Origin of the sequence: Paenibacillus sp. Dod16, from assembly GCF_049893405.1 — a bacterium.
GTDB lineage: Bacteria > Bacillota > Bacilli > Paenibacillales > Paenibacillaceae > Paenibacillus_AQ.
Window position 1 is genome coordinate 388,653 of sequence record NZ_JBNDYG010000005.1, and the last position, 57,671, is coordinate 446,323.

Below are 57,671 nucleotides of genomic sequence, written 5' to 3' on the forward strand. Positions count from 1 at the left end.
CCAAGTGGGGCGCCACGCCGAAGCATACGCCGAACTGGCGCCGTTACGCTGAGGGAGGAAATTTTCTGCCTAACCCCCCTTTTCTCCGCCGGATTCGGGAAGCGTTGGCGCATGATCCTTCTTTGATTGATTTTGCCAGCGGGGAGCTCGCCGGGGATTTGGCACCGATCCAAGAAATGAATACATTGATGAGCCAGAAACCCAGTCTGTCCTATTTCGGTTATGACAATCCGCAAGGATATGGTCCACTCAGACAAGCATTGGTTACCTATCTCAAAAAGTATCGCGGGATTCATACTACCGAATCGTCCATACTGATTACGTCAGGATCCCAGCAATCGCTGTATCTCATTACACAGTGCTTGCTGTCACCTGGTGACGCTGTGGCCATCGAGGATCCATCCTATTGTTATTCGCTGCCGATGTTTCAATCCGCAGGGCTCCGATTGTTCAGGCTCCCTGTCGATGAACGAGGGGTACAACCGGACGACATCCGCTCCCTGTACAAGAAACACCGGATCAAGATGATATTCATTAATCCGAATTTCCAGAATCCCACGGGCACCATTATGGACCATGAGAGAAGATCCCAGCTGCTTGATATGGCTAGTAAGCTGGGGCTACCGATCGTTGAGGATGATCCCTTCAGTTTAACGGCCTATCAGTGTTCTCCGCCTGTCCCCTTGAAATCGGTGGATTCCGTCGGCTCGGTATTGTACATCGGGTCTTTCTCAAAAATAGCCGCATCCGGCCTCCGCGTAGGCTGGATGGTCGCCCCGAATTCCGTGGTAGAGCGGCTTGCGGACGCCAGGCAGCAGATGGATTTCGGATTGAGCGTGGTGCCTCAAAGCTTGGCCGGACAGTTCCTCAATTCTTCCTATTTTGCTCCGCACCTGGACAGGCTAAGAGCAAGCCTGTTGTACAAGCGGGATTTACTGATCGAGGCCCTTCAGAAAGAACTTCAAGGCCTGGTCCATTTCCATGTGCCCGAGGGCGGCCTGCATCTCTGGTGCAAAATCGTTCCGGACGTGAATGACAGCAAGCTGCTGGAAACTTCCATTCAAAAAGGCGTAATTTTTGCGCCAGGCAGCGTGTACGGTTCCGCTTCCGGTTATGTGAGATTTACTTATGCCCGTGCCAGAGCCGAGGATATCCCATCCGGAATAACGAGGTTCGCGGAAGCTCTGCGCGCCACGATTCAATAGGCAGAACCGGCTGCTCTCTCCAGCCTGTGCTTTGTGGTAGCCACGGCGGCTATCAGTACCTGAACCTTGGATGAATCATAAAGGAGTTGTTGACAAAAAAGAACGCCCGCGAGTAGGGGCGTTCTTGGTATACCAGGATATCAGTATCTTCTCAAGGAAGCGTCCGGGCCCTGGCACAGTTTTCGTACTATTCCCCGGTTTCCGCAAATTGTTGAATACGCTCGCCGATTTGATCGCGTACGCGCTGGAAAACAGCCCATTTTTCTTCGTCGGTCCCCTGTGCCTTGGCTGGATCATCAAAGCCCCAATGCTCTCGGCGAACATGCGGAGGCATCATCGGACAACGATCGGCTGCATCGCCGCACAAGGTGACCACCAGGTTGGCTTGATTTAACAGCTCCGGGTCAATGATATCGGAGGTTTGACTCGAAATATCAATCCCCACCTCATTCATCGCTTTAACCGCATTCGGGTTTAGGCCGTGAGCTTCGATCCCCGCGCTGTAGACGTTCCAATCATTACCCAGATGTTTTATGGCCCATCCCTCAGCCATTTGGCTGCGGCAGGAATTGCCTGTGCACAAGAAGTATATCGTCTTTTTTGTCATATTGGTCCTCTCCCTTTCTCCCTTATCGCTTCAATCAAAGTATGGTTAACCAAATATATAAACCTAAGAGGGTTATAAACAATGTCGGAATAGTCAATATAATTCCGGTCTTAAAGTAGGTCCCCCAGCTGATCTTCACGCCTTTGGTTGAAAGGACATGCAGCCATAGCAGGGTTGCCAGCGAACCGATCGGCGTGATTTTGGGACCCAGATCGGAACCGATGACATTCGCATAAATTAACGCCTCACGGATGGCGGCCGAAGTGTTTGTCGCATCGATTGCTAACGCATCAATCATCACCGTCGGCAGATTGTTCATGATGGAAGAAATGATTGCAGCAATGAAGCCCATGCCCATGGTTGCGGCAAATATCCCTTGGTCGGCGATCTGCTGTATCACACTTGCCAGAAAATCAGTAAGACCGGCATTTCGCAAGCCATAGACCACGACATACATGCCGATCGAGAAAAAGACAATCGCCCATGGTGCGCCTCTGAGCACTTCCTTGGTCGGCACAGCCGGACTTTTTCTCGCCATCAGCAGAAAGAGTATCGCAATAACTCCAGCCACGATTGATACCGGAATCCCCGCAAATTCACACACAAAGTAACCGACCATCAGCATACTCAAAACAATCCAGGACAAGCGGAACATGGCAGGGTCTTGAATTGCCGTTGCCGGCTGCTTGAGCTCGCTCCCGTCAAACTTTTGCGGTATGCTTTTGCGAAAAAACAAGTAAAGCACAAGGACACTCGCCGCTAACGAGAAAAGATTGGGAACCAGCATTCGGCTGGCGTATTCGGTAAACGTAATGCCAAAGTAATCAGCCGATACGATATTCACCAGATTGCTGACCACCAGCGGGAGTGAAGTTGTGTCCGCAATAAAGCCGCTTGCGATGATAAAGGGAAACACCTTCTTCTCGTCGAAATGGAGCGCCCGCACCATGGCAAGCACAATCGGCGTTAAGATCAGAGCCGCACCGTCATTTGCAAAAAATGCGGAGACAACAGCGCCAAGAACCGATACATACACAAACATCCGGATACCGTTGCCTCGAGCGGCATTCGCCATATGCAAAGCAGCCCATTCGAATAAACCGATTTTATCCAGAATCAATGAGATGATAATAATCGCAACAAAGGCGAGCGTAGCATTCCATACGATTCCGGTGACATCCCATACATCCTGAAAGTCAACGACGCCAGCGAGCAGTGCCAGCACCGCACCTCCGCAAGCCGACCATCCGATGGATAGATGTTTAGGCTGCCAAATGACAAAAACCAAAGTAATTAAAAAAATGATGCTGGCCAAAACAACAGAAACCAATGTACAAACCCTCCAATAACCTAATGACCTTGAATACAGTTATGCTTGCTTCTCTTGATCAATATATAACTATATCCATATATAATAAATAATGAACATCGACTACCTCTGCCCCTCGAACCTCATTCATATTTCAGACGGACTATCGGTTAATCGCAGGAACAGTTTACGCTCTTATTTAGCGATGACAGAATTTCTTGAGCGCTTGGCATCTCATGCAACACCGCTTGAATATATGGCTTATCCTCAACATGCAAGGAATAATAAACCCATTGACCTCGTCTGGCTTCACTTACGATGCCTTGAGACTTAAGCTTTCTTAAATGCTGGCTGATTGCGGGCTGTGACATGTCGAATATTTCCACAAACTCGCAAACGCACCATTCTCTTTCCTTGAGGAGCGTCAACATGGTAAGCCTTGTTTTATCCCCAAGCAATTTGAGTTTCTCGGCCATTTCGTTCATATGCTCCATTAAGTTTCACCCCTTTAATGAGAAAAATAATATTCAACATACCGCATCCATATAACTTAATGCTTATATACTAATGGAAAGTGTTCCTGATTACAAGTGTGCAGATATATGTGCCGAACTCAGCTCCGAATCATAATAAAGATGACCCCTGATGAATTCAGAGGTCATCCCATCGGCTGCTTGTTCCCGGAGAGACCTGCCATGCCGATGGCTTGTACATTATGCCGATATCACTCCCGCAATCGTCCGGTTACGTCCTTCGTCCTTCGCCCGGTATAACGCCATATCCGCTGCCTGGAATACATCCTCTCGGCTGCCATGTTCAGGATACAAGGAGACGCCGATCGATACGGTAAGTGTTAGCGAATAAGGCGTTTTGGAATTCTGAATCGCATTGCGAATTCGCTCAGCCAAACGATAGGCTTCATCCATACTATGCTTCCGAAGAAGAATGACAAACTCCTCCCCGCCGAAACGAGAGCAGACCGCACCCTCTGGAACGCAATCGTTCATGACCGCCGCCACCAGCTTCAGGACCTGGTCGCCGGTTTGATGGCCATATGTATCGTTTACGCTTTTAAAATGGTCAATGTCCAGCATTAAAACAGCATATGGATCCCTAAGCGCTTCCCATGAATCAAGGCAGCGTTCCAGCTCTCGGCGATTGGACAGCCCCGTCAATGGATCCGTGATGGCTTCCTGCTGTAACGAAAGGGTCTGCTTGGCCAGCGATTCGGCAGCCACCCCCATGATCCGGTTCAATTGATCGGCTTCCCGATTCCAATGCGGCCGGAATTCCTGAGAAGACACCGTTTGTCCCGCTGCTACCATTTTCGTTAATTTATACAGCCGGGTAAACGGAGCGGCAATTCTTGCAGCCGTATAGGCGGCTATGACCAGCATAAGCACGATCGGAAAAAGCATGCTTCTCAGTTGGTCTTCCAAGTTGCGGTCGACATCGGCCAGAATGGAACTTACCGACGTCTGCATGACAATCCCCCAGCCATTCATTGCAACGCTGGCATAACCGGCCAAATAATCGTCACCATCCGTATTCATGACACGTTGCATGCCGCTCTCGCCGCTCATGAGCCGCTTTACCACGCCGTTAGAGCTTACGTCCTCCCCTACCCGGCTTTTATCCAGATGATAGAGCAGCCTCCCGCGGGCATCCACGATATAGGAGTAGGATTCTTCCTCATTCCCCGCACCGGAACCGAAGATCCGATGCAATATATTGTTCTCTTCCAAGTATATTGTGCCGGCAATCATACCGTGATACTCGCCGGAGCTGTCAAAAATCGGCTCGCTCGCAAGAACAATCCAGCGTCCGGCAGGCGTTCTATACGGTGCAGATATATAGGACTTTCTCTCCTGTAGCGCCTCCGTAGTCCCCTCCGTTTTTAATCGGGCCTGATTCAAATTATTCCCCACAGGAGAAACCACGCGAATGGTACCCGCTTGATCGGCCCAAAATACGGAGTTGAAATAAGGGCTGCTCTGCAGCATCAGATCAAAAATGACCTGCAGCTCCTTTTGATCGGATGCCGCGCTGGCCTCAATAGCCGGATTGTTGGCAGAGGCGCGAAGACTTTGGCGCATCCCTGAGAAAATCGCTTCAAGGGTAACCGCCATTTTTTGTGCGGAGGATAAATTAAGCGACATGGTGTTGTTGTATAAGGATCGTTTCTCGTTTTTATACTGGATATAGAACATAATCGACATCGTCATGAGAATGGATAATGAAACCAGCGCAGGCATAACCATGGCTAGACTGATTTTGATGCGTTGTTTAGGTATGTTCATGGAAGCTGTACCCCTACTCTTGATGAAATGATGCCGTATGAGATATACGATCTTTTCATATTACTTCACATACGTTTTCAAGTCCATATACGGAATAAGCGTTTTATGGGTAGGGTTCTGGTGCAATGCGGGATTTTCAACCGATCGTGTTTCTGTGGAGTGCTGGTTAAGAACCGAGGAGTAGTATCCATCAGCTCACCCGGGGAAAGTGTTTGCCCTGCTTGCTCTGGCTTCGATGTTGCTCCAAATAACATAATGTTTCTTCGGCATATCGGAAAGTCACACGATGAAGGGACTGCTCCGGAAATTAATTCGGTACAGCCCCTCCAAATCATGGCAAATCAAATAGACCGAAGCCACGGAGTCAGTGACTTCGATCGATGGGAATTCGAAATGTAACCTCAGCTCCACCCTGCCATTGAAGATTGCGAAGCGTTAAAGTTCCATGATGGAGCTTTGCAACATTGCTGGCAAAGGTCAATCCGATTCCGTAGTGTTCTGTAGCTGTGCGGCTCTTGTCTCCCATGTAAAACAACTGGGTAGCCTGCTCGAGGTCCTCAAGGGTAAAGCCCGGTCCGCTGTCAGTCACACGAAATGACAGGAGTTGGTCTCGCTTGATTAACGTGAGTCCTATCTTCCCTCCATTAGGCGAATAATCCACGGCATTTGTCAAGATATTCATCAATGCTCGATGAAGCAGCGCTTTGTCTATGTAGATCGTCGACTGTTCAATCTTCAATCCTTCCATAACATCGAATTCAAGCTCAATCCTCCGATGTCCGATATAACCCGTAAAGTCCTGAACGAGTTCATCTATAAAATCCTTAAGACAGGTCGGTTTCTTAATGATCGCCATGTCCTGCTCGGCCTTGGACAGTTGAATAAGCATGTTAACATAATGTTCGATCCTATTGCTCGCATTCAAGATATATTCGGTATATCCCGCATGCTCCTCGCTCTGTTCATCAAGATTTAACAGTTCGGCATTTCCTTTAATAATCGTTACCGGAATCTTGATATCATGGGCCAAGGCAGCGATTTGTTCCCGCTTTCGAGTTTCTGTTTTCCACTGCGCTTTCAGTGAGGCCTCTAACGCCTTTGCCATCTCCTGAAGGGAGGTCATGACATCATCGAATTCTTTAATCGGGGACCCCTGCGCTTCCAGACTCAGATCCTGGTTTTGAATGCTTCGGGTCAGCTCCTGTATACGGTCGAATTGGCGTTGAAGTCTCCTCGCGAACACCGAAGTGACAGCCAACACCACACCTATGATCAATACAATGCCCAGCGCGATGGTTGTCACTTCATAATCCGGAAAATGCTCCCTTAAAAACGGTGAGGTAAAGCGCGTACGAACCTTATAATGTAAAACAACGTATGCATCCTCTCTCTCAACGACCCGGTATACCGATTGTCCCTGGTAAGCCGTCCTGTTCTGGATCGCCCGAATGGCCGAGGACATTCCCGCAGCATCCAGTGATCCATCTACCACTTCAAGCGCAGGCTTTTTCAGCACAACGAACGGGATCTCATCGGGAACCAGCTCCCTCTTGAATTGGGGAGTTTCCTGTATCATCGACTCAGCTTCAAGCACGCGTCGTTCATCATAATTAGCGTTTACCACAAGCCCTGAATTAATGGCGAGCTGGTTTAGGAATACGCCTATAAGTACGATTGAAACGAGACACACGGTTAATGAAATGACGTATTTGAGCAGCTCTACACGTAGAGTTGTCTGTTTCAGTCGTTTTGCCATCGGTAGCCCACTCCCCAGACCGTCGAGATCGGAGACACTCCACACGCATTAAATTTACTGCGGATTGACCGTATAAACTCCGTAATCGTAGTAAACAGGGCATCCCCATCGATTCCATATATCTCTTGATGGATTTCTTCCCGGCTGAATACCCGCTCCTTTCGTCTGGCAAGCATTTCGCATATCTTATACTCATTGGGGGTTAACCGAACCTGTTGCTCCCCCACCCACACTTCTTTGGCGTCATAATCAAAAGTAACCCCCGCGACGGTCATCCTCGATACGTTCTTTTCCCGGGATTCCCTCCGCAAATGGGCATTTACCCGCGCACGCAGCTCTTTTACGCCAAACGGTTTTGCAATATAATCATCCCCTCCCGTCATCAAGCCGTTAACCACATCCTCCTCTTGGGATTTGGCTGTAAGAAAGAGAATGGGGCAGCTGACAAACCCCCGAATCCTCCTGCATAGCTCAAAGCCATCCACATAAGGCATCATGACGTCCAAAAGGATCAGATCGTATTCTTGAAAAAATTCTGGATTAATGTCTGTAACTTCCTGAAGGGTTATCACGACATGTTGGTCGCGATGCAAAATATTGGATATTAATGCTAAAATGTCAGAGTCGTCGTCAATCGCCAAGATTTTGGCCATTTCTATCACGTCTTTCCCTATAATAACAGCCTATTCATGCGCTTGCTTGCCTTCCCATCGGCGAAACCAGATCATACTTAAAACCAGACCGGCTAAAGTTAGCAAAGTCGCAAACACAAGCCCCTGCTTTAACTCATCTTGAACATAGTCCACCAATTCCATCGGCAAGGTTCCTTCTTGCAATAGGCCGGTTAACCCACTGAAACGAACTCCCCAGGCCCAAGGGACATACATCCATATCCCATCTCCCAACCCTGTCGCCATAAGTGCCGATAACAGAAGCCCTGCGCCTCCCAATAGAATCGAAGCACCCATTCCAAACATAAAGGCTGAAAAAAGTTGTACGATCCATATCAATAGACTGGAACCTGTAAGCCAAAGCCATCCGTAAAAGTAACTCCACAAAGGAATATCGGTCAAGTGCAATACCCATTTCATCCCTGCTACCCATAGTACTACAGCCAAAAGAATCGAAAAAGCCTCGAATAAAATCAAGAGCAGCAGCTTGCTCGTATATCCTGATAAGCGGGATGCGGAACCGCTAAGAAGTACTTGAAAGTGCCCTGCACGTCTTTCTTGGTAAACCATCAAGCCGGTGATCATCCCAAGAAGCAAGGGCAGTGCAACGCCGATGCTCTCCATGTAAAAGGAATACATCTGAAAAGAATCCATCTTTCTACCATGGAAGTAACCCAGAAAAAGCACTGCACATACGACTGGAATCGCAACATGAATCCATAAAATCTTGGTTCTTCGAAGCTTTAACAAATCCGCTCTTAAACATCTCCACAAACTCATACTCCTACTTTACCCTCCCTATTGTTTATGCGCTTTTTTGTGGTTCAAATCGCTGCATCGTCCATAAACATAGGAGTAGGGTCAGCAATATCGACAAACCGATTCCAATCGGAAGAACCTGCAACTCAAGAAGGGGATGTCCTTGTTCAAGCAAGGTTCCATTGGGATGTACCTTGACAACCGGAGACATCAGCCGAATGGACCAACTCCATGGACATGCCCACCATAACGTCCGAGCAGAGAGCAAAATTCCAAACCCCAATGCACACACAATGTTGAATCCCATGGCCAAGGCCGCTCCCCATTTCCGAGCCAGCCATAAACACAAAGGAATTTCCCAAAGCGTTGTGATCCAGAGTACCAAAACAGCCATAAGAGTCCTAACATTAACGATAAGCTCTCCGGATAACAGCATGCCGGCAATGCCCATTACAACAAGATAAACCATCATCGCAGCAAGGGAATAGATAGAAATTACTAACTGCTTCGCAAACCATATTTTTTTCACAGAAACCGGTAGCAGATAGACGCCGGAATAACTCGAAGCTCGCTGTTCCTTTTGATGTGTCAGGCAGCACCATAGCGCAATCGTGAGCGGCAGGAACAGAATGGACCACCAATTGATCGTATTGGATACAAAATACATGGGATTCATGATGAAAGAAAATGCCACATTTGCGAAAGGGACTAGGATAAGCAGCTTCAATGAGAATGTGCGTTTCAGTTTCAGATGTTCTGACCGAAGGAAATCCATCATTGTACTACCCCACCTCTGATCCTATGGGCAGCAACGACGTCCATAAATAACTGCTCCAAATTTTGTCCAGATTGGATCTCTCCCTGATATCCCAAAACGCCTTGGCTGATGATACCGATACGATCGGCGATTTGTTCAACCTCGGACAGTATATGGCTTGAGAGAATCACGGTCATACCTAGACGGGGGAAGGTACGAATAAGCTCCCTAAGTTCATGAATTCCAACCGGGTCCAAGCCGTTGGTAGGCTCATCCAGGATAAGCAACCGGGGACGATTCAGAAGGGCAATCGCTATACCTAGCCGCTGTTTCATCCCCATAGAAAATTGGCTTGCCGTTTTTTTGCCGGTATACTGAAGATCTACAATATTTAAAACTTCCTTGATCCGAGAGTCCGGCAGTCCGAGCAGCAGACTCCGAACCTTCAAATTTTCGAAAGCTGTTAAATTTTCATAAATGGGTGGGGATTCGATCAGCGCTCCGATTTGGCCAAGGTCCCGCCGACTCCAGATATGACCATCAAACCAAATGCTGCCGGATGTCGGCGTAATGATGCCGGTCAGCATCTTAAGTGTGGTGGACTTTCCGGCTCCATTAGGGCCGAGCAATCCATATATGGAATTTTCAGGAACCTGCAACGACAGCTCTTTTACGACTTTTTCCTTACCAAAGCTTTTTGAGACCTTCTTCATTTCTAACAATTGACCCTTCAACAATCATTCATCCTTTCATAATAAATGTTTCAAAGATGCGATAATCCCTAATCCCCCTGCACCATCTTGGCTTGAAAAAGCTTTTTGTTGAGCTCAATGATAATCAGGTCGAAACTGCCTTCAGGCTGCCGTTTGTATCGATAGGCGAAACCGTAGGTCAAAGGCTGTTTCTCTCGAATGTCTTTCGGATTGTAGTAAACATATGGCTTCTTTAGCTCCTCTTCTGTCCACCTCTTCCCCTCTTGATCCACATAATGCGTCTGCCCAATGAACCCTAGATACTCTCCCTTGGACTTCGGATTGACTTCATCCTTTAGTTCATACAGTCTTCCGCCAAAAACAACTCTGTCCAACTGGCCATCATCGATGAGCTGCTCAATGGTATATGAAGTATCCTCCTCGAGATCCAATGTAAAATGGGCGGTTTTTTCTGTTTCATCTATCACCTTTTGTGTGAAATCTTTCAGGCTCCCGCATCCTGTTAATAGAATAAATATGCTGAACGTCAAGACGAGCCAACGCTTGAAAGACTTCCCCATAAATCAAACTCCTTTCGTAAATCCATCTCATTTGTGGCTACGTTTGACTATAAGCGGTAATTATCAGAAAACTATCAAGAAGAAAAAAAAAGCTTACAACATATCTGGTGAAACTACCTAAAGTTCCTTTGTCTGAATTCGTATTTTGTCATACTCTGTATTTATCAGTTGCATAACAAACATATGTTTGTATATGATGGTGAAGATGAACGTCTCCACTGCAAACCTAGGAAGAGCTGCTGTCTGCAAGGACTGCGTCATTCTACCGCTTTTGCTTGATGCGCGGGAACGGGATATCCGCAGTTGGAGAAGCAGGGCGAGAAGCACAAGCGGTCACCCCCGCAATGGATTTAAGAGAGGATCAGAGCACGGCTCGGAACAAGGAAAAGGTACAACTGCAAGTATACGGGGACTAAGCAAATTACGAGGTAAACGAAGTTAAGGGAATGTATGCGCATTCATACTCTTTTGATAAAGGACGGGATCTCACATGAACGACAATATGCACGTTGAAGAAGAAATGAAACCAAACGGACTATTGAACACAAACTCGGATCAGCTCCTGCAGTCGCTGCTCTGGAACAGACACGATCTCCCCTCTCTGGAGCATGGTCGGCTCTATCGACATCATCACCGATTTACGCTCACCGGAATGGTCGTAGCCAGCCTGGAAGGCCGGCCGCTTCACTGCTCCTATGAGGTTGAAACCACCCGCAGTTGGCAGACCCGGAAGGTAAAGATTAAGCTCTCAATCGGCACGGAAGTTCAGTCCCTTCACCTGGAGCGGGATGATGACGGCCGCTGGTGGGACGGCGATACCGAGCTCACCGCATTTGCCGGCGTGACCGACATTGACCTCGGAATTACCCCCTCCACCAATTCCTTGCCGATCCGACGCTTGAAGCTGAGGCCTGGAGAGAGCGCGTCCATGACGGCCGTTTGGATTCAGTTCCCGAGTCTAACCATTGCCCCCCTTCCCCAGCAATATACGCGTACGGGCGAGTATACCTATCGTTATGAGAGTAACGATGGAGCCTATCAAGCGGATTTGGAGGTTGACGAGCACGGCCTCGTCACGAAGTACGCGGACGTATGGAGCCGAGCTCGCTGAGCCCGATGCGTCCATGGCCACCAGGAGCAGCATCCCTGTATCCGGACGAAAACAACAACCCGGAACCGTTGCAGCATCATCACGACCCGTTACAAGCAAGCCTCACGCTCATTTTCGGAGAAAATATCCATCGGCGAGAATTCGGTGTTCGGCTGCAATACTTTATCGGCATACACCAAAATCCCCTGCCAGGTCTGCTTAGACCTGGCAGGGGATTTTCACGTGTATAAATCAATGCGGGACAAAGACTAGCTGCAGTACGAACAGCACCGCAAAAATATACATCAACGGGTGAACCGCCTTCCACTTGCCCTTCACGATTTTCATCAGCGGGTATGAAATAAAACCGAGCGCGATCCCGGTCGCGATGCTGGACGTAAGCGGCATGGTCAGGATGACAAGAAACGCGGGGAACGCTTCATCAAAATCATTCCACCGGATGTGCTGAACGCTGCTCAGCATCAGGCAGCCCACTACGATGAGCGAAGGTGCCGTAATGGCGGATAACCCGGCAACCGCGCCGATCAGCGGACTGAAAAAGGCGGCAACCACGAATAATGCGGCCACGACGACCGCCGTCAATCCAGTCCGACCGCCTGCGCCAACGCCGGCTGCCGATTCAACATAAGCGGTGGTCGGGCTTGTACCGACCATGGATCCGGCCACGGTTGCCACCGAATCGGAGAACATGGCACGTTCTGCACGAGGCAGCTTGTTATCCTTCATCAGCCCCGCCTGCTCCGCCACACCAACTACCGTACCTGTGGTATCGAACAGCGTCACCAGGAGGAACGAGAACACAACGGCATAGAGCCCATGCCTGATCACATCCGAGGCAGCGGTAATCGGGTTCCATACCAAGATGCCTTCCGGCAGCGCAGGTACCGACATAATCCCGCTCGTAAAGGACAGCATATCGGCAAAATAAGCAATAATCCCGGTGATAATCATACCGATAAACAAGGCACCTTTCACATCKCGGGCCAGCAGCACAAGCGTAACCGCAAGTCCTACCAAGGCCAGTACAACCGATGGCTGGTGCAGATCGCCGAGCGCTACCAGATTGTCCGGATGCGCTGTAATGATGCCGCTCATCCGCAAACCGATAAAAGCAATAAACAGGCCAATACCGACCGTAATCGCATGCTTCAGATTCGACGGGATCATCTCAATCAGCCTGCGCCGCAGGGAAGTCATCGATAACACCAAAAACAGAATACCGGCTATAAATACCGCCGAGAAAGCTTCAATATACCCAAGTCCGGCGTGTCCCTGAACAACGGAATAGGTGAAGTAGGCATTCAAGCCCATCCCCGGCGCCACAGCGATCGGGTAGCGGGCTACAAGCCCCATCAGCAGTGTACCAATCACAGCGGCAATAATCGTAGCCGTGAAGCTCTGCTCAAAGGGCACACCTGCTTGCGATAGTATCAGCGGATTCACAACGGTCACATACGCCATCGTGAAAAACGTCGTGGCCCCGGCAACAACTTCTGTCTTAACCGAGGTACCGTTAGCTTTTAAATCAAACACGAAAAATCCTCCATTCATGATGCTCAGTCTGGCAATGAGCCAGACCCTTTGGTAAGTTAGGCAATATTTGATATACTCAAACACAAATGCACTGAAAATCTCTACGTAGCAAATTCGTTCTGAACTCATTAAAAATCTTAATTAGACAATCTATTCAAATCTTAAGCGACGGCAAATAACAGGAGGCTTGAAACGATGTGCGGACGCTTTACACTCACGGTCACTTGGGAAGAACTGATGACCAGATATCTCATCGATCCCGAATCGGTATCTCCCTTTCACATTCCCCGGTACAACATCGCTCCAACGCAGATGGTCACGGCGATTATTAACGACGGCAGCACCAACCGAATCGGTCAGCTGCAGTGGGGGCTTGTCCCATCCTGGGCCAAGGATTCCTCGGCCGGAGCCAAAATGATCAACGCGCGCAGTGAAACGCTGGAAGACAAGCCTGCCTTTAGGATGCCCTTTTATCGGAAAAGATGCCTGATTCCTGCAGACGGCTTTTACGAATGGCAAAAAAACGACAATGGCAAGCAGCCCTTTCGCATCGGCTTGAGGAACGGTGAAATATTCAGCATGGCCGGTCTGTATGATACCTGGATCACCCCGGGCGGAGATAAGCTCAGCACCTGCACCGTCATCACCACCGCACCCAATCAACTCATGGAGCCGATCCATAACCGGATGCCTGTCATTCTGAGACCCGCAGACGAAGCACTATGGCTTGAACGACAGACGTCTTCTCATTCCAATGATAGCAGCCCTTCCTTCCTGCAATCCCTCAAAGAGCTTCTGAGACCTTACCCCGCGGAGGAAATGCAGGCCGTACCGGTCAGCACCACCGTGAACTCCGTTAAAAATGACTCGGAGGATTGCATCCGCTCCATTACAGGCAGCTAAATCTTTCAGAAAGGTTCGGGATTCCTCTTCAATTTCCGCTTTTTCTGCTATCGATTGGAACATAAATCAAAAACTCCATTTGCGGAAGAACGTCAGGAACGTTTTATCCCTGCATATCCCAAATCAAAAGCCCCTGCTCATAAGGAGAAAACACTCCCGAGAGGGGCTTCTTCTATGCAAAGTCAATCCTTGATGTCATCCAATTGTTATCGAAACATACCCCACAGCTTGATCAAATGGAAGGTGTTGTTCGGATCGATGCGCTGTGCAAGCACGAATTGAACCATTTGCTGCTCCTGCGTGGAGCTCAGCTTTTCATTCAAGATGCCGCTGGCAGTCCGGATCAATTGATGGACTTTTGCGCTATTTTGAAGATCTGCCTTGGTCAACCCCTGAGTCAGCCCTTTAATTCTTTCCTTGACCGCCGGGTTTTTCATTTTTAGCTTGATTCGTTCAACCAGCTGCGGACTAATCCCGTACTGCTGATAACTCAATGTTGAAGCACCTCCAGTCATAAATGCTGCTACCTTTTTTGAGTATATGACGAAGGTCTGTCCATTGTGCCAACAGATTCATGTTATTAATCCATGATATCGCCCTGAAAGATCTTCTCCTGCTGCAAAAAGTCGCGTAATGGTTCATATTCAGGAGACGTCCAGAAGGAACTGTCGCTGACCAGAGCCGCTGCATCGCCCCTGGCCTCCTCCACTACTTTGAAGTCGGCGACCATGTCGGCCAGCCGGAACTCCGGCAGTCCGCTCTGCTTCGTACCGAAAAAGTCGCCAGGGCCCCGTAGCTCCAAATCCCTCCGGGATACCTCGAAGCCGTCCTCGGTTTCGGTCATAACCTGCATCCGCTCCTGACCCACTTCCGATTTCGGATCGGCCACAAGTACGCAATACGATGCATGCTGCCCACGGCCAACGCGGCCCCGAAGCTGGTGCAGCTGGGACAGACCGAAGCGATCGGCATCCATAATGATCATCAGGGTTGCGTTCGGCACATCGACGCCAACCTCAACGACCGTCGTGGAAATCAACAGCTGGACCTCATTGCTGTAGAATTGGCGCATGACCTCATCCTTCTCGGCAGGCGTCATACGGCCGTGCAGCAAGCCCACAGCATATGTAGGAAAGGCTTGCTGCATCTGGACATGCAAATCGATCGCATTCTGAACGTCCAGCTTGTCCGATTCTTCAATCAAAGGAGCAATCAGATATGCCTGACGTCCTTGATTTACTTCCCGGGAAATAAATCCGAGCACACGGTCCATGAGTTCATGTTTGACCCAATAGGTCGTAATGGGAATACGACCTTTCGGACGCTCTGACAGCGTGGATACATCCATATCGCCAAAGGCGGTAATTGCCAGCGTCCGTGGAATCGGCGTCGCCGTCATCGTGAGCACATCCGGGTTATAGCCTTTACGGCGAAGTACGCTTCGCTGATTCACGCCAAAACGATGCTGCTCGTCCGTTACGACGAGTCCCAGCTCCCGGAAGTACACATCATCCTGGATGAGCGCATGGGTGCCCACGACAACGTCCGTCAACCCCATCTGTAAGGAAGCCAGCAGGTCTTTACGCTTCTTCCCCGTTACGCTGCCCGTCAGCAGGCCGACGGTAATGCCAAAGGGCTCAAACAGCTTCTGCAGGGAACGCATATGCTGTTCGGCAAGAATCTCCGTCGGCACCATCAAGGCTCCTTGAAAGCCCGAGCGCACCGTTGTGAACAGAGCGATGGCGGCAACAATCGTTTTTCCCGAACCGACATCCCCTTGAAGCAAGCGGTTCATGCAGTAAGGGGAACGCATATCATGCAAAATCTCCAGCTCCACCTTCTTCTGCGCATCGGTAAGCTCAAACGGGAAGCTGCGCACGAACTCGCGGATCGTTGCATTGTCAGCCGTATGTACAACACCGTCCATCCGACTCCGATTTAGCGCGCGGAACGCCTGCATTTTCAATTGGAACAAGAAGAGCTCCTCGTACACCATCCGGCGCCGCCCTTCCTGACCTTCCCGGGAGTCAACGGGCTGATGGATCGTCATGATCGCCGCTTTACGCGGCATCAGATCATATTTCCTGAGCAAGGATTGCGGCAAAATCTCGGGAATCATCTCCCCGTATTGCTCCAATGCCTGTCCCATCGTTTTTCGGATCCAGGATTGCGTGATCTTCCCGCCGATGGAATACACCGGCTGCAGCGTTCCGCTGCGAAAGGCTCCCTTATCCGGGAACTCGGATTCGGACACCGTAAGCTGCATTCTGCGCTGATCCCACTTGCCCGTCAGCACGATCTCCCGGCCGGCCGTAAGCTGGTCTTTCAGAAAATGCCGGTTAAACCAGGTTGCGGTGAACATCCAGTTTTCAGCGAGCATTTTGCAGGTGAGACGGGATTTACGCCCGTAGCGCTGCAGTACCGGCACGCTCGCGATCTTGGCTTGAATGGTAATTTTGTCCCCGTCCTTGACTTCACTCAGGGAACGGAGCCGGTAATCCTCATACCGGAAGGGGTAATACTCCAAAAGATCCTTGACCGTAGAGACGCCAAAGGCGTGAAGCTCCCCCTCTTTCAGGGCGCTCACGCCGTTGATCTGTCTGACGGATATTTGATCGAGTTTGAGACTCATATCATCTACCTCACTTAAGCAGGCCATATATATGCTGCAATGGTTCCCGGTCCAACGTGCGTGCCGATAACCGGACCAATCTCGGAATACACCGTTTCCTCGATCGTAAACACAGCGGACAGCTGCTGCAGAAAATCCTCAACCTGAGCAGGGTCAGCTGTATGACCCACAGCCACTTTAATATTTTTCACACCGGATAGATCCTGTTGAAACAGCTCAATGATTTTGGCCGTCGCTTTCTTGCGACCGCGGACCTTGTCTACCGGAAAGATAATCCCTTCGCCGTCAATGGACAGGATCGGCTTAATGTTAAGCAGGGTGCCAAGCACGGCCGAAGCCTTGCCAATTCGCCCACCCTTCTGCAAATACTCCAGCGTGTCTACCAGGAAGTAGAGACGGCGCTTGGAGCGAAGATCCTCAAGCGACGAAATAATATCTGGAACAGCCGCAGCTTCTTGTGCGAGCTTCGCTGCATGAACCACGAATAGTCCGAAACCGTAGGACGCCGATTTGGAATCCCATACGGTGATATCCGCTTCTCCTTCGATTAGAGAGGTTGCAAGCAATGCGGACTGATACGTTCCGCTCAAGCCGGATGAGATGTGAATGGACACAATGGAGCAGCCTGGGTGCTGTTCCAGAATGGACTCATACACAGCTACAAAATCTGCGGGTGAAGGCTGGGAGGTCGTTGGAAGCTGGGGCGACTGCACCAGCTTTTTGTAGAACTCTCCCGGCGTGATTTCGACTCCGTCCAAATACGTATCTTCCCCGAACATAAGTCTCAGCGGCACAATATGAATGTTGTGTTGCTTCGCCAGGTCTGCCGGAATATCCGCTGTGCTGTCTGTCACAATAACGGTCTTATTCACCGGAACCCCTCCTAAAATGTACCTTGCATAATGTCAAAGCGTTGTTTATCAAGACTCAACGGAGAACAGATAGGAATAGATCGGCTGTCCGCCGTAGTGTACCTCAACCTCTGCGTTAGGGTATTGCTCGCCGAGCCACTCCGTAAGTGCGTTGGTCGATTCTTCGCTTGCGTCCGCCCCGGTAAGCAGAGTCACGATTTCATCGCCGGACTCCAGCATTTTACCCAGCAAATCCTGGGAGGTCGTAATCAAATCCTCATTCGCTGCAACGATATTGGAATTGCGAATGCCGATGAATTGACCGGCCTTGATCTCCAGATCATCAATCGTTGTGTCCCGAACGGCATAGGTTACCTGACCTGATTGCACACGAGTGATCGCATCCAGCATGTTGTCGGTATTCATATCCGCATTCTCATCTTCCTGGAAAGCAAATGCAGCCGCGATCCCCTGCGGAATCGTCTTGCTCGGAATGACCGTTACGCTGCGCTCGCCTTCGAGAAGCTCTCTCGCCTGCTGGGCAGCCAGCACGATGTTGGAGTTGTTCGGCAGAATGTAAATCTGCTGAGCCGAGATCGAAGAAATCGCATTGACAAAATCCTCGGTGCTCGGGTTCATCGTCTGTCCTCCGGAGAGAACGACGTCAACGCCCAGACATTTGAATATGTCAGAGATGCCTTCCCCTGACGATACCGCAATGAAACCGTATGGTGCGATCTCGTCTGCCGGAGGAACAGCCGGAGCTTCCGGTGTTACGGTCTCTGCCGGAATATCCGCAAACAACTCGGGCATCGGTGCGATGTCCATTCCCGTTGTCAGCAAATCACGGTGCTGCTCGCGCATATTCAATATATGAATCTGGGTAATTTCTCCATACAGTAGTGCCAGGTTCAACACTTCGCCCGGAGCCTTGGAATGCACATGAACTTTGATGGTCTCGTCATCGGCGATAACAATGATGGAATCACCATTCACTGCAAGCGCTTTCCGGAACTTATCTTCATCAAAGTCTGCACCCGTTCCTTCCCCGAGCTGCCTATTAATAAAGAATTCCATGTCGTATAAAAATTCAATGTCCTCTGTGGACAGTCTGGACTGGGCTGAGGCCGGAGCTTGAACCGCCGAGAAGTCAGGAACCGCTTGGAAGGCCGGTGCCTTGCTGCTCTGTTCAGCTTGTCCTTCCGCAACAGCAAACGATCCGGACGGAGCGTCTTTTCTCAGCACCTGCAAGAAACCTTCATAAATGTAAACCAGGCCCTGGCCACCCGAATCCACAACGCCAACCTGCTTCAGAACAGGGAGCATATCAGGCGTCTGGGACAGTGTTTCTTTGGCTTTGGCCAACACCTGCTCCATCAATTCCACGATATCGTTGTTGCGGCGGGAGAAATAGACCGCATGCTTGGCCGCTTCTTTAGCTACGGTAAGGATGGTGCCTTCAACAGGCTTCACGACAGCTTTATACGCAGCTTCTACGCCTGTCTGCAGTGCTGCGGCGAATTGATGAGAATTTAGTTCTGTATAAGGTGCCGCATATCGGCTGAAACCGCGGAACAGCTGGGACAGAATAACCCCCGAGTTCCCTCTGGCTCCCATCAGAAGCCCCTTGGATAGCACACCGGCACTATGCCCGACGGACTCCGAGTACTTACTCTTCAGTTCTGCCACACCTGCCGTCATCGTCAAATTCATGTTGGTCCCCGTGTCGCCGTCCGGCACCGGGAACACATTCAGGGAATTGACGTGTTCTGCATGCTGCTGCAGCTGCTCCGCTCCGGCTAGGACCATCGCGGTAAATTCTGTTCCATTCAAAGAACGCTTACTCAATGAGAATTCCCCTTCCTGGCTTGATACCCATAACACTACTTGTTGTAAATTTCATATCTATTTCATAGCTTATAGCTGACGAAATGCCCAGGCAGTAAATAAAAGACTTACCGTGATTAATGGATCATAAATCTAGGTTGGGCTATCCTCTCGTCCTCTACGCTTTCCGGCGGTTCCCAAGCCTCTTGAGAGCCCTGCCGAGCAGCCCACGAACTATTTCTTCGGAAATATTATGGACTAATCAACATTGTACTATAATGGCAAAGAGAAATAAATGTTTTTAGGACAGTTGACGGAGCAATTTTTACTGTGATATTATATTTAAGTATTGTTTCATGCAGGGTTAGGAACAAGGAGGTGTAATGAATGGCTCGCAAATGTTATGTAACTGGCAAGAAACCAAGCAGTGGTAACCATGTTTCTCACGCTAACAATCACAACAAGCGTTCTTGGGGTGTCAACGTTCAAAAGGTTCGCATTTTGGTAGATGGCAAGCCAAAACGTGTATACGTCAGCACTCGCGCTTTGAAATCCGGTAAAGTGACTCGCGTATAATCATCTTGTGTTATATGAAGAAAAACTTCTTAATCTCCAGGCACCATTTGTGGGCGATCCGGGACAAGGAAGTTTTTCTTGCGTTTAGATACATATTCTTCTTCTAAACAAAAAGCACCCTTAGCAGTTAGCAGGTGCTTTTTTTATTTAGATATAAGAAAAATGAAAGAGCAAAACTTCCGCTTTCTTATATCGCAAGAAAAACTTCCGGTCGAACGCGGTCTGTCCTCGATAAGTACGTCGCTAGACACTCTTCTTTTGATATAAGAAAGCGAAGGAGGACTAACGCGTTTTTTGGCTTTCTTATACCGCAAGAAAACTTCCGCATACAGATGCGGTATGTCCTCCATGCGCTCTATCGGAGTGTTCTTGCCTCTTTCCCCAGAACCGGCTAGGCGGCGTCAGTCCCAGGCGGAGGTTTTGTTACGCCGGGACAAGCTGTCAGCTCTTGTGAAACGTATTTAAGATGGCCTTCACAAAACCTCCCAAAAACTTCGGCAGCTTGAACGTATAGAATTTCATGTCTCACCCTCCCCATCATTCTCATGCCTTCCTAGATTATGTTATGCACCAAGCCCTTAGATGTGAACACAGACAAAAAAGGCTACATGAGAACCCAGCTCATGTAACCATATTTATGCGGGAACCCCGCGCCCTATGCATCCCGTTGCTCACGTTCTGGTCAAGATGTTACGCTGTCACGGATTTTGGCAATGGCTGCCGCGCGATCCGGCATGCCGAATACCGCGCTGCCCGCAACCAGGACATCCGCTCCCGCTTCCACCACAAGCGGCGCTGTCTCCGCTGTAATGCCGCCATCCACTTCAATATGGATATTCGGGTAGTCGGAGTTAGAAATCCATTCACGCAGCTGTGAGATCTTGTTTACCGTCCGCTCGATAAAAGCCTGTCCGCCAAACCCCGGGTTCACGGTCATTACCAGTACCAAATCCAAGTCAGGAAGCACTTCCTGAAGGACATGGGCCGGCGTAGCCGGATTGATCGCGACGCCGGCCTTCACGCCAAACTCTTTGATCAGATGGATGACGCGATGAAGATGCGGGCAGGTCTCGGCATGAACGGTGATCAGATCGGCTCCAGCCTTGGCGAAGTCCGCAATATACAGCTCCGGCTGCTCAATCATCAAGTGCACATCAAGCGTCAGGCTCGTATGGGGCCTGATCGCTTGGACGATCGGCGGCCCCAGCGTAATATTGGGTACAAAGTGTCCGTCCATAACGTCCACATGAATCCAATCGGCTCCGCCGGCCTCAGCCTCTTTAATTTCTTGTCCCAGCTTCGCAAAATCCGCTGACAATATGGATGGGGCAATTTTTATCATCATTCAGTACCTCCGTTTCTTGTCTTTCATCTCCGTATAAAACTCCACATAATGCTCATAACGGCTAGCCAGGATGATTCCATCCTCTTTGGCTTGGATCACCCGGCAGCCCGGCTCCTGCAGATGGCTGCAGCCTCTGAATTTACATTCGGCAGCATAAGGAGCAAATTCTCTGAAACAGGTCGATAACTCCTCGACACCCAGCTCCAGAAAATCCAGCTGGCTAAAGCCGGGTGTATCGGCAACATACCCCCCGTTATCAAGCTCAATCAGCTCCACATGACGTGTCGTATGACGACCGCGGCCAAGACGCAGGCTAATTTCGCTCGTCTCCAGCGAGAGGCCAGGCATTAACGCATTCAGCAGGGACGATTTCCCGACACCGGATTGACCGGAGAAGACACTGATTCGACTGGCCAGGCGTTTCTTCACCTCTTCCGTCCCGATCCCTTGCAGAGAGCTGGTAATCAGCACTTCGTAACCAATCTCTTCATACTGGCGCTTCACCTGCTCCAGCACATCGTCGGTGGCGTCCACAAGATCCTGCTTCGTCAGGCAGATCAATGCCTCAAGGCCCTCATGCTCTATATGTACCAGAAACTTGTCCAGCAGATGCAGGCTCAGATCCGGTTCTTTGACCGAAAACAACAGCACCGCCAAGTCGACGTTCGCGACAGGCGGGCGAATTAGTTGGGAAGACCGTGGAAGAATTTCATCCACGGTCCCTTCCCCATTTTCAGTCAATGAGTACATCACGTGATCTCCAACGAGCGGAGAGATACCTTTCTTTTTGAAAATGCCGCGGGCTCTGCATTGAACCGCTGGGTCCTCCCCGGATATAATGTTGCCATCCTGCAGTGGTTTGACATAATAATATCCGCTTAGTGCCTTCACGATCAGTCCCTCTAGCATATAATAGGCCTCACCTTTCTTGTTGAAATTTAGTGTTCTCACGACTTGTTTCTAATCGTTACCATTACCTTTGCCATTACCCTTACCGTTTCCGTTGTTCCCGGAGTCCCAATGATAAGCAGCATCATCTTCCTCATTCGAGCCTTCCTCGCCATTTCCTTCATCCGGATTCGTGTCCACCGGTACATCAGGTTCAACAGGCGGCTGCTCAAAGGTCGGCTGCGGCACGGTACCATTCTTGACATCGCTGTAACTTACGCTGTACGTATCCACTTGGCGACCGTCACGGAAGATCATGACCGTTGCATGCTTGTCGGGAGCCAGCAGCAGCTTAACAGGTACCATTTCGGAAGTCGTAATGGTCTTATTCACGGCTTCCTGATTTTCTCCCAGCGCATCGCTGAAGACCACCCGGATTTTGCTTTCTTGACCTTCGACGCTCGGCGACACCGGTACGCTGTAATTATACTCAAGCGCGTCCGAAGGATAGCCGGAGCTGACGAACAGCGTGATTTTGGAGTTAGGCGCTACAGGAACATTAGGTTCATACGGCCATTGTTCCATTACTTCGCCCTTCTTCACTTCGAAGCTGGATTTCTCCTTTATCGCATCAACCTTAAGGCCGAAGGATTCGATGGTAGCGACCGCTTTGTCTTTGTCCATTCCAATCAGGCTCGGCATATTGACCGTTTGCTTACCCTTACTGATCGTGACCCGTACCTCCACCTGGTCAGGATCAATTTCTGTTTCCGCGGAAGGACTCTGATCAAATATCTGATCGGCAGGTACAGTATCATTGTTTTCAGACGCCTGCTTAATAGCCTTTTCCTTAATGCCCATATTTATCAGGATCTCAACTGCCTGATCAAACGTCTTACCCGAGAGATCCGGCATTTGCTTAAGCGGCTTCTTATCCCCAACCGACAATTGAACCGGTGCCCCCTGCCTGAGCATGGTCTCTGGTTCCTTATCCTGGGCAAACACAATGCCTTCATCGACATTTGGTTTATATTCACGAATGACTTCCTCATCCACCGTCAAACCTTGGGCCTCAAGCGCGCGGATCGCATCCTCTTCCGTCATGCCTACCACTTGCGGCACCTTGACCTCCGGCACCTCCAGCATATTGTTCACATACATGACGACACCAAACATAATGCCGAGGAACAGGAGCACTGAGCCGATGATGATGGTCGGCTTGACCCATTTTTTCTTCGGTTTACCTGTCGGCTTTTCCTCAAAGTCCTCATCATCCGAGTCATCGTCTTCGTCATGATGCTGGCTGCTGCGCTGCATCGTTTTGAGCGCCGGCATGACCAGGGTAGAATCGGCATCGTCCTCGAACTCCATCTTCGGTTCGTTGAGTCGCATCGGCATCAAACACGTCTCGAGATCGTCCATCATCTCTTCGGCAGACTGGTAACGCTCCTCCGGGTTTTTGCGCATGGACTTCAGGATGATGTTCTCCACGCTTTGAGGAATGAGCGGATTCACTTCTCTAGGCTCATCAAATTCCTCCTGGAGGTGTTTCAGAGCAACACTAATGGGGCTCTCGCCCAGAAATGGGAGACGGGCCGTGAGCATTTGATATAACACAATACCAAGTGAGTATAAATCCGATTTTTCGCCCGTAACGACGCCCTTGGCGTGCTCCGGGGAAAAATAATGCACAGAACCCACAACAGAGCCTGTCTGCGTAATGGTTGTCGACGTGACCGCTCTGGCAATGCCAAAGTCGGTTACTTTGACCCTCCCATTACGGCCAATCAGAATATTATGCGGTTTAATGTCCCGGTGAATGATCTGGTTATGATGAGCGTGCCCCAGTGCATCACAGATCTGGGTAGCAATCCGCACAGCTTCTTCCACCTGCAGCGGTGCCCGTTCTTTTATAATTTCATTCAAATTCTGACCTTCGATATATTCCATGACGATGTAATGCACATCTTCCTCTTGGCCCACATCATAGATGCTGACCACGTTGGAATGCGACAACGAAGCCGCTGATTGTGCTTCACGCCGGAAACGGCGAATAAATTCCTCGTCGTGCACAAACTGCTGGCGAAGCACTTTGATCGCTACATTCCGGTTCAGCAAAATATCCTGAGCCTTGTAGACCAGCGCCATGCCACCGCCACCGATGCGTTCTATAATTTTATAACGACCAGCCAATTCATGTCCGATCATGAATCCCACCCCTTTATACGTTGCCCGACAACTTCTTCTTGATGTTCAAACATGGCGACCGTGATGTTGTCCTCACCGCCGGCAAGAAGTGCCAGTTGAAGCAGGCGATCCGCTCTTTCTTCCAGAGGAAGGTCAAGTGAACCGGAAATCTGTCCGATCAGCTCGCGGCTGACCCGGTTGCTGAGCCCGTCACTGCAGAGCAGCAGCACTTCGCCTTCTCCGATCGTAACCGGTGTAAGCTCAACCGTCACATCCACATCCGTTCCTAGCGCCCGGCTTAATACATTTTTCCGGGGATGGGTCTCCAGTTGATCTTCCGTAATCTGACCACTCTTAAAAAGCTCATTGACCAATGTGTGATCATCTGTGAGTCGAATCACTTGTCCGGGAACGACTTTGTAAGCCCTGCTGTCCCCGATATGTCCGATATAGCCTTCGGAACCTCGCAGCAGCACCGCTACAATCGTCGTGCCCATATTGTGAAGCCGCTCATCAGCCGAGGCTTCCCGATAGATAACGGCATTGGCATGCAATATGGCATCACCAAGCGCAGCCCGGATACTTTCCATGGACATGTCCTGTTCCAAAGAGGACAAATCCTCGGCCACGGTATCTACCGCAAGCCTGCTGGCGGTGTCACCCGCAAGGTGACCTCCCATACCGTCAGCAACCACACCCAAGGTATAGCCATGCTCCAGTGTGCTAACAAATACCGAATCTTCATTAACAGGACGAACGCGTCCCACATGGCTTACATGAACCGTCTTGATCAAATCTTCTCACCTCAACTCCATATGCTTGGCCCGCAGCTGACCGCAAGCGGCAGCGATATCATGGCCTTGTTCACGACGGATGGTCACATTGACCCCCTTGTCTGCTAACGCACGTTGAAATTTGAAAATATCGTTCCGCGATGTGCGAACATATTTCCGTTCCGGCACATGGTTAACCGGAATCAGATTGACGAAGCAGTTCATATCCTTAATGACGTCCGCAAGCTCTTCGGCATGCTCAACCTGATCGTTTACGCCGCCGATCAAGGCGTATTCAAACGTAATGCGCCGCCCGGTTTTTGCCTGGTAATAACGAAGCGACTCAATCACGTCGTCAAACGGGAACCGGCGGTTAACAGGCATTAGCTTGGAGCGTAGCTTATCGTTCGGTGCATGTATGGAGATGGCCAGATTAATCTGGGTATCCTCTTCCGTGAATTTATAGATGTTAGGCACAATGCCACTCGTCGAAACGGTGATGTGGCGCTGGCCGATATTCAATCCTTTTTCATGGATCATCGTGCGCAGAAACTTCATCGTCGCTTCATAGTTCTCAAACGGTTCGCCCGAGCCCATGATCACGATGCTGCCGACACGTTCTCCCGTTTTATCGAGAATCTTCTGCGCCTGAACCACTTGGGCAACAATCTCGCCGGAGGTCAGATTTCGCTTCAAGCCACCCAGCGTGGATGCGCAGAACGTACATCCGATACGGCAGCCTACCTGCGTTGTCACGCAGATGCTGTTGCCGTAATTGTGCCTCATGATGACGGTCTCGATCGCATGGTCATCATGCAAGCCGAACAGAAACTTGACCGTTCCGTCCTTCGACTCCAGCTTGGTAATTTCCGTCAGGGTAACAAAACTGAACTCCTGCTCCAGCTTCGAGCGAAGCTCCTTGGATAGATTCGTCATTTCCGCAAAGTCGTTCACCCGCTTCACGTACAGCCAGTCATAAATCTGGGTTCCGCGAAACGCCGGCTCCCCATTCTCTTGAGCCCATGCTTGAAGCTCTTCCAGTGAATAATCATATATAAAAGGTTTCATTCTCACCACACCTGTCTAATTTAGAGGATGTCCAGCCAGCATTCTTCCGAACTCTCCCTATTACATTCATATGCATCTCTTTTTTCATTCTTCCTATTCTAACATAAATAAAAGAGACGGTAAAAGAGGAAAACCCGCCGGCATTGGCGGGATACGACTATAGTCATGGCGGCAGCGCCCTTATGAGGGGCGTCTGCCGAGTCTTGCAATGTAAAAACCGTCACTATGATAGTGCTGGGGCAGAATTTGAATCCCGCCTCCTTGCAGAAGCGATTTCTCTTCCAGCCGGCTTAAGGCGCCAAGACCATCTTCCGCGATTTCAAACTCGGAATGGCCTTCCAGAAAAGCAGATACAACACCTTCATTCTCCAGCGGTTCAATCGTACACGTGCTGTATACCAAGAGTCCTCCGGGACGAAGCAAGGTAGAGACCGACTCCAGCAGCCTTAGCTGCAGCGCCGCAATTTCATGAATGTCCTCCTGTGACTTGCCCCACTTCAGATCGGGCTTGCGGCGGATGACGCCAAGGCCCGAGCAGGGAGCATCCAGCAAAATTCGGTCAAAAGACGCAGGCTCGAAGCGGTCAACCAAATCCAGCGCGTCCCCGGTCACGATCGAAATGCTGTCCAGTCCCAAACGGCTGGCCTGATCCGAGATCAGCTTGCCTTTATGCGCATGAATGTCGTTAGCGACAATGCTGCCTTCATCCTTCATCAGCTCGCCCATGTGGGCACTTTTCCCGCCCGGGGCCGCGCAGCAATCCAGCACCCGCATCCCCGGCTCGGGCTTAACAGCCTCGGCGACCAGCATGGAGCTTTCATCCTGGATCGAAATCATTCCGTCCCGGTACCAATCGGTCAAGGCCATATTGCCCGCTCCTTTTACGACAATCCCATAGGGGCTGAGCGACGAAGGGGTGGCATCGAGGCCGTGGCTGCTCATTAATGTCAGCATGTCCTCACGGCTGATCATCGTGGTATTCACCCTGACGCTGACTGCCGGCGGTTCATTGTTTGCGGCACAGATCGCTTCTGTCGTCTCGATCCCGTACTGGGATATCCAGCGCTCCACCAGCCACTGCGGATGGGAGTGCAGCAGAGAAATGCGCTGAGCAGTCGGCATATTCTCCGGAATCGCCAAGCTTTCCTTCTGGCGCAAAATATTCCGAAGCACCCCGTTCACCATACCGGAAATCCCTTGATGCCCGCGGCGCTTCGCCAGATTAACGGCCTCGCTGACAACCGCGTGATCCGGAATCCGATCCAGATATACGACCTGATACAGACTGATGCGAAGCAGCGCCCTTACCCACGGCTGAAGCTTCTGTACCCCTTTTTTTACAAACTTGTCCAAAAAATAATCGAGCGTGTTCAGCCGCGAGATCGTGCCATAGATCAGCTCCGTGGCAAGTCCCGCGTCGCTCTTCGCAAGCGAGGACTTCTGCAGGGCCGTGTTGAGCAGGAGATTGCTGTACGCTCCCTCCTGCTCAACCTGTGTCAACACATTCATCGCCAGCTCCCGCGGGGAGTCCAGTCGCCCCTTCGGGCTGCGGTTTCCGCTCACGTCAGCACCGTCCCGGCCGTCAGGCTCGTCCCGCGCACGAATTGCGCCGCATCCATTGCCTTCTTGCCGCTGGGCTGAACCGTAAGCAGCGTCAGCGTGCCGTCGCCTGTTTTCACGACGATCCCTTTCTCCTGCAGCTCAAGCACGGTCCCGGGTTGCGCATCGCCAGCTGGCTTCTGGGCGCTGTCCGGCTTAGCCGCTGCCCATACTTTAAACACTTCGCCGTTCCACAGCGTGAATCCGCCGGAATAAGGAACCAGGCCGCGAATTTGATTGTAAATTTCGCGGGAAGTTCGGCTCCAGTCGATCTTCTCATCATCCCGGGTCAAATTCGGAGCATACGTTGCCTTCGAATCATCCTGAGGCTCGGCCTCCACCTTGCCCTTCACGAGCCGCGGCAGCTCCCGCCGAAGCAGCTCGGCGCCGGCTTGGCTCAGCTTCTCGAACATGGTTCCGGCCGTATCGTTGTCTTCGATAGGGACCTCGGTGCGGGCGATCATGTCCCCGGTGTCGAGTCCCTCCGCCATATACATCAGCGTGATGCCTGTGACGGACTCTCCGTTGATGATGCTCCGCTGAATCGGCGCTCCTCCCCGGTAAGCGGGGAGCAGCGAGCCGTGGACGTTCAGGCAGCCAAGCGCTGGCATATCCAGCACGGATTTCGGCAGGATTTGGCCGTAGGCGGCCGTGACAATCAAGTCAGGCTTATATTCGGCCAGTTCGGCCACGGCTTCCGGATTCCGCAGGCGTTGCGGCTGCAGAACAGGGATGCCGTGACGAAGAGCGGCTTCCTTAACCGGCGTTGGGGTCAGCACTTTTTTACGCCCTTGCGGACGGTCAGGCTGAGTAACAACGGCAGCTATGGAATAACCTTCGGCAATCAACATTTCCAGGCTGGGTACTGCAAAGGCCGGGGTGCCCATAAATACGATATTCATCGATTCTCCAGCTCTTTTCTCGGCTGTTCCGGAACATACTCATACACCCGGTCAGCGATTTCCGTAAACAGCACCCCGTTCAGATGATCGATTTCATGTTGAAACGCTCTCGCAAGCAGCCCGGTACCCGTAATGACAAGCTCTTTGCCTTCGCGGTCAAGCCCCTTAACCGTCACTTTCTCCGCACGGCGCACATCCCCGTTCCATCCCGGAATGCTCAGGCAGCCCTCCGGCCCGAATTGCTCGCCTTCGCTCTCCACGATCTCCGGATTGATCATCTTGATCAAGCCATGCTCGTCACCGGCATCGATTACGATCAGACGCTTCAAAATGCCGACCTGCGGCGCAGCCAGTCCGACGCCTTCCGCATCGTACATAGTGTCGGCCATATCGTCCAGGAGCTTTTGAACGTTCGGCGTAATTTTGGTAACTTCCTTTGCCTTTTTATGAAGAACCTCATCCGGTTCTTTAACGATAATTCGAATCGCCATGTCTATGACACCATCCTTGTGCTTTTCATCATTGTATGCTGTATTACATTAACATTTGCGGATCAACGTCAATACTGATCTGGAGCTTGCTGTCCCGCGCCGAATCCTGAAGCTTCTCGGCAACCGAACGCACCAGCGAGACAGCATCCATCGTTCCCCGCCATTTTATCATACATTGAAATCTGTATCTATTTTTCAACCGGGGAATGGGAGAAGCTACCGGACCCAATATATCGAGCGCGCTGGCGTCGAATCGGTCCAGGCTTCCAAACCATCCCCGGCGGTCGGATTCGCTTTTGATCGTCGCGGCGAAATTCTCCGCCATTCTTACCAGCAGCGGCAGCTGTTCATGCGACAGCGTCACCAGGATCAGCCTGCAATACGGCGGATAATGGAGCGCTTTGCGGTGCTTCAGCTCGTCTTTGACGAAGGATAAATAATCATGGCTGCTTGCATGGATAATCGAATAATGCTCGGGCGTATAGGATTGGATAACCACTTCACCCGGCAGCTGATGGCGGCCTGCTCTTCCGGCAACCTGAGTGAGCAGCTGAAACGTCTTCTCGGCCGCCCGGAAATCGGGCAGGTTCAAGGCCGAATCGGCCGTAATGACACCGACCAAGGTGACATCGGGGAAATCCAGGCCTTTGGCGACCATCTGGGTGCCTAGCAGCACGTCCCCCTTTTTATCCCGAAACTGCTTCAGCAGCTTCTCATGGGAGCCCTTCTCGGTCGTGGTATCAACATCCATCCGAATGACGCGAATGCCGGGAAACAGCTTGGCCAATTCTTCCTCGACACGCTGCGTGCCCGTACCGAAATAACGTATATGCTCGCTTCCGCAATCCGGGCAAACCTCCGGCGCTTGTGCGGCATAACCGCAATAATGGCAGCGCAAATTATTCGATTTCTGATGATAGGTTAGCGAAATGTCGCATTCCGGACAGCCTGCCACATATCCGCAGCTCCGGCACATGACAAACGTGGAGTAACCCCGCCGATTCAACAGCAGCACCGTCTGTTCACCGCGTTCCAGCCTTGTCGAAATCGCGGCATGCAAGGAGCGGCTGAACATGGATCGATTTCCTTCACGGAGCTCCTCCCGCATATCCACGACCTGGACCTCCGGCAGCTTGTTGCCCAGCGCACGGCTCGGCATCTCCAGCAGATGAGGCGCAAAATCATCCTGAGCTTGCGATCTCGCCGCATGGTAGCTCTCCAACGAAGGGGTTGCCGAACCCAGAATGACGGCTGCACCGGTCAGCCGGGCACGGTGAATCGCAACATCCCTGGCATGGTACTTCGGCGTCTCTTCCTGCTTATAAGAGCCTTCGTGCTCTTCATCCATAATGATCAGGCCCAGACGGTCAAACGGCGCAAATACCGCCGATCGCGCACCCACGACAACGGACGCCCGGCCTTCTCTTATTTTCCGCCATTCATCATAACGCTCCCCATCCGAGAGCCGGCTGTGCATGACAGCTACACGGTCGCCAAAACGGGCTTTGAACCTCTCCACCATTTGCGGTGTCAGCGATATCTCAGGTACCAGGACAATCGCTTGACGCTCCTGTTCGAGACAGCGCTGAATGGTCTGCAGGTAGATTTCGGTCTTGCCGCTGCCGGTTACCCCGTGCAGGAGAAACACGCCATGCTTGCGTTCATCCAGCTTGTGCACGATACTGCGGTACACCGCTTGCTGCTCCGGTGTGAGCGCCAATGGGGTGCTGGGCGTAAAATGCCGCCCTCGATACGGATCCCGGAACACTTCGATATCCTCAAGGGTAATCAGCCCTTTGTCAGCCAGCGCCTTTACGGTGCCTGCGGTGACGCCCAGCGTCTGCAGCAGATCCTTCTGCGATATCGGCAGAAATGCTTCCATCTCCAATATATATTGGAGCACTTCCTTCTGACGCTGGGCCTTGGCAGGAAATGAAGCCAGCGCCTGTTGCGCTTCCTCGCTCGATACGGCAAGCTCTACCGCTTTCATCGTTTTTTTCTGCAGTTTATCCTTGATTTGCTGAAACTCACTCAGCCGTCCTCGGCCGATCAGCGCTTTAATGGTAGCAGCTCCATCCGGAAATGCTCGGGTTAACTGCTGGAGCGAAACCTCGCCTCTCTGACTGACAAACCGGATCATTTCCTGCTCCGACTCGCTTTCCGGCAGCAGCGCAAATAATCCGTCGCTTTCCTCCGTCAGACCTGCGTCTGGCTCGCTAAGGGAAATATATCGCTCGGCTTTCCCCTTCAGCGCCGTTGGCAGCATCGATTGCAAGACCGATATATAACGGCATGCATAACGCTCCTTCATCCATTCTCCAAGCTCAATCAGTTCAGGCGAAAGAGGCGGCATCACATCGAGCACTTCCTGAATCGGCTTCATTTTGGCCGTATCCATCTCGGGCCTTGGATGCAAAGAGACCACGAACCCTTGGAGCGTACGGTGCCCAAACGGCACGCCGACCCGGCTGCCTACCTCAACCCAGGGCCGGAGTTCCTCGGGAATCAAATAATCAAAAGGTCGGTCCGTATCCTTGGACGGCACGTCCACAATCACGCGGGCCATTTCCATCAGGATGACCTCCCGGACAACCGATCAGCCGCCAGCGTTAACAGCCTCTGGGCCACTTCCTCCTTGGACATCACTGGGAGCTGGAGGACCAGTCCTTCTGCATCAAAAATATGAACGCTGTTCGTATCCGTGCGGAAGCCCGCTCCTTCCTGTGTAACATCGTTAGCAACGATCAAATCGCAATTTTTACGTTTCAACTTTTCCCTGGCGAACTGCTCCACCGTATCGGTTTCAGCCGCAAATCCGATTAAGAACTGGGAGGTTTTTTGGCGTCCCAGACTCTCCAGAATGTCCGTTGTCTTGACAAGATCCAGCGTCATGGTCTCCCCGCGCTTTTTGATCTTTGATGTCGCTACCTCCGCAGGGCGATAATCGGCAACCGCCGCCGCTTTGACCACGATATCGCTATGATCGAACACGCGCAGCACCGCTTCGTACATATCTTGGGCCGATTCCACCTTTTCCGTCCGGATTCCCTCTGGTGGAGCTTCATCGGTATGAGCGGCAATCAGGTGAACATCCGCTCCCAGCTGCTTGGCCGCTTTCGCGATCGCAAATCCCATTTTTCCGGAAGAATCATTCGTTATATACCGGACCGGATCAATGCGTTCGATCGTGCCGCCGGCCGTGACAACTACCTTTTTACCATGCAATATGCCTGTGGTGCTGCTCGCTATTTCTTCATTCAACGCCACAGGCTGTACTGCACGTTCTCGGAAAAACCGTTCAACCACATCAACAATCGTATCAGGCTCTTCCATCCGTCCCTTTCCGACGTATCCGCAAGCGAGAAGCCCCTCCCCAGGTTCAATCATGGACACCCCGCGGGAGACCAGCGTCTCCATATTCGCCATGACGGCCGGATGCGTGTACATATGCACGTTCATTGCCGGCGAGATCATGACAGGTGCCGTGGTCGCTAGCAGCGTCGTGGTCAGCATGTCATCCGCCAGGCCATGTGCCATCTTGCCGATGACATTGGCTGTAGCCGGAGCGATCAACACCAAATCGGCCAGATCGGCCAAGTGGATATGCGAGACGACCGATGGGTCCCGTTCATCAAAGGTATCGCTATAAACCGGGTTTTTGGTCAGCGTTTGAAGCGTTAATTCCGGAATGAATTGCTTCGCGGATTCCGTCATAATGACATGCACATCCGCCCCCCTCTGGACAAGCCTGCTGCATAAAGTCGCTGCTTTATACGCGGCAATGCCACCTGTAACGCCAAGCACAATGACTTTTCCGTTCAACATGACAATCCCCCGCTTTCCATTGTATAAAGGCTACATTCTCATATCTTCTCAAAAAAATAACAACCTTTCGGTTGTCACATTTTCGCGCGCTAACGCATGTTATTCAAATATTGAAGAAAAAGTCTTAGTCCTGTCCCTTCTCGATTTTCACGTAATCGCCATAGATTTCTTCCAGAGCGACACCGACAAACTTATGGGATTTCGGATTCTTCAACTCGCTGACTCCGCCTTCACGCAACTGGCGTGCACGGCGGGAAGCCGCAACCACAAGAGAATATTTACTGTCTACCTTATTCATCATTTCATCAATGGATGGATATAACATGGCGAAGCACCTCTTCTTCTTTTACTTGAAAGTTAACACGTCTATGAATAGACAGCTTACTTTCTTACCTTACAATGTTCGGCAATAATGATAGATTGTATTCTCTCACAAGCGAGATTGATTTCATCGTTCACTACCGCATAATCATAATGCTGCAGCAAATTGATTTCGTCAACCGCTACGGACATGCGGTGGTCGATGGTAGCTTGACTCTCTGTTCCCCGGCCCTGGATCCGATCTTTCAGCTCATCCAGAGACGGCGGCATCAGAAACACAAAGATACCTTCCGGAAACTTCTCCTTGACCTTCAGTGCACCCTGCACTTCGATCTCCAGTATAATATCCTTGCCGGAGGCTAAAGTTTCTTCCACAAAATCACGCGGGGTTCCATAATAGTTCCCGACGTATTCCGCATATTCGAGAAGCTGGTCGTTCTCAATCATATCCATGAATTGTTCCCGACTTTTGAAAAAATAGTTCACACCATGTACCTCACCGAGCCGCGGCGAACGCGTCGTAGCCGACACCGAATACACCAGCTCCGGAACCCGGCTGCGAAGCGCCGTACAGACGGTTCCTTTTCCCACCCCGGAAGGACCGGACAATACAATCAATAATCCTCTAGACATAGTACTCCTCATCTTATTCGTCGTTGTCGTCATCTTTGCTGGACAGACGGTGAGCCACCGTTTCTGGCTGCACAGCCGATAAAATCACGTGGTCGCTATCCGTAATAATAACAGCCCGTGTCCTTCGGCCATATGTAGCATCAATCAGCATATGACGGTCCCGTGCTTCTTGAATGATCCTCTTGATCGGAGCCGATTCAGGACTCACGATTGAGATGATCCGATTGGCCGATACGATGTTTCCGAAGCCAATATTAATAAGTTTGATTGCCATAGTGCGGTTGCTCCCCCTATACATTTGACTCTTACTTGCCGATGAAGCTGCGGTCATTCCACATTAGCGGCTTGTTCACGAATCTTCTCCAGTTCCGCTTTCATTTCGACAACACGGTTTACCAGAGTCAGATGATTGGCTTTCGATCCAATCGTATTGACTTCTCTGTTCATTTCTTGAATCAGAAAATCCAGTTTACGGCCTACAGGGCTCTTCTGATGAAGCAGCTCTCTGCATTGCTCCAAATGGCTGTGAAGTCGAATCAACTCCTCGTCCACATTGGAACGTTCAGCAAACAGCGCGACTTCCATTCCGAATATATGTTCATCAACAGCAAGCGATCCGTCATCAAGAGATTCTATGCGCTGCCGCAGACGCTTCCGGTACTCTTCCGGAACTGCCGGAGCAAGTTCGGTCATCTCTCGGTGAAGCAGCATCAATCGGTCAAGCCTCTGCCCGATATCCTTCACGAGAAAAGAGCCTTCCCTGCTGCGCATCTGGATCAGACCCTCCAGCGCTTGTTCAAGACCTTGAAGAAGCGCATCATTCCATAACTTCTGCTGCGCTTCATCCATGGGAAGTCCGCTCGGACTAACAAGAACATCTGGCAGCGACAAAATATCCCGCACCGCCAGATCTCCCTTGATTCCATATGACTTCAAATCCTCGGCTGCCTGTAAATACGCCTGAACCATGGCGTGGTTCAGCACGGCACCCTGGGACTCGCCGTTGTTTTCCTTGTTAATATAAACATCAATCCGTCCGCGTCCGATTCGGCTCTGTACCATCCGTCGAAGTGAATCCTCGAAGAGAGCCCATTCACGGGGCATACGAAAGACGATTTCACAATACCGATGATTGACTGACTTAACTTCGAAAGAGATACTGTAACCTTGAAAATCGACAACGGATTGCCCGTATCCGGTCATGCTCAATGACATCGGAATCACATCCATTACACTATTGTAATTGATAATTATTAATGAAACAAGGGGGTCAATCGGCGGCCCGATTTCTCCCAGACATACTCCATTAATTGTACGCTCATTTCATAGAACATAAACGGCGTCATCAAATATATGCCGTTAAAATGCGCTGTTGCAACATCCAGCAGCTCCTTGCCGATCTTAACGCCCATCGCCCGGCCCGCTTCGCCTTCAAGCCCGGCCATGCGGCTGCGGACTTCGTCCGACAGTTGAATGCCAGGCACCTCGTTATGCAGATACTCTGCGTTCCGTCCGCTTGCCAGCGGCATGATGCCGATAAAGATCGGAATATCCAGATGTGCCGTCGCTTCCCTCAGCCTAACCATTAACTCGGGATCGTACACGGGCTGCGTCATCACATAATCCGCACCGGAAGCAATCTTCTTCTCCAAGCGGGCAACCGCCTTGTCCAGATGCCTTACATTGGGATTGAACGCTGCACCGACAACGAATTTGGCCTTTTGCTTCAGCGGCTTTCCGGAAAAAGCAATGCCCTCGTTCAGCTGTTTAATCATGCGGATGATTTCAAATGAGGTCATGTCGTACACCGAGCTGGAATCCGGCAAATCCCCGAAGCGTGCCGGATCACCCGTCACCGCAAGCACATGGTCGATGCCGAGCGCATCAAAGCCCATCATGTGCGACTGCGTACCGATCAGGTTTCGGTCACGGCAAGCGATGTGAATCAGCGGCCGCAGTCCCGTGCGTGCTTGTACCAGATGTCCAAGGGCCATGTTGCTCATACGGGTTACGGCCAGCGAGTTATCCGCAAGGGTCAAGGCGTCGGCTCCTGCTTTTTTCAAAGCTTCCGCGCCCTTCATGAACTTGGTGATATCCAAATCCCTTGGTGGGTCCAGTTCCACGATCACCGTATGCCGCTCCTTCACGATATCAACAATCGTCGGCTCCCCGCTGCGCTCGTAAAACTGCTCCTGGGCCGTCTCGTGAATCACGATCCGGTTGACCTCAGCCTCCTCGACGATGGGAAGCGGCGCAGGTACATAACCGGACAACGCCGATGAAATTTCAGCGATATGCTCCGGCGTCGTTCCGCAGCAGCCGCCGACAATCCGGGCGCCGCGATCCGCAAACTCCAGGGCTGTCCTGCCAAAATACTCGGGACTCGCACCATACCGGTATTCCCCGTCCACATAATCGGCGATCCCCGCATTAGGGTAGACCGAAGCCGGAAGATTCATCATGCCGTTCAGAGTCTCCAGCGCACGCATAATGCCGTTTGGACCTGTCCGGCAGTTAAAGCCGATCACGTCCGCCCCTTCTTGACTCAGTATGCGGTATGCATCCGGCATCGTGAAGCCGTCCAGCGTGCGGGCAATATCCTCTACCGCAAACTGGCAGATCACCGGCAGGTCGCTTAGCATCCGAGCCTGCGCCAAAGCCAATTGAATTTCATCCACGTCATAGAACGTTTCGAGCAGAATGCCGTCAACGCCTTCCGATATGAGTACCGACAGCTGCTCTTCGAAATAACGCTTGAGCTCGCTCGTGGAAATGTTGCTCCTTTTGCCCGCGCGAATGGAGCCTACCGCACCCACTACATATCCATGATCACCGGCAGCATCACGCGCAATTCTCACGCCTGCACGGTTAATCTCCCCTACCTTCGCCTCCAAACCGTATTTGGACAGCTTGTCATAATTGGCAGAGAACGTGTTCGTCTCTATGACCTGGGCACCCGCCTCAACATACTGGCGATGAACGTTCCCGATGACCTCCGGGGAGGTTAAATTCAGTTCTTCATAAGAAATGCCTACAGGAAATCCTTTTTGATATAAATAAGTACCCATCGCGCCGTCACCGACCAGTACCTGATTCTCCCATGCCTGCCGAAGATTCGGTTTCATCGCGTTTCTCCTCCACCCGACGTTTATTTTCAACTAATGTATCATAAAACCTCTCAAAAGATAAAGAGACAAAAGGGAGGCCTTCCGAAGGCCTCCCTAATGTGTCCACCCCTACAGGACAAACTTTAGATCATACTGTTTTTTGCTTTTGCGGGCGGGGATTGTCGCGGCTGGCGAAGGCTCTACGAGGCAAGCTTCCCTGCGTACACGACTTCGGCCGGCCCTGTCATGTATACATGATTGTCGGACTCATCCCACTCGATGAATAAGTCCCCGCCTTTAAGAGAGATCGTCGCGCTGCGGTCTGTCAATCCGTTCAGCACCGAGGATACCAATGTTGCGCAAGCGCCGGTCCCGCAGGCCAATGTCGGTCCTGCACCGCGCTCCCATACCCGCATGTCCACTTGACTCCGTGAATTCACCGTCGCAAACTCCACATTAATCTTTCTCGGGAACAGCGGATGCACCTCCAGCTTGGGTCCCCATACACCAAGGTCGAAGTTAATTGCATCGTCCACATAAATGACGCAGTGCGGATTGCCCATGGACACCGCAGTGAAACGGAACTCCTTGCCGTCCGCTTCAATGGGATGATTCACTACCGGATGGAGATCGATTGTCGTGGGCACGCTCAATCCATTCAGAACCGGTTCACCCATGTCTACCCGCACACTGCTTACTTGACCTTCCTGCACCGTAAGGCGTACTTGCTGTACTCCGGCGCCGATCGTTTCTATGGTAATCTCCTCTCGGTCAATATGGCCGTGATCATACACATATTTCGCGACACAACGAATGGCATTGCCGCACTGCTCCGCTTCGGAACCGTCTGAATTCATGATGCGCATCATGAAGTCAGCCTTCGTGGAAGGTAAAATATATACAAGTCCGTCTGCACCGATGCCGAAAAAGCGATTGCACAGCTTCACGGCCCGTTCGGATGCATTGGATGGAAGTTCTTGCTCGCCGTATACAACAACGAAGTCGTTGCCAAGTCCATGCATTTTCGTAAATTCCATCATAAAACCCATCTCCTCTGCAATTGCTATGCTCGTGCTTAGCATATCGCAGAGGTGATGGGCTATCCATTCAATTTATGCCGAAATATTTGCACTCTTCGGCATCATGCTGCGGCGGTTCCGGTTGCGGTTACGTCTGCCGCCCCACACGCTTCCAGCCCCCATCAGGAAGGTAGGGATGCCGGCTGCCACGAGTGTCAGTGCCCACTCCTTCAAGCCAAGCGGAACCGTCTTGAAGATCGGCTGGAACGCCTCGATGTACATGACGCCAAGCATCAGCAATACCGAGGACAGCACAGCCAGAACCAACGCTTTGTTCTGAAGCGGATTGCGGTGGAAAATCGAACGCGAGCTGCGGCAGTCAAACACATGGATCAGCTGGGCCATGACGAGGGTAGCAAAGGCAACGGACTGCGCTTTAGCCAACTGGCCCGCATCATTCGGTGCGATGCGCAGCGTAATCCAAAATGCGCCGAGTGTACACAGGCCGATCAAGATGCCGCGGCTGATGATTTTCCAGCCAAGACGTCTGGCAAAAATATTTTCCTTGGCTCCGCGGGGCTTGTGCTCCATCAGATCCTTCTCCGGCTGATCCACCCCGAGCGCCATCGCCGGCAGCCCGTCGGTAACAAGGTTCACCCACAAAATCTGGATCGGAACGAGCGGAAGCGGCAGACCCATCATCATCGCGAAAAACATCGTCAGAATTTCGCCGACATTGGAAGCCAGCAAATAACGGATAAACTTGCGAATATTTTCATAGATGCTGCGCCCCTCCTCAATCGCCGAAACAATCGTGGAGAAATTATCGTCACTGAGCACCAGCGATGACGCTTCCTTCGTTACGTCCGTACCGGTAATGCCCATGGCAATCCCGATATCCGCGGCTTTGATGGCCGGAGCATCGTTCACACCGTCCCCCGTCATGGCAACCACATGCCCCTTACGTTGAAGCGACTTCACGATGCGGAGCTTATGCTCGGGTGATACGCGGGCATAAACGAAGGTCTGATCCACCCTCGCATCCAGCTCCTTGTCATCCATCCGGGATAACTCCTGTCCCGATAGCGACAGGCCGTTCCTTGGCAGGATGCCGAGCTGGGCCGCAATCGCTTCCGCCGTTGTCCGATGGTCGCCCGTGATCATGACAGTCTTGATGCCCGCGCGGCGGCATGTCGCAATCGCATCGCGCACTTCACGGCGCGGCGGATCGATCATTCCGGCAAGTCCCACAAAGATAAGCTGGCTCTCGGCCTCTTTCTCCGTTTCCGGCTTGTCATAGGAACGCAGATCCCGATATGCCAAACCAAGCACGCGCAGCGCATCGGAAGCCATGCCTTCATTGGCGGTCAGCACCTTCTGGCGGAGCGTGGCGGTAAGCGGCACAACGTTTCCGTCCCACAAAATATAAGTGCATGCATCCAGCAGGACGTCCGGCGCGCCCTTCGTGCAGAGCAAGCGCCCGCCCTGATGGCTGACGATAACGGACATCAGCTTTCGCTCCGAATCAAACGGAAACTCTTTGTCTCTCTGATAGATGGTGTTCAGGCTTCCCTTAGTCAATCCCATTTTGGACGATAGCGTCAGCAGTGCTCCTTCTGTCGGGTCCCCTTTTAACTCCCAAGCAGCAGCTGCCGGCTCTTCCTTGCCCTTGCGCTTGTTCCGGGCTTCCTCCTGCACGTTCTCATAAATCTCCGCATTGTTGCACAGCCCGCTGATTTGCAGCAGTCGGCGAAGCCCCTGATCGGATCTCAGCTCCACCGGCTTGCCTCTGTGAAGAATTTGACCCGTCGGGTCATACCCATGCCCGGTCACTTCCAGCGAGCGTCCTCCCAGCCAAACCTGGGTTACGGTCATTTTATTCTGCGTGAGCGTCCCCGTTTTATCGGAACAGATCACGGATGCGCAGCCCAGGGTCTCCACGGATGGCAGCTTGCGCACGATCGCTTTGCGCTTGATCATGCGCTGCACGCCGAGGGCGAGGGCAATCGTAACGATGGCCGGAAGCCCTTCTGGGATGGCGGCAACCGCAAGGCTGACTCCTGCAAGGAACATGCCTGCGGCAGGCTGTCCATGCAGAATGCCTGCTACGACGACCAGAATCGTAAGCCCCAGTGAAACGGCAATCAGAATTTTGCCCAGCTGTTCCAGGCGATGCTGCAGCGGCGTCTCCTGTGACTCCGTGTTCTGGATCAAATCGGCGATTTTGCCCATCTCCGTATCCATTCCGGTTCGGATGACAACGCCTTTTCCCGTACCGCGGGCCACCATCGTGCCCATAAAGCCGATGTTCTTGCGGTCGCCCAGCGGAACATCCGCATCGTGAATCGGCTCGGCATGTTTGTTCACCGGCAGGGACTCGCCGGTCAAGGCCGATTCCTCGACACTGCAGCTGTTGATCTCGAGCCAGCGAACATCGGCCGGAATACGGTCTCCGCTCTCCACGAGCACGACATCGCCAGGGACAAGTTCCCTAGCCGCAACCTGTACCACTTTACCGTCCCGAATGACTCTGGACGTCGGCGCGGACAGCTGCTTCAAAGCCCGAAGCGACCGTTCCGCCCTGAATTCCTGGACGAAACCAAGGATCCCGTTGATCAGGATGATGGCTACAATCGTGACGGCATCCAAATACTCGCCCAGCAGACCGGATACCAGGGTGGCGCCAAGGAGCACCAACACCATGAAATCCTTAAATTGATTCAAGAACAGAACAAATGGAGAAATTTTAACGCCCTCGGAGAGCTCATTATAGCCACTGTTTTTTCGTCTCTCCCCGGCTTCCTCTTCCGTGAGGCCCTGCTCCGGATGCATATGCAGCACTTGCTGCAATTCATCCGTATCCATTTGGTGCCATTGCTTTTGTTCCATGCTTCCTTTCCCTCCCGGTTGTTTGCTCCGGCGGATGACAGCTTTTCCACCCTTTCTACGTAAATGTATTCGGACAGGTCCTGAATTATCACAGAAGGGGCCTTAAGTTTTTGAGGGAAATATGGCATCATAGAGAAGTACGATAGGAAGGGTAACAGACAGATAGGAGAATGAAGGATGGCATTAGACGGCATTGTCACACGTGCGATCGTGCATGAGCTTCAATCATGCCGGGGCGCACGGATCAATAAAATATATCAACCGAACGATCGGGACATCGTATTTCATATACGCACCCAGCAAGGTAACGCCAAGCTGCTGCTATCCGCAAACCCCACGTATCCCAGGGTGCATCTGACGCAGGAGACCTTTCTGAATCCGGCCGAAGCCCCCATGTTTTGCATGATTCTGCGCAAGCATTGCGAGAGCGGCATCATCGAGGACATCCAGCAGGTGGGCATGGAACGGATTATTCATCTTACGATCAGGCAGCGTGACGAACTCGGCGATATTTCCTCCAAAAAAATCATCGTGGAGCTGATGGGCAGACACAGCAACATCATTCTGCTCGATCCATCAAGCGGCACCATACTGGATGGCATCAACCATGTGACGCCTGCCATCAGCAGTTATCGAGTGGTCATGCCGGGATTCTCTTATACGAATCCGCCGGAGCAGCACAAGCTCAATCCGCTCGAAACCGGGCAGGAAGCCTTCCGGGAATCTTGTCTGATGAACGAGGAGCAGGCCGTTCCATGGCTGGTCGGCGCATTCAGCGGCCTTAGTCCGCTCGCGGCCCAGGAAATTGCCCAGCGCGCAGGGGGAAGCAGTCCAGGTGGGCTTGAAGGGGAAAAAGATTGCGGCAGCCTGTGGAGCGCATTCGATGAGATCATGGAACAAGTCCGCAACCATCAATATACGCCGGTTACAGGCGTCAATGCCAAGGGGAAGTCGGTGTTCTCCGTCATTCCGCTGACATTGCTGGTGGACGAGACTACAACCTACGAATCGGTCAGTCGATGCATGGAGGATTATTACGGAGATAAAGCTCAGCGGGATACAGTTAAACAGAAGGTCAGCGACCTCCTCCGATTCCTGCAGAATGAACGGACGAAGAACATCAAGAAGCTGGATAATTTAAACAAGGACTTGGAAGAAGCCGGGGATGCCGACCGGTATCGGATCTTTGGCGAGCTTCTCTTCGCCTCGCTCCACCAGATTCAGAAGGGCGACCGTGAAGCCAAGCTGGTTAACTTCTATGATGAAGAGCAGGCGACCGTCACCATCCCGCTGGATCCGCTCCTGACTCCGTCGGACAATGCGCAGCGCTATTTTAAAAAATATAACAAGTACAAGAACAGCCTCGCGGTCATTGACGAACAGTTAATCAAAACCCGCGAAGAGATCAACTATATCGAGAATCTGCTGCAGCAGCTGTCGCATGCTTCCTTGAGCGACATCGATGAAATCCGGGACGAGCTGATCCAGCAGGGATACTTGAGAGACCGCAATCGTAAAACGAAGAAAAAGAAGAAAAACGACAAGCCGACGCTGCATGTCTATACTTCATCCGAAGGCATCGAGCTTTATGTTGGAAAAAACAACCTCCAAAACGAATACGTAACCAACCGTCTCGCTTCCTCAAATGATACATGGCTGCATACCAAGGATATCCCGGGCTCTCACGTGGTCATCCGAAGCAGCGAGTACGGGGATGCAACGCTGCAGGAAGCGGCACAGCTGGCGGCTTATTACAGTCAGGCCAAAGAATCCAGCAGCGTGCCTGTCGACTACACGCTCATTCGCCATGTACGCAAGCCGAATGGAGCCAAACCCGGGTTTGTCATTTATGACAATCAAAAAACGCTGTTCGTCACGCCGGACGAGCAGCGGATCAAGGCGATGCCCAGTTCGGTAAAAAACAATCGCAATTAAGATGAGCAACGAACTCGATATATCGTTCGTTTAATTACAAAACGGGTATCCGAAAGGTCGTAGGACCAGCCGGAGTACCCGTTTTTTCTTACTGTCATGCCGCGATTTCCTATACGAATCCGCCGGAGCGCACAAACGTATTCCGCTCGAAACCCGCGCCGTGTTGTCGATCTTAGCTCCTTGCCCGCGCCTGATGAAGCTCATCCAACACCTGGATGGATACCTGACGGCTGCCGATATCCCCATGGAACACTCGGCCCTGCCTCTCGCCATGGTAATCGGATCCCGCGGTCACCATCAAACCGTATGCCTCGGCCATCGCCAAATAGCGTTTCTCCTCTGCTGCCCCATGGTCCGAATGATAGACTTCAATCCCCTTGAAAGCAGCCTCTTCAATGACCGCTCTCACCAATGCATCATCGCCGTAGAGTCCAGGGTGCGCAAGCACCGGCACGCCCCCGGCTTCGCGTATCCATTCGCAGGCTTCCTTGGGATGAATCCGCGGCTGCGGCACATATGCAGCTGCGCCCTGTGCGAGATACCGGTCGAAGGCATCCCTTAGATCGAGGGCATGACCCTTAAGAACCAGGGTATCCGCAATATGCGGGCGGCCGATGCTCTCATCGGGTTCCAGCGGCCGCCCCAAGCCTCCGATCACTTCCTCCATCGTCAGCTCGATGCCTAGCCCTCTCAGCTTCGCCATGATCTTCTCATTGCGCTCCCCCCTCGTACGACGGAGCTCTGCCAGCCGCTCCAGAAACACGGGGTCCTGGTAATCTATGTAATAGCCCAGGACGTGAATATCCGTCCCGCCTGCCATGGTGCTGATTTCTACGCCAGGGACCACGATCATGTTGAGGCGTTCTCCGGCTTGCAGCGCCTCCTCGACACCGGCCACCGTGTCATGGTCCGTTATAGCTAGAGCCCCAAGTCCCCGCTCGAAAGCAAGCTGCACGTTCTCCGAAGGTGTGTTCATCCCGTCCGAAGCCTGGGTGTGGGAATGAAGGTCGCAGCCTGTCCGATTCATCGATTTATCTATGTCAATCAATCCCCTTTCGTTGTAAGTTCGGGTGTGCTTTATCGCTGGTTTTGCTGACGTTCCTTTAAATAGGCCAAAAACGTCATCGCCGACATCGGCAGCAGCGCGGACCGCAACTGAATGGAATAAAAATTCCGTTTAAACGAAGCATCCGCAATATCAATCATTTTGACTAAACCGAGCGCGGTTTCATGCTTGACCGTTGAGGTCGACAGCATCGTAATGCCGAGCCCTTCCTCTACCGCCGATTTCACTGCTCCCGTACTCCCAAGCTCCATGACCGTTTGGATGCTTTCGGGATCATACCCCCGCATAAGCAGCACATCCTCCATCACCTTCCGTGTGCCAGACCCCTTCTCGCGAAGCACAAACGGATACTTCAGCACATCCTCCAAATATATCGCATCTTTCCTTATTGCTAAAGGATGGCCGGAAGGAACGATCAGTTTCAACTCATCCTCCATGACCGAATCGAGAACCATATCCGGATGCTCCACAGGTGCCTCAATCAGCCCGAAATTCAGTTGATGGCCGGCGATTTCCTCGAGGATCTGCGTGGTGTTCATCACTTTCAGCATAATGGATATATCCGGATACTCCCGGCCGAAGGGCCCCAGCAATCGGGGCAGCACGTATTCCCCGATGGTCAGGCTTGCCCCCAGCTGCAGCCTTCCCTGAAGCTTATTAGAGAAAGCCGCCATCGCCGCGTCCGTTTCCTGCGACAGCTCCAGGCTCTTGCGGGCAAAAGGAAGCAGCGTCCTCCCGGCTTCGGACAATTCCATGCGCTTGGTGGAACGAATGAGGAGCTTTGTTCCAAAATACTCCTCGAGCGATTGTACCTGCATCGTCACAGCAGGCTGGCTCATATGAAGCGCCTGGGCAGCAGCGGAAAAACTCCCGCGCTCTGCTACCGTGTAAAAAATATGTAGCTGATGAAAGTTCATAACATCGGTTCCCCTCTCGCTGCCGCTTTTGTATTTATCATTGTAACGGATCGCGGCGGAGCATACAAAAAAGACATCCGCGCTTACGCTCGCATGCCATATGAAAACTCTATTTCTTTATTTACGTTTACGGCTGTTCTTAATCAGTGTCATGCGACGTGAATGGCGAAGCCATGAGTAATAAGACTTCAGGTCTCGAAGCTCAATGGTTTCTGACATACGTCCCAAAAAAGTTACAATAATCATCCGATGCAGCGGGTTGCCAATCAGATCACGTTCATGCTCCAGCTCCGAGAACTCCGCCACAACAACGAGGTCGTCGTCAATCAGATAGACATCCTGCTCGTTGCGGTAATACGGCACGATCCGGTCCTGCTTCAGGCACTCCCACATCCATGTCCCGATTTCCTCATGGGACGTGTCGTTACCTTGAACCCGGTCCGTATAACGGCTCTTGGCATGATTGGTAATGACGATGTCGGCGACCTTTTTATCATTTAACGTAATATAAAACGGCTCATAGGTGCTCCACCGCTCAGTCCCTTTGTCGCGCATGGAATATCACTCTCCACCAAATGGGTCTTTGTATCTATGTATATATACCCAACATATTACATCATTCCACTGGCATTCACAAGATTGAAACCTCGCTTCTTGTGAACAATCACCGAAAATTTAGAAATATCTCTAGTTGTATCCTGTGCGTTGGGGCGCTGACGCCCGAATGGAATGATGGGTTTGATTAAAATGTAAATTGTACCTTACTTATACTATTTTATCAAACAAGATTCCGAATTATGCCAATCTATCGTCATCAATCCATAATAAACTTTATAAAGCCATGCCCACGCTCCAACTTTATACTTACCGATAGTTTAAAAAAAGCGGCCCTACGGGGGCCGCTTTACGCTCTTCTCGCTAACTTATGCGATTTGCGTTAGATTCACGATCAGGCACATCATGCTAAGGTCCGTAAAACTTCGCTTTATCCGGTCCTTTGCTGCTGTACTCCGTCTTAATCTCATTCCGGTAGGAGCGCTCGATCTTACGAACGTAGGACAATCTCCGGATGTTCTTCATTGTTTCCTCGGCGCGGTCAGCATTGACGTACATGACAACATAATGCATGCGGCGTGATATATAGTGCACACTGCCGTATTTCTCCAAATTCCTTGCTGCCTTCACATCGCTGACCCATATAATAAAACCGGTCCGTTCAGCCAACATCCTAAGCTCCTCGCCTCGCTTTCGTCTCTATCTCTAGTCTTTGCCTATTATCCGCACGAACAAGCTCCGCCGCTGCCGCAACCCTTCTTGGGAAGAGGATCGTTGCCCGGAACCTTGATGCTCTCCGAAACCGAAAAAGCAATCTTCTCCGACATCGAATGCAGCAGATCGTCCAGATTCTTCTCCGCCTGCTTGAACCGGGCTACAGGCTCGAAAGCCTCAAGCTCCGCTTCCACCGCGGCTACTTCATCCTTGGCCGAATGGTAATTCGGGTGAAAGTGACCGAACCGCTGGGTCTCTTCAAACAGCTCTTTCTTGGACTCAAGCTTTTTGATTAAAGCCTGAATCATAGGATCACCCTCAACTGCCTGCTTCCAATATAGATAATCCGCCACTTCGACGGAAGCATTAATCATGTCGCCTATTTCATAGGCATAGGTGAGCACCTCGGCCATATCGACCGTATTTATTTCCGATACGCTCATGAACTCATCCCGCTTTTCTATTAGTTTGGCCCACGCTTTGTTTGTGGACTCTTTCATCATAGCATAACGCTCGTATCTTAAGAAGGGGGAATTCATACGCTTTTACGGAATCACAAGCCGCATTTCCTTCCATTCCCCTTCGCCTAACTGCACCACGGTTTCCGTCATTTCGGAATCAGATTCGGAGTCCGGATCGTATAACGCTCCCGAAATTTTCCATGGCTGCCGCTCGAGCTGAAATGGAATAAACTCCATCCGGCTGCCATCGACCGCAATCTCTAATTTAGCTGACAATTCAAGCGCCTGCTCCATCATTTGCTTGGCCGTCGAACCGTGATAAGAACGCCAATCCCGTGTCCACATGATGGGAATCCGGTTCAAATCCGGAACGATTGACGTTATATCCGGAAGGCTGTGGTCCAATTCAAGAGCAAGCTCGCTGCGCGCAGGGCGAATCAAACTGCTGGATGGGCTGCCAGAATAACCCGGCATGACGTAACGGTTATCTTCTTCATCACAGGCCCCGGGTACCGCTTTATCTTTCGGAGCTGCGCCGATAAATCGTGAAAGCTCATCCTTACCCGTTCTTTCAAGCTCTTTGCCCCACTGACATAAGGCAGCATGCACGTTCTCCGGAATTCCCGCCGCAGCATACTCCGTAAAAAATGCCGTGATCGCTTCCAGCCCCATTCCTGCCGTCGCCGCCTGAGCCACCGAATCCCTGGTCAGACGATAGACCGTCATTACGTCATCCGAGATGCGCTCCGTGCACAGGGCAGCCGTAAACTTGACCGTGTAAGACACGTCAGGCGGAATCAATATGTCAAAATCCGGCTGGATAAACAGCCCCGAAGATCCGGTGTTATCCTGGCTGCTTCCACTCAGCAAGGAGCAGGGATCCATACGCCACCGGAACAGGAATTGGCCATCGTGATCCATGCCAAGATCGGTGTAACCGCAGCCGGTTAATAAACGGAGCCATGAAGCTGCGTCCTCCGCGGACAATTCCTTTCCGCTACTTGGCTCCAAGTTCTGGGGCTCCTCGCCATATGCCAATGTGTGCTGAGCATAGTACCACATCCCACCGATCCGTGATGAGTGACAAATCCGCCATGTGAAATGCTGATACTCGGCCAAACTCGGAGCATAGCGTTCCATCATGCGCAACAGAACCAATCGGTCCATCGCTTCGTGCGTGAGTGCAAGCCAATGGCGCAATGCGGTCATGTTCAGTCTAAGCTCCCCTTGCTCCAGGGCGACCAGATCAAACGAAAACAGCAAATCCAATACAACCGCAATATGTGGTGGGTAAACATCAGCGTGATCATATTGAAGTGCAAGCCCCTCAACATCGGATGGCGATAATTCCACCACGCTCCCCAGCTTCTGAATAAATTTTTTATGCAGAACCCCTTTAGCAGTCACAGCCACTCGGTTCTTAGCGACATATACGAGAACGTTGAACATATCGACTGCTATCCCGCTTCTTCCCTCCTGCTGGAGCTTCACGGCAGCTGCGGGAACGGAACCCGCCTTGAGATCGCCAAAGGCCTCCTGGAGAATCTGAAGCTTATCAAAAGGGATGAAATACATCCTCTCGCCCCAGCCCTGCTTCACCGCTTGAACCCATCGCTGCTGCCTCAAGGATAAGAAGGCGAGCTGCACTTCCACGCCGCTCAAGCGCCGAACGCGCAGCGAGCGAAGTTTGTCGTCATCAAATCGCTGCCCGGCAAAACGGCTCCAGATATGATGAAGGACCGACCGCTCCTTCGGAAGAAGCCGATCTAAGCTTATGGCATCCGCCACGTCCTGCTGTTCCATCATCTCCACGAGGCCTCCTTCCCGTCAGGAATCTGCAGGCGATGCCTATGCCGCATCGATGACATGTCAAGGAAGGCTGGGTGCTTCGCTTGAATCGCGTGATATTCATACCCCTGCTCAATCAGGAACAGCTGACGCCGGATCGCAAACATCTCCTCCCGGCTCTCCTCCGTTACCAATGCATAAAAATAAGCCCGGTTCTCCCCCTGCTTCGGCCGCAGCAAGCGTCCGAGACGCTGCGCCTCCTCCTGCCTTGAGCCGTAACTTCCCGAAACCTCGATCGCCACGGAGGCATCGGGCAGGTTAACGGCGAAGTTAGCCACTTTCGAAACGACAAGTACACGGACGGTTCCTTCCCGGAAAGCCTTATACCATTCATTGCGCTGATCCTGCGTCATCTGCCCCGTAATGAGAGGGGCCTGCAGCTCCTCGGCAATGGCATGAAGCTGATCCAGGTATTGCCCAATAATCAGCGTCTGTGCATCCTTGTGGAAATCCACGAGTTGCCGAATCACGCGGAGCTTGGACGGATTTTCGGCAGCCAGCCGATACTGATCCCTTTTGCCCGCCGTCTCGCAGGCTGCTCTGATCTCATCCGGCAGCGGCACCTTAATCTCCGTACAGTCCACCGAAGCAATCCAGCCCTGCTCCTCCAGCCTTTTCCACGGCATTTCATATCGTTTGGGGCCGATCAGCGAGAACACGTCATGCTCCCTTCCATCCTCTCGAACCAGGGTGGCGGTCAGTCCGAGCCTGCGGGTCGCTTGAATATCAGCCGTCGCACGGAATACCGGTGCCGGAAGAAGATGAACCTCATCATAGATGATTAAGCCCCAGCGGCGTTCATTAAACAGCTTCATATGCTGCTGTTCATCCCCCTTGCCTTGTCGGTGGGTCAGGATGTGATAGGTGGCGACCGTTACCGGCCTCACCTCTTTGCGCTGACCGGAGTATTCACCGATCTCCTCCGCGGACAGCGAGGTTTTCTGCAGCAGCTCGGCGATCCACTGCCGTACAGACGTTGTGTTGGAAGTGAGGATCAGAGTCTCGCACTGCAGATCGCGCATCGCAGCGATGCCAATGACCGTTTTCCCGGCACCGCAAGGCAGGACAAGGACCCCGTTGCCGCCTTCACCGCCGACATCCCTGAAGGAATCGGCAGCCTTCCGCTGATAGTCGCGGAGCTGAAAGAGCTGATCGTTGGATCCGCCGTTGGAGTCTTCAAGACCCCCACTGTCCGGCTTTTCACCACGCCAAAGAATGTTCAGATATTGCCCGTCTATATATCCCGCGTGGTCCAGCACAGGATAGCCGAGCCGGGTCAGCTCCTGCTTCAATAGGCCACGTCGGTCTGAAGGCACTTCTGCTTCCTTCGGCGAAATCAATCGAACGCCGATTTCCTTCAGGGAGCGATGGGATATCAGCTCCTGCATCAAGGCTTCCTCATGACTAGATAGCAGCAATGAGCGGTCAAGCGTGGGATGCGGGAGCAGCGACAGCTGTCCGTAACGCCCAACGAGCTGGCGAACCTCTTCGAGCAGAGCTGCCGGCACATCCCATCGTGACAGCGACCGAAGGCTCGAACAAATTGCTTCAGCCGTCATTCCCCCGGCAGCGGCGTTCCATAAGGATAACGGGGTGAGGCGATATGTATGAAAAGACGAAGGACTTTTGATCAAATCCGCATACTGGGCCAGTTGTACGCGTGCGATCTCAGCATCCGCATGAGCGGTTTCAAGCAATATGGTCCGATCCCGCTGGACGATGCATGGCTTGTTATGCACCCTATTCCCTCCTCGTAACGTTTGGTCATCTTAAAAAAAAAGAAGCCCACATCCATGTCCATGGATCTGAACTTCCCCTATGATCTATAGGATTTCCAAATTACGAGCGTTCATGCGCGATGATTGCGATTTTCTTAAAGTCTAGTCCCCGTTCTGATAGCTCGACACCATCTCGACCAGCAGCTTCGCCCCATAACGCATGGCATCTTCATCAAAGTCGAACATCGGATGGTGATGCGGATAGATTGCCGCCTTATCCGGGTTACCGGCTCCAACGAAAATGAAGCAGCCCGGAATTTCCTTCAAGTAGTATGCAAAATCCTCTGCCGGCATCAGTTTGGGTGACACCTTGACCTGATCCGCTTCGAATACCTTAGGGGCCGTACGGAAGAAGCGAGCGGTTTCGGTCTCATCATTCACCAAGGGTGGATACCCGACGAGATATCGAACCGCTGCTTTCGTGCCGTAGGTTTCCGAAACCGTCCGGGTCATATGCTCGATCCGCTCCCGTATTAGCGTCCGGGTAGGTTCGTCAAAGGTGCGTACCGTTCCCGTGATCCGGCAAGAGGAAGCAATGACGTTTTGCGCCGTTCCGGCTTGCATCGTTCCTACCGTAACCACGGCAGGCTGCAGCGGATCTACCGTGCGGCTTACAATGGTTTGAAGCTGCATGACCAGCGCTGCTCCCGCTACCAGGGCATCGGCTGTCACATGCGGCATACCGCCGTGTCCCCCGCGCCCCGTAATATCAATGAAAAACTCATCCGCCGCAGCCATCAGCGGACCTGGCGCGCTCGCTGCGGTTCCTACTGGAAACGGCGTCCATAGGTGGAGACCATAGACAACGTCGGCTCCGTCAAGCGCTCCATCCTTGATCATCTCTATCGCACCGCCGGGGCAGACTTCCTCTGCCGGCTGAAACATGAAACGAATCTCGCCCTGAACTTCTTCCGGGTACGTGCTGTAGTAAGCCGCAGCCCCCAGCAGCATGGAGGCATGCCCGTCATGCCCGCAAGCATGCATCACTCCTTGCACCCGCGATTTGTACTCGCAGCTCTTGCCGTCTTCAATCGGCAGCGCATCCATGTCGGAGCGCAGCACAACGGTCTTGCCGGGTTTATCTCCTCTTAGAATTCCTATCACTCCATGACCGCCCACGCCTGTCTTGACCTCCAGACCAAGCTCCTGCAGCCGGGTTGCTATAAATGTCGCAGTTTCCTTCTCCTGGAACGAAAGTTCCGGGTGCATATGTAAATGACGCCGCCATTCCACCATCCGTGGATACCATTGTTCCCAAAATGCTTCCTTCATCAAGTTCCATCATCCTTCCCCGCTATATGCGGCTCAATCGATCGCAAGAAATCCGTGAAGCTTGCTCAGCAGCAGCCCGTGCCCAACCATGGCATCCATTCGGCCGCTTTCCTTCATCTTGCGATACACATCCCTGAGCGGGACCCACATAGCTCTAACATCTTCGTCCTCATCTTGATTCGACTCGTGGCTAACGGACACCTTCAAATCGTCGGTGAAATAAAAATGAACGTTCCGGTTGGCCAGAGAAGCCATCGGATAAGCGCTGCCCATGTAGGACAAGTCCTTGCACAGCACACCTGCCTCTTCCTCAAGCTCCCGCTTCACGGCAAGCTTCCGTTCCTCACCGGGTCTCACCGTTCCGCCAGGAAGCTCCCAAGTGATCTCATCCACCGCTTCCCGGTGCTGGCATACCAAGAGCAGACATCCTTGATAAACGGCCACAACCGCTGCCGATTCCGGAATCCGGTCGATCACGACAATTTCCTTCTGCCCGTTCTCTTCCACTACATAATAATCCGTGCGGTAAACGACGCGGTTCATCGGCCATATCCACCCTTCGCTTGAATTGAAGTCCTATGAATATATAACCACCGGAATGGAAAGCGTACATTTCACAGCGTTTTCACTTGCTTTTATTTTAGCAGAAAAGAAGAATGCCTGTCGTTATCAAAAACTCATCTGGATAAAAGGTCTCAATTGAAGCGTGACGGGCGGTACAGGCTTGCACAAGTTCCTGAAACATACTATCATATTAAAGAACTTTGCAAGGACTATTAAGGGGGTTACGACCACATGATTTTCGAAAATACAGGCTTGGACGGATTGCACAGCGATTTAGCTTACCTCGATGAATGTGCCGAGAAAGTAGGCTTCATTCGTTGGCAGTGGGAATACTACCGCGCTACATATGACTTGAAAATCGAAGATAAAAAAAATCAGGCTGAATACTTCCTGCGCATTAACACCCGCGCTGTTGAAGGCAAGCTCGAAAAACCGGACACCATCCTCAAAATCGAAGCGGTATACCTGGGTAAAGCCACGTTCCCGCACGGACTCGAGTATGAATCCATGGCTCCACAGCCCGTTATGAATGTGGCCACCAAGAAGCTTCAAGAGCTCAAAGCTCTTCTGGAAGCGTAAGGTCGAACATTATGAATACGACCAAACCTCAGCCGAAGAGAGGGACGCCTGATTTTCAACTGCTGATCCTTACCTTGCTGTTGGTGGGATTCGGACTGATCATGGTGTTCAGTTCCAGCTCCAGCTTGGCCGTTTTCAATGAAAAATTCAATAACGATCCGCTGCATTTTACGAAGCGGCAAGTCGCGTTTGCCGTCCTTGGCACGCTGGTTATGTTTGTTGCCATGAACATCAACTATAAAAAGTACAAGAAGCTATTCATACCGGTGTTTTTTCTAACCTTAATGCTGCTGATCCTTGTGGTGATCATCGGCTCCGCAACCAACGGAGCCACAAGCTGGTTTAACCTGGGGAAATTCGGCATCCAGCCGACCGAACTGGCCAAAATAGCGACCATTGTCTATCTGGCAGCGTTGATCACAAAAAAAGGGGAACGAATCCGTCAATGGAAGGGCGGTTTCTTCCCCGTACTCATTATTGTAGGGATCGTAGCGGGACTGATCATGCTTCAGCCGGACCTGGGCTCCTGTTTCATCCTCGTGGCTACCAGCGGGCTGCTGATCTATGCCGGCGGCGCCAGCCTCAAGCATATCCTCGGATGTATCTCGCTTGTCGCGCTTGGCCTGGTGCTCACACTGGGAGTCGGATCGCTCTTTAACTCCGGCGGAGATCAGGAAGAGGCTTCCAAGAACTATAAGATGGGCCGGATCGAGGCTTTCATGGACCCGTTCCACGATGAGTCGGACACAGGCTACAATTTGGTTCAATCGCTGATCGCCATCGGCCAGGGCGGTGTCACCGGAGCCGGTTACGGGGAGAGCGTGCAGAAGCTGCATTATCTGCCGAATCCTTATAACGACTTTATCTTTTCGGTCATCGGCGAAGAATTCGGTTTTATCGGAACCGCGATATTCCTCCTGCTCTACTTATATTTTATCCTGCGAGGGATCATTGTTTCGCTTCGCTGTTCGGATCCCTTCGGTACCTTGACCGGCGTCGGCATCATGGGACTGATCGCCATTCAGGCCTTCATCAATATCGGCGGGGTAACCAATACCATCCCAATAACGGGCGTTACCCTCCCGTTCATCAGTTATGGCGGATCCTCGCTGCTGGTCATGATGCTGAGTATGGGAATCGTGCTTAGCATATCCAGGGACAGCAACCGTCCGATGAAAGAGGAGCAGGTTAAATCCGTAATTAAAAAAGACTACCGGGCAATCCGGTAGTCTTTTTTTCGATTTTTTTCATAATTAGCGGGGCACGATCCCCTATGGTCGTCTTATTTGGCTCGAAGCTGAATATCGTCGATTTCATCGTCTTTAAACGCTACGCCTTCGACCTTCACGTTGACCTCAACCACTCGAAGCCCTGTCATGCTCTCGACAGCTTCGCGGACATTCTGTTGAAGCATGCGGCATACTTCATGTATTGGTGTCTCATAGAGCACGATAATCCGCAGGTCGATCGCCGCTTCCAGCTGACCTACTTCCACGGTAACACCCTTTTGCACATTTTTGCCGCTCAGTCTCTTAGCCCATCCCTCGGACAATCCACCGGACATGGCTGCAATACCTGGGGTTTCCAAGGCAGCCAATCCGGCAATTTTCGAGACGACATCATCCGATATTCGAATCAAACCGTTATCCAGTTGAAGTTGTTCCGTCATGCCATATCCTCCTTCACCTCATTATCCGTTATTGTAAATCGTAACGGACCCAAAAAGCAAATGCTCCCTTCAGAAAACAGGGATAATTTTTCGAAAAATTTGGGTATATTGTAGAAAGCGATGCGAGAATCGTCGTTTCCAATCGCAAGAACTCATCAGTACATAAACCATAAGGTAGGTGTCGGTTATGAAAAAATGGCTAAATCCCGCGCTTCTCATCTTCACTTTTTTACTGAGCGCGCTGGGACACTTTGCGAACTGGAACTTCACGCTCCAATTCATTTTGTCTTCGATCTCGGTTATTTTTGTCGCCGGTTTTCTAGGCAAAGCAACCGAAAGCGTTGCGCATTACGCGGGTCAACGACTCGGGGGATTCCTCAACGCCACCTTCGGTAACGCGGCAGAGCTGATCATCGCCATCCTGCTGATCAAGGAAGGCTTGTACGATATGGTGAAGGCAAGCATCACCGGCTCCATTATCGGCAACTTGCTGCTCGTTCTTGGGCTCAGCCTGTTTGCCGGGGGCCTCAAGTTTAAAATCCAAAAATACAATGTGACGCTGGCAGGCCTGAACGGATCCCTGATGACGCTGGCCATTATCGCGCTGTTCATCCCTGCGGTCTTTCTGAATACCCACTCCATTACGGAGAGTGAGACCAAGACGCTCAGCCTCATTGTAGCGGGAATTCTTATCGTGTCCTACATCGCATGGCTTGGATTCTCAATGATTACCCACAAAAATTATTTGGCGGATGTCAGCGACGATCACGACCAGGATGCGCTGCCGCACGAGCACGGCCCCACCTGGACCAAGAAACGCTCGATTCTGTATCTTGTCGTCGCCACCGTCATGGTCGCGTTTGTCAGCGAATGGCTTGTCGGGGTCCTTGAGCCTATCAGTCACGAGTATGGCCTCAGCGAGCTGTTTATCGGGGCCTTCCTGGTAGCGATTATCGGTAACGCCGCCGAACATAGTGCAGCTATCATGCTGGCGATGAAGAACAAAATCGGCGCCGCCGTTGAAATTGCCGTCGGCAGCAGCCTGCAGATCGCCTTGTTCGTTGCTCCCGTGCTAGTGTTTATCAGCTTCTTTCTCGGAGATACGATGGATCTCGTGTTCACCACGCTCGAGCTGGTCGCCATCGGCGTCGCCGTATTCATTGCCAGATCCATCACGCAGGACGGTGCTTCCAACTGGTATGAAGGCCTTCTGCTGCTCGCCGTATACGTCATACTGGGCGTCTCGTTCTTCCTCGTCTAGCGTAGGAAACGGTCCGCCCGCATAGCTGCATACATCGTGCGCGATGCCATCCTATCCACAAGAAAAAAAACGCATGCCGCCTGAGTGCGACATGCGTTTCTCTATGTATGCGCCTGTACGAGTACAGGCTATTTGGATTGATTCATGGCTTCGTACAGGACCGCCAGATTGCGTTCAAGCTTGCTGATCAGCTGCTTTCCCGTACTTTCCGGAAGAAGCCCGGCCCGCACCGCGAAATCAACCTCTTTTGAAAAACCGTACATTTGGGTATCCAGCACTTCCTCATAGAGAGGGCAATAACGGGTCGCCAGATTCTCCATCTGTACTTCAATAAGCTTTAGGATTTTATCTGCATCTTCATGTAGAAGACTGATCGCTTTGAGATTCAGCTGTTCCTGTAAATCAGATGAAGTCATGATCTTCCCCCCTATGTCAAAAATCACAGCACAGTTACTATCTTTAATATTAGTCGAAATCGTTTCTCAATACAAGGACCTGAACAAAATAGACCCTTTCTCTACGAAAAAACACCCTTCCATTCTATGGAAGGGTGTTTTTGGCGACTGTTATTCAGCCACGACGGATACATTCAAACCATGCTTGGTGAATACGTCGATCATTGCCTTTTTAGCTGCATCAGCATCAGGTCCGTGTACATGCAGTTCATAGCTTTGGCTGTTGACAAGCGTTGTGAACAGACCCAAGATGCTCTTAACATCAATGTACTTGTTCTCCGCCTGTAAAACGATGGAGGATGAGAACTGGCTGGCGGTTTGCGAAATTTCTACGATAGATTGATTGTTATTGGACATACGAATCCCTCCGTAACTTTAGGATCTGAATAAAGCTCATCACTGCACCTTCATGATACATTGAATCCGTTTTCTTATGCAACATTTTTTCCAATCTATTTAAGATTTTCCGGATTTAACGCTGCCAGTTCTGGAATAACAAATATACCATCCTTGCGAATCAGACGGTCATCAAAGTAGATTTCCCCGCCGCCGTACTCCGGACGCTGGATCAACACGAGGTCCCAGTGAATCGAGGAACGATTGCCGTTGTCTGTTACATCATATGCTTGACCTGGCGTAAAATGCAGGCTACCTGCGATTTTCTCGTCAAACAGAATATCTTTCATCGGTGTCAAAATGTACGGGTTGAAGCCGATGGCAAACTCGCCGATATATCTTGCACCTTCGTCCGCATCAAGGATCTCGTTCAGCCGCTTCGTGTCGCTGCCTGTTGCTTCGACGATTCTTCCGTTTTCAAAGCGAAATTTAATATTTTCGAAGGTGACGCCATTGTACAGAGTCGGTGTATTGTAAGCGATCGTTCCGTTAACCGAATCACGAACAGGCGCTGTGTATACCTCGCCATCCGGAATGTTTTTCTGGCCGGAGCATTTCTCCGCGCCGATGTTCTTGATCGAGAAGCTGAGGTCCGTTCCCGGTCCCACGATGCGAACCTTGTCGGTATTCCTCATCAGCTCGGCCAAAGGATCCTGCGCGCGGTCCATTTTGGAGTAGTCCAGATTGCACACATCGAAGTAGAAATCCTCAAACGCCTCCGTGCTGGTGTTGGCAAGCTGCGCCATGCTGGCGTTCGGATAGCGGAGAACCACCCATTTCGTACGCTTGACGCGCTCTTCGCTATGTACGGGATGCGAGTACAGTGCATTGTACAGCTTCATGTTTTCCTCAGGCACGTCAGCCATATCGTTGACGTTCTCGCCTGCGCGGATACCGATGTAACAATCCATTTTCTTCATGCGCTCAAGATCCAGCTCAGCCCACAGCTCAAGCTGCTCCTTGTTTGCTTTCTTCAGCATGGCCCGTTGAACCGTGCGATCTGTCAATTGCACGAACGGGCGGCCACCTTGATTCGAAACCTCCTCAATGATGGCATTCAGCAGATCGCGCTCCGATCCGATCA

General features: G+C 51.6%; 54 protein-coding genes (1 of these 54 only partly in view). 8 read left to right on the forward strand and 46 right to left on the reverse strand.

Annotated features, from left to right (window positions below; translation table 11 throughout):
• The coding region (locus ACPV3A_RS06625) for a PLP-dependent aminotransferase family protein (protein WP_426198486.1) at positions 1 to 1,205 on the forward strand (1,205 nt) is incomplete at its 5' end.
• A gap of 187 nt (positions 1,206 to 1,392) precedes the next feature.
• On the opposite strand, the gene arsC is transcribed toward ACPV3A_RS06625, so the two are convergent.
• The 10 genes from arsC to ACPV3A_RS06675 all read right to left on the reverse strand — a co-directional run bounded on the left by arsC (position 1,393) and on the right by ACPV3A_RS06675 (position 10,637).
• Positions 1,393 to 1,812: an arsenate reductase (thioredoxin) gene (gene arsC, locus ACPV3A_RS06630; RefSeq protein ID WP_426198487.1), complete on the reverse strand. Its 420-nt coding sequence runs from the start codon at positions 1,810 to 1,812 to the stop codon at positions 1,393 to 1,395.
• A gap of 34 nt (positions 1,813 to 1,846) precedes the next feature.
• Positions 1,847 to 3,142 (reverse strand): arsenic transporter, encoded by a 1,296-nt coding sequence (locus ACPV3A_RS06635; protein ID WP_426198488.1) that lies wholly within the window; start codon positions 3,140 to 3,142, stop codon positions 1,847 to 1,849.
• 149 nt (positions 3,143 to 3,291) lie between these two features.
• A complete protein-coding gene (locus tag ACPV3A_RS06640) occupies positions 3,292 to 3,615 on the reverse strand; it encodes an ArsR/SmtB family transcription factor (RefSeq protein WP_426198489.1) in 324 nt (107 codons plus the stop codon).
• A 219-nt stretch (positions 3,616 to 3,834) separates the two neighbouring features.
• Positions 3,835 to 5,421 carry a sensor domain-containing diguanylate cyclase gene (locus tag ACPV3A_RS06645; RefSeq protein ID WP_194541767.1) on the reverse strand — a complete coding sequence of 529 codons (1,587 nt, stop codon included), beginning with the start codon at positions 5,419 to 5,421 and terminating at the stop codon, positions 3,835 to 3,837.
• Positions 5,422 to 5,785: 364 nt separating this feature from the next.
• Positions 5,786 to 7,177, reverse strand: a complete 1,392-nt coding sequence (locus ACPV3A_RS06650; RefSeq protein ID WP_426198490.1) for a sensor histidine kinase — start codon at positions 7,175 to 7,177, stop codon at positions 5,786 to 5,788.
• The gene (locus tag ACPV3A_RS06655; protein WP_194541765.1) at positions 7,162 to 7,830 is read right to left on the reverse strand and encodes a response regulator transcription factor; all 669 of its coding nucleotides are present in this window, start codon (positions 7,828 to 7,830) and stop codon (positions 7,162 to 7,164) included. The genes ACPV3A_RS06650 and ACPV3A_RS06655 overlap by 16 nt, the downstream gene beginning before the upstream one ends.
• A 30-nt stretch (positions 7,831 to 7,860) precedes the next feature.
• The gene (locus ACPV3A_RS06660) at positions 7,861 to 8,628 is read right to left on the reverse strand and encodes a lantibiotic immunity ABC transporter MutG family permease subunit (RefSeq protein WP_194541764.1); all 768 of its coding nucleotides are present in this window, start codon (positions 8,626 to 8,628) and stop codon (positions 7,861 to 7,863) included.
• A 25-nt stretch (positions 8,629 to 8,653) separates the two neighbouring features.
• Entirely contained in the window at positions 8,654 to 9,385 is a 732-nt protein-coding gene (locus tag ACPV3A_RS06665) for a lantibiotic immunity ABC transporter MutE/EpiE family permease subunit (protein ID WP_426198492.1), read from the reverse strand.
• On the reverse strand, positions 9,382 to 10,077 hold the full coding sequence (locus ACPV3A_RS06670) for a lantibiotic protection ABC transporter ATP-binding protein (RefSeq protein ID WP_199341191.1): 696 nt from the start codon (positions 10,075 to 10,077) through the stop codon (positions 9,382 to 9,384). The genes ACPV3A_RS06665 and ACPV3A_RS06670 overlap by 4 nt, the downstream gene beginning before the upstream one ends.
• Positions 10,078 to 10,145: 68 nt before the next feature.
• The gene (locus ACPV3A_RS06675; protein ID WP_426198493.1) at positions 10,146 to 10,637 is read right to left on the reverse strand and encodes a NisI/SpaI family lantibiotic immunity lipoprotein; all 492 of its coding nucleotides are present in this window, start codon (positions 10,635 to 10,637) and stop codon (positions 10,146 to 10,148) included.
• Between the two features lie 490 nt (positions 10,638 to 11,127).
• On the opposite strand from ACPV3A_RS06675, the gene ACPV3A_RS06680 reads away from it, so the two are divergent.
• Complete coding sequence (locus ACPV3A_RS06680) at positions 11,128 to 11,748, forward strand: putative glycolipid-binding domain-containing protein (protein ID WP_426198494.1); 621 nt, start codon at positions 11,128 to 11,130, stop codon at positions 11,746 to 11,748.
• Between the two features lie 231 nt (positions 11,749 to 11,979).
• On the opposite strand, the gene ACPV3A_RS06685 is transcribed toward ACPV3A_RS06680, so the two are convergent.
• Positions 11,980 to 13,281 (reverse strand): NCS2 family permease, encoded by a 1,302-nt coding sequence (locus tag ACPV3A_RS06685; protein ID WP_194541759.1) that lies wholly within the window; start codon positions 13,279 to 13,281, stop codon positions 11,980 to 11,982.
• Positions 13,282 to 13,476: 195 nt separating this feature from the next.
• Between ACPV3A_RS06685 and ACPV3A_RS06690 the strand changes: the two genes are divergently transcribed.
• Entirely contained in the window at positions 13,477 to 14,184 is a 708-nt protein-coding gene (locus ACPV3A_RS06690; RefSeq protein WP_220685980.1) for an SOS response-associated peptidase, read from the forward strand.
• A gap of 206 nt (positions 14,185 to 14,390) precedes the next feature.
• Here the strand turns inward: ACPV3A_RS06690 and ACPV3A_RS06695 are convergent, their stop codons facing one another.
• The 4 genes from ACPV3A_RS06695 to ACPV3A_RS06710 all read right to left on the reverse strand — a co-directional run bounded on the left by ACPV3A_RS06695 (position 14,391) and on the right by ACPV3A_RS06710 (position 19,515).
• Positions 14,391 to 14,678, reverse strand: coding sequence for a stage VI sporulation protein F (locus ACPV3A_RS06695; RefSeq protein WP_113057116.1), 288 nt, complete (start codon positions 14,676 to 14,678; stop codon positions 14,391 to 14,393).
• An 86-nt stretch (positions 14,679 to 14,764) separates the two neighbouring features.
• On the reverse strand, positions 14,765 to 16,816 hold the full coding sequence (gene recG, locus ACPV3A_RS06700; protein WP_113057117.1) for an ATP-dependent DNA helicase RecG: 2,052 nt from the start codon (positions 16,814 to 16,816) through the stop codon (positions 14,765 to 14,767).
• Between the two features lie 14 nt (positions 16,817 to 16,830).
• On the reverse strand, positions 16,831 to 17,688 hold the full coding sequence (locus tag ACPV3A_RS06705) for a DegV family protein (protein WP_194541757.1): 858 nt from the start codon (positions 17,686 to 17,688) through the stop codon (positions 16,831 to 16,833).
• Positions 17,689 to 17,736: 48 nt separating this feature from the next.
• Complete coding sequence (locus tag ACPV3A_RS06710) at positions 17,737 to 19,515, reverse strand: DAK2 domain-containing protein (RefSeq protein WP_426198496.1); 1,779 nt, start codon at positions 19,513 to 19,515, stop codon at positions 17,737 to 17,739.
• 366 nt (positions 19,516 to 19,881) lie between these two features.
• Here ACPV3A_RS06710 and rpmB point away from each other — a divergent pair, with 366 nt between their 5' ends.
• The gene (rpmB, locus tag ACPV3A_RS06715) at positions 19,882 to 20,070 is read left to right on the forward strand and encodes a 50S ribosomal protein L28 (protein ID WP_006209230.1); all 189 of its coding nucleotides are present in this window, start codon (positions 19,882 to 19,884) and stop codon (positions 20,068 to 20,070) included.
• A gap of 441 nt (positions 20,071 to 20,511) precedes the next feature.
• Here the strand turns inward: rpmB and spoVM are convergent, their stop codons facing one another.
• The 18 genes from spoVM to ACPV3A_RS06805 all read right to left on the reverse strand — a co-directional run bounded on the left by spoVM (position 20,512) and on the right by ACPV3A_RS06805 (position 41,117).
• On the reverse strand, positions 20,512 to 20,592 hold the full coding sequence (spoVM, locus tag ACPV3A_RS06720; protein WP_034273235.1) for a stage V sporulation protein SpoVM: 81 nt from the start codon (positions 20,590 to 20,592) through the stop codon (positions 20,512 to 20,514).
• Positions 20,593 to 20,752: 160 nt separating this feature from the next.
• Positions 20,753 to 21,412: a ribulose-phosphate 3-epimerase gene (gene rpe / locus ACPV3A_RS06725; RefSeq protein WP_426198561.1), complete on the reverse strand. Its 660-nt coding sequence runs from the start codon at positions 21,410 to 21,412 to the stop codon at positions 20,753 to 20,755.
• A gap of 3 nt (positions 21,413 to 21,415) precedes the next feature.
• On the reverse strand, positions 21,416 to 22,324 hold the full coding sequence (gene rsgA / locus ACPV3A_RS06730; RefSeq protein ID WP_100536107.1) for a ribosome small subunit-dependent GTPase A: 909 nt from the start codon (positions 22,322 to 22,324) through the stop codon (positions 21,416 to 21,418).
• Positions 22,325 to 22,375: 51 nt separating this feature from the next.
• Entirely contained in the window at positions 22,376 to 24,511 is a 2,136-nt protein-coding gene (gene pknB / locus ACPV3A_RS06735; protein WP_426198497.1) for a Stk1 family PASTA domain-containing Ser/Thr kinase, read from the reverse strand.
• Entirely contained in the window at positions 24,508 to 25,284 is a 777-nt protein-coding gene (locus ACPV3A_RS06740) for a Stp1/IreP family PP2C-type Ser/Thr phosphatase (RefSeq protein ID WP_076320735.1), read from the reverse strand. Before ACPV3A_RS06740 ends, pknB begins: the two co-directional genes overlap by 4 nt.
• Before the next feature lie 6 nt (positions 25,285 to 25,290).
• Positions 25,291 to 26,331, reverse strand: a complete 1,041-nt coding sequence (gene rlmN, locus ACPV3A_RS06745; RefSeq protein WP_100536104.1) for a 23S rRNA (adenine(2503)-C(2))-methyltransferase RlmN — start codon at positions 26,329 to 26,331, stop codon at positions 25,291 to 25,293.
• A 180-nt stretch (positions 26,332 to 26,511) separates the two neighbouring features.
• Positions 26,512 to 27,894, reverse strand: a complete 1,383-nt coding sequence (gene rsmB / locus ACPV3A_RS06750) for a 16S rRNA (cytosine(967)-C(5))-methyltransferase RsmB (protein ID WP_326112355.1) — start codon at positions 27,892 to 27,894, stop codon at positions 26,512 to 26,514.
• Positions 27,891 to 28,832 (reverse strand): methionyl-tRNA formyltransferase, encoded by a 942-nt coding sequence (gene fmt, locus ACPV3A_RS06755; protein WP_326117779.1) that lies wholly within the window; start codon positions 28,830 to 28,832, stop codon positions 27,891 to 27,893. The genes rsmB and fmt overlap by 4 nt, the downstream gene beginning before the upstream one ends.
• Positions 28,829 to 29,323, reverse strand: a complete 495-nt coding sequence (gene def / locus ACPV3A_RS06760; RefSeq protein WP_100536101.1) for a peptide deformylase — start codon at positions 29,321 to 29,323, stop codon at positions 28,829 to 28,831. Before def ends, fmt begins: the two co-directional genes overlap by 4 nt.
• A 43-nt stretch (positions 29,324 to 29,366) precedes the next feature.
• Positions 29,367 to 31,895, reverse strand: coding sequence for a primosomal protein N' (gene priA, locus ACPV3A_RS06765; protein WP_326112360.1), 2,529 nt, complete (start codon positions 31,893 to 31,895; stop codon positions 29,367 to 29,369).
• A complete protein-coding gene (coaBC, locus tag ACPV3A_RS06770; protein ID WP_326112362.1) occupies positions 31,895 to 33,148 on the reverse strand; it encodes a bifunctional phosphopantothenoylcysteine decarboxylase/phosphopantothenate--cysteine ligase CoaBC in 1,254 nt (417 codons plus the stop codon). The genes priA and coaBC overlap by 1 nt, the downstream gene beginning before the upstream one ends.
• Before the next feature lie 124 nt (positions 33,149 to 33,272).
• Entirely contained in the window at positions 33,273 to 33,473 is a 201-nt protein-coding gene (rpoZ, locus tag ACPV3A_RS06775; protein WP_100536098.1) for a DNA-directed RNA polymerase subunit omega, read from the reverse strand.
• Between the two features lie 56 nt (positions 33,474 to 33,529).
• A complete protein-coding gene (gene gmk / locus ACPV3A_RS06780) occupies positions 33,530 to 34,102 on the reverse strand; it encodes a guanylate kinase (protein ID WP_071223696.1) in 573 nt (190 codons plus the stop codon).
• Between the two features lie 13 nt (positions 34,103 to 34,115).
• Positions 34,116 to 34,376: an extracellular matrix/biofilm regulator RemA gene (remA, locus tag ACPV3A_RS06785; RefSeq protein ID WP_006209218.1), complete on the reverse strand. Its 261-nt coding sequence runs from the start codon at positions 34,374 to 34,376 to the stop codon at positions 34,116 to 34,118.
• A gap of 53 nt (positions 34,377 to 34,429) precedes the next feature.
• Positions 34,430 to 35,317 carry a YicC/YloC family endoribonuclease gene (locus ACPV3A_RS06790; RefSeq protein WP_326096986.1) on the reverse strand — a complete coding sequence of 296 codons (888 nt, stop codon included), beginning with the start codon at positions 35,315 to 35,317 and terminating at the stop codon, positions 34,430 to 34,432.
• A gap of 38 nt (positions 35,318 to 35,355) precedes the next feature.
• Positions 35,356 to 37,227, reverse strand: a complete 1,872-nt coding sequence (locus ACPV3A_RS06795; protein WP_426198502.1) for a bifunctional homocysteine S-methyltransferase/methylenetetrahydrofolate reductase — start codon at positions 37,225 to 37,227, stop codon at positions 35,356 to 35,358.
• Positions 37,228 to 37,409: 182 nt separating this feature from the next.
• Positions 37,410 to 38,246 carry a diaminopimelate epimerase gene (gene dapF / locus ACPV3A_RS06800; protein ID WP_426198563.1) on the reverse strand — a complete coding sequence of 279 codons (837 nt, stop codon included), beginning with the start codon at positions 38,244 to 38,246 and terminating at the stop codon, positions 37,410 to 37,412.
• Positions 38,247 to 38,321: 75 nt separating this feature from the next.
• Positions 38,322 to 41,117: a calcium-translocating P-type ATPase, SERCA-type gene (locus ACPV3A_RS06805; protein WP_426198503.1), complete on the reverse strand. Its 2,796-nt coding sequence runs from the start codon at positions 41,115 to 41,117 to the stop codon at positions 38,322 to 38,324.
• Between the two features lie 177 nt (positions 41,118 to 41,294).
• Between ACPV3A_RS06805 and ACPV3A_RS06810 the strand changes: the two genes are divergently transcribed.
• A complete protein-coding gene (locus ACPV3A_RS06810) occupies positions 41,295 to 43,052 on the forward strand; it encodes an Rqc2 family fibronectin-binding protein (RefSeq protein ID WP_426198504.1) in 1,758 nt (585 codons plus the stop codon).
• A gap of 172 nt (positions 43,053 to 43,224) precedes the next feature.
• Here the strand turns inward: ACPV3A_RS06810 and ACPV3A_RS06815 are convergent, their stop codons facing one another.
• The 9 genes from ACPV3A_RS06815 to ACPV3A_RS06855 all read right to left on the reverse strand — a co-directional run bounded on the left by ACPV3A_RS06815 (position 43,225) and on the right by ACPV3A_RS06855 (position 52,206).
• A complete protein-coding gene (locus ACPV3A_RS06815; protein WP_426198565.1) occupies positions 43,225 to 44,079 on the reverse strand; it encodes a PHP domain-containing protein in 855 nt (284 codons plus the stop codon).
• A 50-nt stretch (positions 44,080 to 44,129) separates the two neighbouring features.
• The gene (locus ACPV3A_RS06820) at positions 44,130 to 45,035 is read right to left on the reverse strand and encodes a selenium metabolism-associated LysR family transcriptional regulator (protein WP_071223692.1); all 906 of its coding nucleotides are present in this window, start codon (positions 45,033 to 45,035) and stop codon (positions 44,130 to 44,132) included.
• 117 nt (positions 45,036 to 45,152) lie between these two features.
• Entirely contained in the window at positions 45,153 to 45,590 is a 438-nt protein-coding gene (locus ACPV3A_RS06825; protein WP_071223691.1) for a hypothetical protein, read from the reverse strand.
• Positions 45,591 to 45,998: 408 nt separating this feature from the next.
• A complete protein-coding gene (locus ACPV3A_RS06830; protein WP_006209210.1) occupies positions 45,999 to 46,262 on the reverse strand; it encodes a YlbG family protein in 264 nt (87 codons plus the stop codon).
• A 47-nt stretch (positions 46,263 to 46,309) separates the two neighbouring features.
• Positions 46,310 to 46,747: a YlbF family regulator gene (locus tag ACPV3A_RS06835; RefSeq protein ID WP_071223946.1), complete on the reverse strand. Its 438-nt coding sequence runs from the start codon at positions 46,745 to 46,747 to the stop codon at positions 46,310 to 46,312.
• A 102-nt stretch (positions 46,748 to 46,849) separates the two neighbouring features.
• Complete coding sequence (locus tag ACPV3A_RS06840; RefSeq protein WP_426198505.1) at positions 46,850 to 48,571, reverse strand: helicase-associated domain-containing protein; 1,722 nt, start codon at positions 48,569 to 48,571, stop codon at positions 46,850 to 46,852.
• On the reverse strand, positions 48,568 to 50,352 hold the full coding sequence (locus ACPV3A_RS06845) for a DNA repair helicase XPB (RefSeq protein WP_426198506.1): 1,785 nt from the start codon (positions 50,350 to 50,352) through the stop codon (positions 48,568 to 48,570). The genes ACPV3A_RS06840 and ACPV3A_RS06845 overlap by 4 nt, the downstream gene beginning before the upstream one ends.
• Before the next feature lie 141 nt (positions 50,353 to 50,493).
• Positions 50,494 to 51,663: a M20 family metallopeptidase gene (locus tag ACPV3A_RS06850; protein ID WP_426198508.1), complete on the reverse strand. Its 1,170-nt coding sequence runs from the start codon at positions 51,661 to 51,663 to the stop codon at positions 50,494 to 50,496.
• 33 nt (positions 51,664 to 51,696) lie between these two features.
• Positions 51,697 to 52,206, reverse strand: a complete 510-nt coding sequence (locus ACPV3A_RS06855; RefSeq protein ID WP_220685994.1) for an NUDIX hydrolase — start codon at positions 52,204 to 52,206, stop codon at positions 51,697 to 51,699.
• Between the two features lie 252 nt (positions 52,207 to 52,458).
• Between ACPV3A_RS06855 and ACPV3A_RS06860 the strand changes: the two genes are divergently transcribed.
• Positions 52,459 to 52,806: a YugN family protein gene (locus ACPV3A_RS06860; RefSeq protein WP_009589628.1), complete on the forward strand. Its 348-nt coding sequence runs from the start codon at positions 52,459 to 52,461 to the stop codon at positions 52,804 to 52,806.
• Positions 52,807 to 52,817: 11 nt separating this feature from the next.
• Complete coding sequence (gene ftsW, locus ACPV3A_RS06865; RefSeq protein WP_194541738.1) at positions 52,818 to 54,035, forward strand: putative lipid II flippase FtsW; 1,218 nt, start codon at positions 52,818 to 52,820, stop codon at positions 54,033 to 54,035.
• A 53-nt stretch (positions 54,036 to 54,088) separates the two neighbouring features.
• Here the strand turns inward: ftsW and ACPV3A_RS06870 are convergent, their stop codons facing one another.
• Positions 54,089 to 54,475: an Asp23/Gls24 family envelope stress response protein gene (locus ACPV3A_RS06870; protein WP_009589611.1), complete on the reverse strand. Its 387-nt coding sequence runs from the start codon at positions 54,473 to 54,475 to the stop codon at positions 54,089 to 54,091.
• Positions 54,476 to 54,662: 187 nt separating this feature from the next.
• Here ACPV3A_RS06870 and cax point away from each other — a divergent pair, with 187 nt between their 5' ends.
• Positions 54,663 to 55,736, forward strand: coding sequence for a calcium/proton exchanger (cax, locus tag ACPV3A_RS06875; protein WP_426198509.1), 1,074 nt, complete (start codon positions 54,663 to 54,665; stop codon positions 55,734 to 55,736).
• Between the two features lie 128 nt (positions 55,737 to 55,864).
• Here the strand turns inward: cax and ACPV3A_RS06880 are convergent, their stop codons facing one another.
• From ACPV3A_RS06880 to ACPV3A_RS06890, 3 genes are all read right to left on the reverse strand, one after another.
• Entirely contained in the window at positions 55,865 to 56,152 is a 288-nt protein-coding gene (locus tag ACPV3A_RS06880; RefSeq protein WP_009589686.1) for a YlaN family protein, read from the reverse strand.
• A gap of 150 nt (positions 56,153 to 56,302) precedes the next feature.
• On the reverse strand, positions 56,303 to 56,548 hold the full coding sequence (locus ACPV3A_RS06885) for an HPr family phosphocarrier protein (protein ID WP_071223684.1): 246 nt from the start codon (positions 56,546 to 56,548) through the stop codon (positions 56,303 to 56,305).
• Positions 56,549 to 56,643: 95 nt separating this feature from the next.
• Positions 56,644 to 57,671, reverse strand: partial view of an aminopeptidase gene (locus tag ACPV3A_RS06890; RefSeq protein WP_426198511.1) — the 3' portion only. It continues 88 nt past the right edge of the window; the window shows 1,028 of its 1,116 coding nt (coding positions 89-1,116); its start codon lies off the right edge, out of view; the stop codon is at positions 56,644 to 56,646.

Bases quoted from the DNA above. Each gene is read 5' to 3' on its own strand.
- ACPV3A_RS06830 (WP_006209210.1), bottom strand. From the start codon at position 46,262: ATGTTGGCTGAACGGACCGGTTTTATTATATGGGTCAGCGATGTGAAG.
- ACPV3A_RS06675 (WP_426198493.1), bottom strand. From the start codon at position 10,637: ATGGGGAAGTCTTTCAAGCGTTGGCTCGTCTTGACGTTCAGCATATTT.
- ACPV3A_RS06835 (WP_071223946.1), bottom strand. From the start codon at position 46,747: ATGAGCGTATCGGAAATAAATACGGTCGATATGGCCGAGGTGCTCACC.
- rsgA (WP_100536107.1), bottom strand. From the start codon at position 22,324: ATGCTAGAGGGACTGATCGTGAAGGCACTAAGCGGATATTATTATGTC.
- ACPV3A_RS06805 (WP_426198503.1), bottom strand. From the start codon at position 41,117: ATGGAACAAAAGCAATGGCACCAAATGGATACGGATGAATTGCAGCAA.
- ACPV3A_RS06885 (WP_071223684.1), bottom strand. From the start codon at position 56,548: ATGTCCAATAACAATCAATCTATCGTAGAAATTTCGCAAACCGCCAGC.
- ACPV3A_RS06795 (WP_426198502.1), bottom strand. From the start codon at position 37,227: ATGAAACCGAATCTTCGGCAGGCATGGGAGAATCAGGTACTGGTCGGT.
- spoVM (WP_034273235.1), bottom strand. From the start codon at position 20,592: ATGAAATTCTATACGTTCAAGCTGCCGAAGTTTTTGGGAGGTTTTGTG.
- fmt (WP_326117779.1), bottom strand. From the start codon at position 28,832: ATGAATATCGTATTTATGGGCACCCCGGCCTTTGCAGTACCCAGCCTG.
- ACPV3A_RS06640 (WP_426198489.1), bottom strand. From the start codon at position 3,615: ATGGAGCATATGAACGAAATGGCCGAGAAACTCAAATTGCTTGGGGAT.
- ACPV3A_RS06660 (WP_194541764.1), bottom strand. From the start codon at position 8,628: ATGAGTTTGTGGAGATGTTTAAGAGCGGATTTGTTAAAGCTTCGAAGA.
- ACPV3A_RS06880 (WP_009589686.1), bottom strand. From the start codon at position 56,152: ATGACTTCATCTGATTTACAGGAACAGCTGAATCTCAAAGCGATCAGT.
- recG (WP_113057117.1), bottom strand. From the start codon at position 16,816: ATGAGTCTCAAACTCGATCAAATATCCGTCAGACAGATCAACGGCGTG.
- ACPV3A_RS06645 (WP_194541767.1), bottom strand. From the start codon at position 5,421: ATGAACATACCTAAACAACGCATCAAAATCAGTCTAGCCATGGTTATG.
- ACPV3A_RS06870 (WP_009589611.1), bottom strand. From the start codon at position 54,475: ATGACGGAACAACTTCAACTGGATAACGGTTTGATTCGAATATCGGAT.
- arsC (WP_426198487.1), bottom strand. From the start codon at position 1,812: ATGACAAAAAAGACGATATACTTCTTGTGCACAGGCAATTCCTGCCGC.
- coaBC (WP_326112362.1), bottom strand. From the start codon at position 33,148: ATGTTGAACGGAAAAGTCATTGTGCTTGGCGTTACAGGTGGCATTGCC.
- ACPV3A_RS06820 (WP_071223692.1), bottom strand. From the start codon at position 45,035: ATGAACTTTCATCAGCTACATATTTTTTACACGGTAGCAGAGCGCGGG.
- ACPV3A_RS06790 (WP_326096986.1), bottom strand. From the start codon at position 35,317: ATGTCATTGAGCATGACCGGATACGGGCAATCCGTTGTCGATTTTCAA.
- gmk (WP_071223696.1), bottom strand. From the start codon at position 34,102: ATGTCTAGAGGATTATTGATTGTATTGTCCGGTCCTTCCGGGGTGGGA.
- rpmB (WP_006209230.1), top strand. From the start codon at position 19,882: ATGGCTCGCAAATGTTATGTAACTGGCAAGAAACCAAGCAGTGGTAAC.
- rpe (WP_426198561.1), bottom strand. From the start codon at position 21,412: ATGATAAAAATTGCCCCATCCATATTGTCAGCGGATTTTGCGAAGCTG.
- ACPV3A_RS06825 (WP_071223691.1), bottom strand. From the start codon at position 45,590: ATGCGCGACAAAGGGACTGAGCGGTGGAGCACCTATGAGCCGTTTTAT.
- ACPV3A_RS06650 (WP_426198490.1), bottom strand. From the start codon at position 7,177: ATGGCAAAACGACTGAAACAGACAACTCTACGTGTAGAGCTGCTCAAA.
- pknB (WP_426198497.1), bottom strand. From the start codon at position 24,511: ATGATCGGACATGAATTGGCTGGTCGTTATAAAATTATAGAACGCATC.
- def (WP_100536101.1), bottom strand. From the start codon at position 29,323: ATGGCGATTCGAATTATCGTTAAAGAACCGGATGAGGTTCTTCATAAA.
- remA (WP_006209218.1), bottom strand. From the start codon at position 34,376: ATGGCAATCAAACTTATTAATATTGGCTTCGGAAACATCGTATCGGCC.
- ACPV3A_RS06655 (WP_194541765.1), bottom strand. From the start codon at position 7,830: ATGGCCAAAATCTTGGCGATTGACGACGACTCTGACATTTTAGCATTA.
- ACPV3A_RS06860 (WP_009589628.1), top strand. From the start codon at position 52,459: ATGATTTTCGAAAATACAGGCTTGGACGGATTGCACAGCGATTTAGCT.
- ACPV3A_RS06815 (WP_426198565.1), bottom strand. From the start codon at position 44,079: ATGAATCGGACAGGCTGCGACCTTCATTCCCACACCCAGGCTTCGGAC.
- ACPV3A_RS06810 (WP_426198504.1), top strand. From the start codon at position 41,295: ATGGCATTAGACGGCATTGTCACACGTGCGATCGTGCATGAGCTTCAA.
- rlmN (WP_100536104.1), bottom strand. From the start codon at position 26,331: ATGAAACCTTTTATATATGATTATTCACTGGAAGAGCTTCAAGCATGG.
- ACPV3A_RS06850 (WP_426198508.1), bottom strand. From the start codon at position 51,663: ATGAAGGAAGCATTTTGGGAACAATGGTATCCACGGATGGTGGAATGG.
- rpoZ (WP_100536098.1), bottom strand. From the start codon at position 33,473: ATGTTATATCCATCCATTGATGAAATGATGAATAAGGTAGACAGTAAA.
- ACPV3A_RS06690 (WP_220685980.1), top strand. From the start codon at position 13,477: ATGTGCGGACGCTTTACACTCACGGTCACTTGGGAAGAACTGATGACC.
- dapF (WP_426198563.1), bottom strand. From the start codon at position 38,246: ATGGAATTTACGAAAATGCATGGACTTGGCAACGACTTCGTTGTTGTA.
- ACPV3A_RS06670 (WP_199341191.1), bottom strand. From the start codon at position 10,077: ATGAAGAAGGTCTCAAAAAGCTTTGGTAAGGAAAAAGTCGTAAAAGAG.
- ACPV3A_RS06855 (WP_220685994.1), bottom strand. From the start codon at position 52,206: ATGAACCGCGTCGTTTACCGCACGGATTATTATGTAGTGGAAGAGAAC.
- ACPV3A_RS06665 (WP_426198492.1), bottom strand. From the start codon at position 9,385: ATGATGGATTTCCTTCGGTCAGAACATCTGAAACTGAAACGCACATTC.
- ACPV3A_RS06840 (WP_426198505.1), bottom strand. From the start codon at position 48,571: ATGATGGAACAGCAGGACGTGGCGGATGCCATAAGCTTAGATCGGCTT.
- priA (WP_326112360.1), bottom strand. From the start codon at position 31,895: ATGGAAATGGCCCGCGTGATTGTGGACGTGCCGTCCAAGGATACGGAC.
- ftsW (WP_194541738.1), top strand. From the start codon at position 52,818: ATGAATACGACCAAACCTCAGCCGAAGAGAGGGACGCCTGATTTTCAA.
- cax (WP_426198509.1), top strand. From the start codon at position 54,663: ATGAAAAAATGGCTAAATCCCGCGCTTCTCATCTTCACTTTTTTACTG.
- ACPV3A_RS06680 (WP_426198494.1), top strand. From the start codon at position 11,128: ATGAACGACAATATGCACGTTGAAGAAGAAATGAAACCAAACGGACTA.